This window comes from Prochlorococcus marinus CUG1416, from assembly GCF_017695965.1.
In the GTDB taxonomy this organism is placed as follows: domain Bacteria; phylum Cyanobacteriota; class Cyanobacteriia; order PCC-6307; family Cyanobiaceae; genus Prochlorococcus_A.
On sequence record NZ_JAAORM010000004.1, the window covers coordinates 55,362 to 113,032 of the forward strand.

The 57,671-nt window shown below is 30.4% G+C and carries 56 protein-coding genes and 2 tRNA genes (2 of these 58 cut by a window edge); 23 read left to right on the forward strand and 35 right to left on the reverse strand.

The annotated features are described in order from the left end of the window. From HA146_RS05680 to HA146_RS05695, 4 genes are all read right to left on the reverse strand, one after another. On the reverse strand, positions 1–439 hold the 5' portion of the coding sequence (locus HA146_RS05680) for a cobyrinate a,c-diamide synthase (RefSeq protein WP_209108606.1). The gene continues 953 nt to the left of window position 1, outside the view; only the first 439 of its 1,392 coding nucleotides appear in the window; its start codon is at positions 437–439; the stop codon falls past the left edge of the window. A 3-nt stretch (positions 440–442) separates the two neighbouring features. Next, the gene (locus tag HA146_RS05685) at positions 443–1,744 is read right to left on the reverse strand and encodes a glucose-6-phosphate dehydrogenase assembly protein OpcA (protein ID WP_209108607.1); all 1,302 of its coding nucleotides are present in this window, start codon (positions 1,742–1,744) and stop codon (positions 443–445) included. A gap of 2 nt (positions 1,745–1,746) precedes the next feature. Next, on the reverse strand, positions 1,747–3,270 hold the full coding sequence (gene zwf / locus HA146_RS05690) for a glucose-6-phosphate dehydrogenase (RefSeq protein ID WP_209108608.1): 1,524 nt from the start codon (positions 3,268–3,270) through the stop codon (positions 1,747–1,749). Between the two features lie 110 nt (positions 3,271–3,380). Further along, entirely contained in the window at positions 3,381–4,490 is a 1,110-nt protein-coding gene (locus HA146_RS05695; protein ID WP_209108609.1) for an FAD-binding oxidoreductase, read from the reverse strand. Positions 4,491–4,672: 182 nt separating this feature from the next. Between HA146_RS05695 and HA146_RS05700 the strand changes: the two genes are divergently transcribed. Continuing rightward, positions 4,673–5,218, forward strand: a complete 546-nt coding sequence (locus HA146_RS05700; protein ID WP_209108610.1) for an SRPBCC family protein — start codon at positions 4,673–4,675, stop codon at positions 5,216–5,218. A 17-nt stretch (positions 5,219–5,235) separates the two neighbouring features. Here HA146_RS05700 and HA146_RS05705 read toward each other — a convergent pair. Both HA146_RS05705 and HA146_RS05710 read right to left on the reverse strand, forming a co-directional pair. Beyond that, positions 5,236–5,308, reverse strand: a tRNA-Glu gene (locus tag HA146_RS05705). Positions 5,309–5,349: 41 nt separating this feature from the next. Then, positions 5,350–6,468, reverse strand: coding sequence for a histidine kinase (locus HA146_RS05710; RefSeq protein WP_209108611.1), 1,119 nt, complete (start codon positions 6,466–6,468; stop codon positions 5,350–5,352). A 106-nt stretch (positions 6,469–6,574) separates the two neighbouring features. Here HA146_RS05710 and HA146_RS05715 point away from each other — a divergent pair, with 106 nt between their 5' ends. Both HA146_RS05715 and HA146_RS05720 read left to right on the forward strand, forming a co-directional pair. Continuing rightward, on the forward strand, positions 6,575–7,117 hold the full coding sequence (locus HA146_RS05715) for a hypothetical protein (protein ID WP_209108612.1): 543 nt from the start codon (positions 6,575–6,577) through the stop codon (positions 7,115–7,117). Between the two features lie 61 nt (positions 7,118–7,178). After that, positions 7,179–7,619 (forward strand): Villin headpiece domain-containing protein, encoded by a 441-nt coding sequence (locus HA146_RS05720; RefSeq protein ID WP_209108613.1) that lies wholly within the window; start codon positions 7,179–7,181, stop codon positions 7,617–7,619. Positions 7,620–7,637: 18 nt separating this feature from the next. Here HA146_RS05720 and HA146_RS05725 read toward each other — a convergent pair whose 3' ends face one another. Further along, positions 7,638–8,633, reverse strand: coding sequence for a ribose-phosphate pyrophosphokinase (locus HA146_RS05725; protein ID WP_209108614.1), 996 nt, complete (start codon positions 8,631–8,633; stop codon positions 7,638–7,640). Between the two features lie 253 nt (positions 8,634–8,886). Between HA146_RS05725 and malQ the strand changes: the two genes are divergently transcribed. Next, positions 8,887–10,407 carry a 4-alpha-glucanotransferase gene (gene malQ, locus HA146_RS05730; protein ID WP_209108615.1) on the forward strand — a complete coding sequence of 507 codons (1,521 nt, stop codon included), beginning with the start codon at positions 8,887–8,889 and terminating at the stop codon, positions 10,405–10,407. Positions 10,408–10,421: 14 nt separating this feature from the next. Here the strand turns inward: malQ and HA146_RS05735 are convergent, their stop codons facing one another. Together HA146_RS05735 and HA146_RS05740 are read right to left on the reverse strand one after the other, a co-directional pair. Further along, on the reverse strand, positions 10,422–10,916 hold the full coding sequence (locus tag HA146_RS05735; RefSeq protein ID WP_209108700.1) for a helix-turn-helix domain-containing protein: 495 nt from the start codon (positions 10,914–10,916) through the stop codon (positions 10,422–10,424). Positions 10,917–10,980: 64 nt separating this feature from the next. Next, complete coding sequence (locus tag HA146_RS05740; protein WP_209108616.1) at positions 10,981–12,639, reverse strand: ABC1 kinase family protein; 1,659 nt, start codon at positions 12,637–12,639, stop codon at positions 10,981–10,983. A gap of 64 nt (positions 12,640–12,703) precedes the next feature. On the opposite strand from HA146_RS05740, the gene HA146_RS05745 reads away from it, so the two are divergent. Next, positions 12,704–14,095, forward strand: a complete 1,392-nt coding sequence (locus tag HA146_RS05745) for an aminotransferase class I/II-fold pyridoxal phosphate-dependent enzyme (RefSeq protein WP_209108617.1) — start codon at positions 12,704–12,706, stop codon at positions 14,093–14,095. A gap of 15 nt (positions 14,096–14,110) precedes the next feature. Further along, positions 14,111–14,968 (forward strand): phosphatidate cytidylyltransferase, encoded by an 858-nt coding sequence (locus HA146_RS05750; RefSeq protein ID WP_209108618.1) that lies wholly within the window; start codon positions 14,111–14,113, stop codon positions 14,966–14,968. Positions 14,969–14,980: 12 nt separating this feature from the next. On the opposite strand, the gene HA146_RS05755 is transcribed toward HA146_RS05750, so the two are convergent. The 4 genes from HA146_RS05755 to rimI all read right to left on the reverse strand — a co-directional run bounded on the left by HA146_RS05755 (position 14,981) and on the right by rimI (position 20,141). Further along, positions 14,981–15,880 (reverse strand): alpha/beta fold hydrolase, encoded by a 900-nt coding sequence (locus tag HA146_RS05755; protein ID WP_209108619.1) that lies wholly within the window; start codon positions 15,878–15,880, stop codon positions 14,981–14,983. A gap of 8 nt (positions 15,881–15,888) precedes the next feature. Beyond that, positions 15,889–16,980: an iron-containing alcohol dehydrogenase gene (locus HA146_RS05760; protein ID WP_209108620.1), complete on the reverse strand. Its 1,092-nt coding sequence runs from the start codon at positions 16,978–16,980 to the stop codon at positions 15,889–15,891. Positions 16,981–16,995: 15 nt separating this feature from the next. Then, entirely contained in the window at positions 16,996–19,524 is a 2,529-nt protein-coding gene (locus HA146_RS05765; RefSeq protein ID WP_209108621.1) for an ATP-dependent Clp protease ATP-binding subunit, read from the reverse strand. A gap of 179 nt (positions 19,525–19,703) precedes the next feature. Continuing rightward, a complete protein-coding gene (gene rimI, locus HA146_RS05770) occupies positions 19,704–20,141 on the reverse strand; it encodes a ribosomal protein S18-alanine N-acetyltransferase (RefSeq protein ID WP_209108622.1) in 438 nt (145 codons plus the stop codon). Between the two features lie 86 nt (positions 20,142–20,227). On the opposite strand from rimI, the gene lysA reads away from it, so the two are divergent. From lysA to HA146_RS05800, 6 genes are read left to right on the forward strand one after another with little or no spacing between them, the layout of a single operon-like run. Further along, entirely contained in the window at positions 20,228–21,601 is a 1,374-nt protein-coding gene (lysA, locus tag HA146_RS05775) for a diaminopimelate decarboxylase (RefSeq protein WP_209108623.1), read from the forward strand. Positions 21,602–21,629: 28 nt separating this feature from the next. Beyond that, on the forward strand, positions 21,630–22,538 hold the full coding sequence (cdaA, locus tag HA146_RS05780; RefSeq protein WP_209108624.1) for a diadenylate cyclase CdaA: 909 nt from the start codon (positions 21,630–21,632) through the stop codon (positions 22,536–22,538). A gap of 3 nt (positions 22,539–22,541) precedes the next feature. Beyond that, positions 22,542–23,345, forward strand: coding sequence for an isoprenyl transferase (locus tag HA146_RS05785; RefSeq protein WP_209108625.1), 804 nt, complete (start codon positions 22,542–22,544; stop codon positions 23,343–23,345). A gap of 6 nt (positions 23,346–23,351) precedes the next feature. Beyond that, positions 23,352–24,359, forward strand: coding sequence for a biotin synthase BioB (gene bioB, locus HA146_RS05790; RefSeq protein ID WP_209108626.1), 1,008 nt, complete (start codon positions 23,352–23,354; stop codon positions 24,357–24,359). Next, complete coding sequence (locus HA146_RS05795; protein ID WP_209108627.1) at positions 24,356–25,288, forward strand: rhodanese-related sulfurtransferase; 933 nt, start codon at positions 24,356–24,358, stop codon at positions 25,286–25,288. The genes bioB and HA146_RS05795 overlap by 4 nt, the downstream gene beginning before the upstream one ends. 12 nt (positions 25,289–25,300) lie before the next feature. Beyond that, positions 25,301–25,801 (forward strand): hypothetical protein, encoded by a 501-nt coding sequence (locus HA146_RS05800; RefSeq protein ID WP_209108628.1) that lies wholly within the window; start codon positions 25,301–25,303, stop codon positions 25,799–25,801. Here HA146_RS05800 and lipA read toward each other — a convergent pair. Both lipA and recR read right to left on the reverse strand, forming a co-directional pair. After that, on the reverse strand, positions 25,798–26,697 hold the full coding sequence (lipA, locus tag HA146_RS05805; RefSeq protein WP_209108629.1) for a lipoyl synthase: 900 nt from the start codon (positions 26,695–26,697) through the stop codon (positions 25,798–25,800). The genes HA146_RS05800 and lipA overlap by 4 nt on opposite strands. A 3-nt stretch (positions 26,698–26,700) precedes the next feature. Next, a complete protein-coding gene (gene recR / locus HA146_RS05810; RefSeq protein ID WP_209108630.1) occupies positions 26,701–27,300 on the reverse strand; it encodes a recombination mediator RecR in 600 nt (199 codons plus the stop codon). 103 nt (positions 27,301–27,403) lie between these two features. Between recR and psbP the strand changes: the two genes are divergently transcribed. Further along, a complete protein-coding gene (psbP, locus tag HA146_RS05815; protein WP_209108631.1) occupies positions 27,404–27,961 on the forward strand; it encodes a photosystem II reaction center PsbP in 558 nt (185 codons plus the stop codon). Between the two features lie 16 nt (positions 27,962–27,977). Here the strand turns inward: psbP and HA146_RS05820 are convergent, their stop codons facing one another. The 9 genes from HA146_RS05820 to HA146_RS05860 all read right to left on the reverse strand — a co-directional run bounded on the left by HA146_RS05820 (position 27,978) and on the right by HA146_RS05860 (position 42,039). Next, positions 27,978–29,750, reverse strand: a complete 1,773-nt coding sequence (locus tag HA146_RS05820; RefSeq protein ID WP_209108632.1) for an ABC transporter ATP-binding protein — start codon at positions 29,748–29,750, stop codon at positions 27,978–27,980. Between the two features lie 15 nt (positions 29,751–29,765). After that, positions 29,766–30,011, reverse strand: coding sequence for a hypothetical protein (locus HA146_RS05825; RefSeq protein WP_245157440.1), 246 nt, complete (start codon positions 30,009–30,011; stop codon positions 29,766–29,768). A 51-nt stretch (positions 30,012–30,062) separates the two neighbouring features. Continuing rightward, complete coding sequence (locus HA146_RS05830; protein WP_209108634.1) at positions 30,063–31,838, reverse strand: DEAD/DEAH box helicase; 1,776 nt, start codon at positions 31,836–31,838, stop codon at positions 30,063–30,065. Between the two features lie 138 nt (positions 31,839–31,976). Beyond that, the gene (locus HA146_RS05835) at positions 31,977–33,680 is read right to left on the reverse strand and encodes an ATP-dependent DNA helicase (protein ID WP_209108635.1); all 1,704 of its coding nucleotides are present in this window, start codon (positions 33,678–33,680) and stop codon (positions 31,977–31,979) included. A 1-nt stretch (position 33,681) separates the two neighbouring features. Further along, positions 33,682–37,308, reverse strand: a complete 3,627-nt coding sequence (locus tag HA146_RS05840) for a UvrD-helicase domain-containing protein (RefSeq protein WP_209108636.1) — start codon at positions 37,306–37,308, stop codon at positions 33,682–33,684. A gap of 12 nt (positions 37,309–37,320) precedes the next feature. Next, positions 37,321–37,794: a methyltransferase family protein gene (locus tag HA146_RS05845; RefSeq protein WP_209108637.1), complete on the reverse strand. Its 474-nt coding sequence runs from the start codon at positions 37,792–37,794 to the stop codon at positions 37,321–37,323. A 3-nt stretch (positions 37,795–37,797) separates the two neighbouring features. Next, entirely contained in the window at positions 37,798–40,980 is a 3,183-nt protein-coding gene (locus HA146_RS05850) for an exodeoxyribonuclease V subunit gamma (RefSeq protein WP_209108638.1), read from the reverse strand. A 20-nt stretch (positions 40,981–41,000) separates the two neighbouring features. After that, the gene (locus tag HA146_RS05855; RefSeq protein ID WP_209108639.1) at positions 41,001–41,315 is read right to left on the reverse strand and encodes an MgPME-cyclase complex family protein; all 315 of its coding nucleotides are present in this window, start codon (positions 41,313–41,315) and stop codon (positions 41,001–41,003) included. 7 nt (positions 41,316–41,322) lie between these two features. Further along, a complete protein-coding gene (locus HA146_RS05860; protein WP_209108640.1) occupies positions 41,323–42,039 on the reverse strand; it encodes a pyridoxine 5'-phosphate synthase in 717 nt (238 codons plus the stop codon). A 159-nt stretch (positions 42,040–42,198) separates the two neighbouring features. On the opposite strand from HA146_RS05860, the gene HA146_RS05865 reads away from it, so the two are divergent. From HA146_RS05865 to grxD, 4 genes are read left to right on the forward strand one after another with little or no spacing between them, the layout of a single operon-like run. Further along, positions 42,199–42,813 carry a lysophospholipid acyltransferase family protein gene (locus tag HA146_RS05865; protein ID WP_209108701.1) on the forward strand — a complete coding sequence of 205 codons (615 nt, stop codon included), beginning with the start codon at positions 42,199–42,201 and terminating at the stop codon, positions 42,811–42,813. A 44-nt stretch (positions 42,814–42,857) separates the two neighbouring features. Next, positions 42,858–43,376 carry a hypothetical protein gene (locus HA146_RS05870; RefSeq protein WP_209108641.1) on the forward strand — a complete coding sequence of 173 codons (519 nt, stop codon included), beginning with the start codon at positions 42,858–42,860 and terminating at the stop codon, positions 43,374–43,376. Positions 43,377–43,385: 9 nt separating this feature from the next. Next, the gene (locus tag HA146_RS05875; protein ID WP_209108642.1) at positions 43,386–43,616 is read left to right on the forward strand and encodes a BolA family protein; all 231 of its coding nucleotides are present in this window, start codon (positions 43,386–43,388) and stop codon (positions 43,614–43,616) included. A 3-nt stretch (positions 43,617–43,619) separates the two neighbouring features. Beyond that, positions 43,620–43,943, forward strand: coding sequence for a Grx4 family monothiol glutaredoxin (gene grxD / locus HA146_RS05880; RefSeq protein ID WP_209108643.1), 324 nt, complete (start codon positions 43,620–43,622; stop codon positions 43,941–43,943). Between the two features lie 49 nt (positions 43,944–43,992). On the opposite strand, the gene HA146_RS05885 is transcribed toward grxD, so the two are convergent. Beyond that, positions 43,993–44,262 carry a DUF6761 family protein gene (locus tag HA146_RS05885; RefSeq protein WP_209108644.1) on the reverse strand — a complete coding sequence of 90 codons (270 nt, stop codon included), beginning with the start codon at positions 44,260–44,262 and terminating at the stop codon, positions 43,993–43,995. 86 nt (positions 44,263–44,348) lie between these two features. On the opposite strand from HA146_RS05885, the gene HA146_RS05890 reads away from it, so the two are divergent. Further along, entirely contained in the window at positions 44,349–45,086 is a 738-nt protein-coding gene (locus HA146_RS05890) for a response regulator transcription factor (RefSeq protein WP_209108645.1), read from the forward strand. Here the strand turns inward: HA146_RS05890 and HA146_RS05895 are convergent. The 4 genes from HA146_RS05895 to HA146_RS05910 are packed head-to-tail and all read right to left on the reverse strand — an operon-like array spanning position 45,083 to position 48,724. Next, a complete protein-coding gene (locus HA146_RS05895) occupies positions 45,083–45,589 on the reverse strand; it encodes a hypothetical protein (RefSeq protein ID WP_209108646.1) in 507 nt (168 codons plus the stop codon). The genes HA146_RS05890 and HA146_RS05895 overlap by 4 nt on opposite strands. A gap of 16 nt (positions 45,590–45,605) precedes the next feature. Further along, a complete protein-coding gene (gene crtH / locus HA146_RS05900; protein ID WP_209108647.1) occupies positions 45,606–47,150 on the reverse strand; it encodes a carotenoid isomerase in 1,545 nt (514 codons plus the stop codon). Positions 47,151–47,174: 24 nt separating this feature from the next. Next, complete coding sequence (trmFO, locus tag HA146_RS05905; RefSeq protein WP_209108648.1) at positions 47,175–48,587, reverse strand: methylenetetrahydrofolate--tRNA-(uracil(54)-C(5))-methyltransferase (FADH(2)-oxidizing) TrmFO; 1,413 nt, start codon at positions 48,585–48,587, stop codon at positions 47,175–47,177. A gap of 23 nt (positions 48,588–48,610) precedes the next feature. Further along, positions 48,611–48,724, reverse strand: coding sequence for a photosystem II protein Y (locus tag HA146_RS05910; protein WP_209108649.1), 114 nt, complete (start codon positions 48,722–48,724; stop codon positions 48,611–48,613). Positions 48,725–48,901: 177 nt separating this feature from the next. On the opposite strand from HA146_RS05910, the gene HA146_RS05915 reads away from it, so the two are divergent. The 3 genes from HA146_RS05915 (at position 48,902) to HA146_RS05925 (ending at position 50,917) form a co-directional block, all read left to right on the forward strand. Continuing rightward, positions 48,902–48,973: transfer RNA gene (locus tag HA146_RS05915), tRNA-Lys, on the forward strand. Positions 48,974–49,501: 528 nt separating this feature from the next. Further along, positions 49,502–49,609 (forward strand): high light inducible protein, encoded by a 108-nt coding sequence (locus HA146_RS05920; RefSeq protein ID WP_011132751.1) that lies wholly within the window; start codon positions 49,502–49,504, stop codon positions 49,607–49,609. A gap of 606 nt (positions 49,610–50,215) precedes the next feature. Next, entirely contained in the window at positions 50,216–50,917 is a 702-nt protein-coding gene (locus HA146_RS05925; RefSeq protein WP_209108650.1) for a hypothetical protein, read from the forward strand. A gap of 46 nt (positions 50,918–50,963) precedes the next feature. Here the strand turns inward: HA146_RS05925 and HA146_RS05930 are convergent, their stop codons facing one another. After that, the gene (locus tag HA146_RS05930) at positions 50,964–51,818 is read right to left on the reverse strand and encodes a hypothetical protein (RefSeq protein WP_209108651.1); all 855 of its coding nucleotides are present in this window, start codon (positions 51,816–51,818) and stop codon (positions 50,964–50,966) included. 154 nt (positions 51,819–51,972) lie between these two features. On the opposite strand from HA146_RS05930, the gene HA146_RS05935 reads away from it, so the two are divergent. Together HA146_RS05935 and HA146_RS05940 are read left to right on the forward strand one after the other, a co-directional pair. Then, positions 51,973–52,308 carry a glycine zipper domain-containing protein gene (locus HA146_RS05935; RefSeq protein WP_209108652.1) on the forward strand — a complete coding sequence of 112 codons (336 nt, stop codon included), beginning with the start codon at positions 51,973–51,975 and terminating at the stop codon, positions 52,306–52,308. Between the two features lie 78 nt (positions 52,309–52,386). After that, on the forward strand, positions 52,387–53,133 hold the full coding sequence (locus HA146_RS05940) for a hypothetical protein (protein ID WP_209108653.1): 747 nt from the start codon (positions 52,387–52,389) through the stop codon (positions 53,131–53,133). A 61-nt stretch (positions 53,134–53,194) separates the two neighbouring features. On the opposite strand, the gene HA146_RS05945 is transcribed toward HA146_RS05940, so the two are convergent. From HA146_RS05945 to HA146_RS05965, 5 genes are all read right to left on the reverse strand, one after another. Continuing rightward, positions 53,195–54,385, reverse strand: coding sequence for a porin (locus HA146_RS05945; protein ID WP_209108654.1), 1,191 nt, complete (start codon positions 54,383–54,385; stop codon positions 53,195–53,197). Positions 54,386–54,548: 163 nt separating this feature from the next. Next, entirely contained in the window at positions 54,549–55,709 is a 1,161-nt protein-coding gene (locus tag HA146_RS05950) for a porin (RefSeq protein ID WP_209108655.1), read from the reverse strand. Between the two features lie 206 nt (positions 55,710–55,915). Next, the gene (locus HA146_RS05955) at positions 55,916–56,080 is read right to left on the reverse strand and encodes a hypothetical protein (protein ID WP_209108656.1); all 165 of its coding nucleotides are present in this window, start codon (positions 56,078–56,080) and stop codon (positions 55,916–55,918) included. A gap of 380 nt (positions 56,081–56,460) precedes the next feature. After that, the gene (locus HA146_RS05960; protein WP_209108657.1) at positions 56,461–57,132 is read right to left on the reverse strand and encodes a pectate lyase; all 672 of its coding nucleotides are present in this window, start codon (positions 57,130–57,132) and stop codon (positions 56,461–56,463) included. Positions 57,133–57,670: 538 nt separating this feature from the next. Further along, position 57,671, reverse strand: partial view of an adenine phosphoribosyltransferase gene (locus HA146_RS05965; protein WP_209108658.1) — a 1-nt sliver only. It continues 512 nt past the right edge of the window; a 1-nt sliver of its 513-nt coding sequence is all that appears in the window; its start codon lies off the right edge, out of view; the stop codon is cut by the window's right edge — 1 of its three bases falls inside, at position 57,671.

A 57,671-nucleotide genomic window follows, 5' to 3' on the forward strand; every position in this document is an offset into this window, starting at 1 on the left:
ATATAATTCCTGCTATTGATAACTTACTATCGAAGTCTCTAAAACCTCGAACAGTCGCCAAAAGAGAAGCTACTTGACCTCTAGCATTAACAATAAAAATTACTGGAGCATTGAGAAGTTTAGAGATATTTGCTGTACTGGAATAGGTTGTTGCCCCTAATCCATCAAATAGACCCATTGCTCCTTCAATTAATGAGAATTCATATTTCAAAGAATGTTTAAAGAAGCTTGATTGAACCCATTCCTCACCACTTAAAAAAATATCTAAATTCCTACAAATCGGTTGGCCAATTGAACTAAGTTGTTGTTGATCAAGATAATCTGGGCCAACCTTGAAAGTTTGTATCTTTATACCTTTTGAGAACGCCCAACAAGATATCAAAAGCGATAATGTAGTTTTACCACTATCACTTGAAGGAGAAGATATTACACAAGGCATTTATTAGTTATTAAAACCATTAAATATTTGAAGGGCTATTTTAATAGAATTTTCGAAAAGAGGACTTGTATTACCTCTACTACTTCCCAATAATTTACTAACATCATACTCTGATGTAGAAAAAGAATTTGGAACAACTTGTTCTATTAATTCCATATTAGCCATTCCCCCTGCTTCAAGTCTCATACATTCCACTGATTCACAGCCAAGTATTACACAAGTGTTATTTTTTTGAACCTCACTAATTTTTGAAATCAACCTCAATCCAATAACTTGTCCTAAATGAATACTTGGATTTCCTAAAGATAAGGGATTAATTGATGCAGAAATTATTTCGCCATTGATTCTTTCAAACTCTATTTTTGTTGATTCTTTATCCCTTTCAACTCTTAAAAAAGACCAACCAAGTTTATCGCAAAGCCATGAAATCAAAAACAAAGATTGAATCATATGATCTCCTGCGATATCAATGTCAATATCAGTAATATGATCTAAAATCGGCCTCCTCGAAGGCGGATCAAATATCATTGCCAATGATTCCCTCCAATTTTTCAACCTAACCCAATTCAAATCATTAATAGCTTTATTTGAATTATTTAATTGATCTAAAACTTTTAAACATCTGTTAGGCGATCCAAGAGCAGTATCAATGATTAACCTTAGACCATAATTAGTAAAATATTCGAAGATTTCAGGAGATTCATCCAAGCTTCCATTCCACCACAACCATAAAGGTAATTCATCAATAGATAATTCATCAATTATTTTTAATCCTTTATTGGATATTGAGGCTGAGTCCCCCCTAATAACAACTAAGTCCCCACATATAGGTTGCAAAGCTGGAGTGTCACTTAATGGACAATAAGCTGATACAAAAGTTTTGATATCTGAATTTTTATTTAACGTTGGCGCTAGAGTTATTAATCTTCTTGGGTTCAATGTACTTATTGATGATTCAAAAAATTGTCCTCTAAAGTCTTCAAAGTCTTTATTAGATAAATTTTCCTTCAACAAATTCAATAGCTCTTCACTATTAAGGGAAGTAGTGATAGGAAGTCCTTGATCTAATATAAATTTTTTAGCAACTTCAATTATCTCTGGACTTAAATTTCCAGTAATTGGTCCATTTACTAATCCTTTTTGAACCAAACATTGTTCTAGCCAAGCAGGCTGCCAGACTATTAATGTAAAAGTATTAGCCCCAGTATTATCTTTATTTTCTGAAATCCATAATTTATTAAGGTAATTAGAAATCTCCTGATAAGGTAGCTCTAATGGGGTTTGGAGTGTTAGTTGAGGTTTCATTTTTAAGGTCTCCTCCAGAAGATATTATCTTTTGAAAGTAATTGATCAGACTCAGGAGGTCCCCATGTCATAGATTCATAATTATAAATAGGTAACTTCCAAGGAGAATTATCCATCAATTCTATTAATGGCGTATAAAGTTTCCAAGCTGCCTCTACTTCATCACTTCGAGTAAATAAGGTTGGGTCAGAAAGCATTGCATCAGCTAATAATCTTACATAGCCTTCATCTGAGGGTTCTCCAAATGATGCATCATAAGAAAATTCCATCTCAACAGGTCTTGATTTCATTCCAGAACCTGGGGATTTTACCTCAAATTTGAAAGTAGCACCTTCATTTGGCTGAATTCTAAGGATAAGTTGATTTGGGGCAGGATTTATTATTGTTGATTCAAATAAATGAACAGGAACGTCTTTAAAAGTCAAGACTATTTCTCCAAGTCTTTTAGGTAGTCTTTTCCCTGTTCTCAAATAAAAAGGGACCCCTTGCCAACGCCAGTTATCAACAAACACTTTTGTCGCAATATAAGTTTCTGTTGTGCTATTACAATTAACACCCTCTTCCTGCCTATATCCTTTAAGTCGATTTGAGATATTTCCTCCATCTCCATATTGACCTCTTATGCAACAATTCCAAGGTTCATTTTCGTCAGCAAGTTTTGAAGCTTGAAGAACCTTAGCTTTTTCATTTCTTATTGCTTCTGGTTCAAACTTTCCAGGAGGTTCCATAGCAGTAACAGCAAGCATCTGAGTCATATGATTTTGAAGCATATCTCTTAAGGCACCAGAGCTTTCGTAATAACCAGCTCTATCTTCAACACCCACTGTTTCAGATGAAGTAATTTGAACACTTGATATATAATTTCTGTTCCAAATTGGTTCAAAAATAGTGTTAGCAAACCTCATAACAAGAATATTTTGAACTGTCTCTTTACCTAAATAATGATCAATCCTATAAATCTGACTTTCTTCTGCACAACTTTGAACGATCTTATTCAATTTTTTTGCACTTGAATAATCTCTTCCAAAAGGTTTTTCAATCACTAAACGACTTTTCTTAGGGTCATCTAAAAGGCCAGCTGCTTTAAGAGCTTTACATCCACTTGCATAGAAATTCGGAGATACTGATAAATAAAATGTTCTATTCCCATGAGTAGCTTGTGTTTTATCAATTTCATTTAATCTTTTAGAAAGCCTTACGACATGATCAATTTGTTGTAAGTCAACTGGTTCGTAGAAAAGATAATTAGAAAATTGTTCCCACTCCCTTTCTTTACCAGATATTTGATTGGATAGCTTTACTTTCATCTTTTCTCTAAACTCATTATCAGTCCAAGGTCTTCTTGCACAACCAACTATTCCAAATTCACTAGGAATTCTTCTTTGCAAATAGAGTTCAAATAAGGCTGGTATTAATTTTCTATGAGTAAGGTCTCCACTAGCACCAAAGATTACTAAGCATTGTGGAGATATGACTCTTTCCTGTCGTAAACCTAATCTAAGAGGATTACTTAAAGTTGAAGGCATATTTTTAATATTCTTATTTTTAAAATCCTCTTTTTTTCGAAGATTAGCTACATATTGTGTCTAAACCAAAAAGTATCTCGAGGGATAAACTTAAACTTAAATATAAAGCGTTAGTAAGTTTCTACGTGCCATCTTCCTGCTTTTTTTAGTTGAGGTCTTAATTCTGACCAATTCAAGCCTTTTTCTTCTGCCGCCTTAGTCATAGCTTCATCTATTCCAGGCTCCATACCCTTTAAGCCACAAAGATATATGTGTGTCTTCTCATCTTCAATCATATTGAAAAGCTCGTTTGCTGATTCTAAAACTCTGTCTTGAATATACATCCTTCCACCTTTTGTATTTTGTTGCTCACGACTAATAGCTTTTGTATATTTAAAATTATCTGGATAATCAGAAAGATATCTTTGTAGATCTTCCTCATATAACAAATTAGCTGATTTTGGGGCACCCATAAATAACCAAGCTTTACCCTTAAAATTCCATTTATTTTTTTCTTTTTCAGTTGCTTCGAACATTCTTCTTAAATAAGCTCTCATAGGCGCTATACCTGTTCCAGTAGCAAGCATAACGATGTTCGCGTCCTCTTCGTCTGGGAGAAGCATTTCCTTACCTACAGGGCCTGTGATTTTTACTTTATCCCCAGGCTTAATATCGCATAAGTAAGTAGAACAAACACCATTGATAGTTTCACCATCTTTTTCGTACTGAAGCTGTCTAACACAAAGAGAAACTGTATTTCCGTTAAAATCATCTCCATGTCTTGTACTAGCAATTGAGTAAAGTCTCAATTTATGAGGCTTTCCATTAGCATCCTCTCCGGCAGGCATAATACCAATACTCTGTCCTTCAACATAATTTAAGAATGGATCACTATCTTTGAGGTCGAAAGTTATGTGATTTACTCTACCAATAGCTCCATCTTTAAGAAGACTGTAGTTTTCGATTACGGTACCTTCAAAAGGAGTCTTAGGTCTATAGATATTTACGGGTACATCAGCATGTTTCTTCTTAACTAATGTATTAGCTGCTGACTTAGCAACTGGAGCAGGCTTAGAGGCTGATTGTTGTTCAACAGGATTTATCTGAGATTTTTTTGGCTCTATTTCTTGTGGGGAATTTGAGGCTCTTTTACTAAACGATTTTTGAATAAAAGAAAAAACTCCTATTAATACTGGTATATGAGCTAAGCCACCTGCGATAACTGTTGATTGTGAATACATTTTTTAGTTTTCTTTATATAAAAGATTATCAATTTGTAGTTTAATTTGTAGTGATTTTATAAAAATGGTTACGTTTTGAGATCGGAATAAATAAATAAAATTATTTTTATTTTTCAATATTTGATGTTTTTATCTGTATAGTTACACAGAAATAATTTTTTATCTCATTAAAAAATTTATTTATGATTAATCCTCAAGAATCAGTAGATCATTCAAAAAATAATGATTACAGGACAATTGAGCAAACGATGGAAAAACTTTCTAACGGGACAAGAAGACTTGCAGCACAACTAACTACTTCTGCAAGTTTAGATTCTTTGTGGAATGTTTTAACAGATTATGATCGACTAAATCTCTACATACCAAATCTATTGTCAAGCAAAAAAATATATCAAAAGAACAATAATGTACATCTAAAACAAGTTGGGGCTCAAGATTTCCTTGGCATGAAATTTTCAGCTGAAGTAACTATCGATTTAATTGAAGATAAAGAGCTTGGCCTTTTAAAATTCAATTTAATTAAAGGAGATTTCAGAAAATTTGAAGGTCGTTGGAAAATCCAAAATATTAAAGATACTTCAAATAATTCATTAATTTACGATCTTACTGTTCAAGGTTGTCAGTGGATGCCTATAGGAATGATAGAGAAAAGACTTAAAAAAGACCTTTCAGAAAATTTGATAGCCGTCGATAAACAAGCAAAGTCATCAATAAACATCAAAAATTAGTTTAAAACTTTAAACAATAGCCCCAAGGGGATTCGAACCCCTGTCGCCTCCGTGAAAGGGAGGTGTCCTAGGCCTCTAGACGATGGGGCCAGGTAATTAGCATAACAGCTTATTAAAAATTAAGAGTAAGGCTAGCCTTTCGTCAAGTATTGTTGCTCTTTGTTTTGTCCTTGCCACACAGGAACCGTGAAATGGAAGCACGAACCGACACCAACTTCAGATACGACCCATATTCTTCCTCCATGGACTTGTACTATTCTCCTGCATACAGATAGTCCAATCCCAAATCCTGAAGTTCCTTCAGAAGTCTGTGGGAGCCTAACTCTATCCAAGAAAATTCTTTTTTGTTCGCTCAAAGGAATCCCGACACCTTTGTCACAAATTGTTATTTCTACCCATTGATTTGTCTTATGGATCATTGTAATTTTTATTGACCCAGAGTCTTTAGAAAATTTAATAGCATTTTCAATTAAATTTAAAAATACTTGCCTCATTCTTCTTTGATCTGCAAATACACTTGGCAGATCAGAGGGAATATCAGTATCAATTTCAATATTCCTTAATCTCCAGAGTTTTTCTAATTCGAGTATTACTTCAGCACTAATATTACCCAAATCAATTTTTTGAGGATTAAATAATGCTTCCCATTTAGTTGTTCCAACCTCTAAAAGATCCTGAGATAAGAGTTCAATTTCTTCTAGACGTCTTTTAATCACATCTTGAAATTTTGAAATATCTATTTGTCCAAGTTTTTGACTTTGAACAGCCAACGTGGCTGCAGTTAAGGGGGTTCTCAGTTCATGCGCGACCATTCTTAATAATCTTTCCTGAGATTCTATTCTTTTTGTTAATGTCTCATTTTCTTGTCTTAAAACAAGAAGTTCGTCTTCAAGAAGAAATTCTTTTTGAGTTCTTATTGAATCAATTTTGGGTGGCTGCAAATTAATTCCCAGATTTTTTGTTAGGCCTTCCTCTCTCCACCTTGGCAACCATTTCTGCAACTGAGAGAAAATATTACTTCCAGCAAATATTTGCTTTGGAGCTGGGGAAACCTTTATAAGAGCAGGAATAGCAACTAATCTATGCAGTTCGAGTAATTCTGGTTGTTCTGTGGGCTCAGAAATCTGAAGAGATATCTCAAATTCACAATCATCTGATTCTAAATAAGCAATTAGGGACTTAATATCACTACTAGAAAGTTGATTTCTAGCTACTACAAGTATTAATTTTAACTCTTTTTTATCATTCAAATGATTTCCTCTGAAGTGTTGAAAAGCTGTTAATCCTTATAAACACATTAAGATATTTATTTTTATTCTACAGATAAGCTATGAAATAAATAGGACTTATTTATATATGGATGTTATTAATCAAAAGAAAAATCTAAATTTTGGCGATAATAATTCTCCTGAAATTAATTTGAATAGTAATTTAAAAAGATGGTTTTCAAGAAATATTGGATTATGGAAATCTAATAGAACATATTTTTTTGATGAAGTACAAAAAACATATAATTTATGCATGAATATAAATATACAAGCTCTTGAGAATAAATCTGAATGGGAGTCGCACTATAAATTCACCTGGTATCCAGAAAAAAAATATAATTTCTTTGAGGAAAATCCCCAATATAAAGAGCGTGGAGAAATGTGTGCATTCATAAAGGGACACCAACTTATGAGGGAAAATTTTTATTTAAGTAATGATGCAGGTATTTCAAATATTAAGCAAGTTGATGAACACGAAATGATTTTTGAATCCTCTTATAAAGATTGGTATATTATTGAACATACAAGACTTGTAGATTTAGATAATTATAGATTCAGGGTTATATATTCATGGAATAAAAACAAGTTAAAAATTGTAGAGAATCATCACGAAATAAAAATTATTAAGTAAGTCTTTTTATAGACTAATTTTAAAAAGAAAAATGTTATCTTGTATAAAAAATTATTAGTTAATGGATATTAATTTTTATTCAAAAAGAATTCTTAAATTGTTAGGTATTAGCCTTTTTATATCCTTCATATTTATAGAGATTAATACAATAAATAGACAAATCAAGGCCGAAAAAAATTTAATTGCTGCTTCTGAAAAAGATCTTTTCTTATATCGACAAATGGGGGCATCTTATTTATGTATAGCTTCAAAAGCTGAAGTAGATTTTAAAAAAGGTCTTGGTATTGCTAGTGCTACCTTTGCAAATGTAATAATTGGCAAGCATGGAGGTGCTATTAAAGAATTAGGAAGCAAAAAACTTGACGAAAAAAAGTTATATAACGCAGGTACATTTCAGATTGTTGGAAGTGCTCTTAATATTTGCCCTGAAAGCATTCCAAAGAATATAAAAAATGATTATGAAAAAAGTTTAAAGAAACTTGTAAAGGAAAGCAAAAAATAATTTTATTGAATTTATTCATCATCTGAACATTGAGCTAACGGAACTTTCTTCGTGTATTCTCCAAATAGCTTCACCAAGCATATTTGCTACAGAAAGGACTTTTAACTGTGGGAAATTATCATTAACAATAACTGGTATGCTGTTAGTGACTATAACTTGTTCAAAAAGATCCTTAGTACTTAATCTTTCATAAGAAGGAGGAGAGAATACAGCATGTGAAGCACATGCAAATATTCTTTTAGCCCCTTCTTTTTTTAATAAATTAGCTCCAGAACAAATCGTGCCGCCCGTGTCTATCATGTCGTCTATAAGAATAGCCGTTTTACCTTTAACTTCTCCAATAACTGTAAGACTTTCAGCGATATTATGAGCTGATCTCCTTTTATCAATTATAGCCAAAGGAGCATCTTTCATTAATTTTGCGAATGCTCTTGCTCTCGCCACTCCGCCTACATCAGGAGAGACAACTACAACTTCCTCTAAATTTAAACTTTCTAAATAATCAATTAATACTGGTGAACCGTAAATATGATCGCATGGTATATCAAAATAACCTTGTATTTGAGCTGAATGTAAATCCATAGCAAGAACTCTGTCAACTCCAGACTTCTCTAGTAAATTAGCAGTTAGTTTTGCAGTTATAGATTCTCTGCCAGAAGTCTTTCTATCTGCCCTTGCATATCCAAAATAAGGTATTACTGCCGTTATTTGCCTGGCAGAGGCCCTTTTACAAGCATCAACCATAATCATAAGTTCCATTAAACTATCGTTTACAGGGGCGCATGTAGGTTGTATTAGAAACACATCGCAACCTCTAATAGATTGCTGAATCTGGACATAAAGTTCTCCATCAGCAAATCTTTTAGATACTAAAGGTACATTTTTAATCCCTAAGTATGATGCAATTTCTTCAGCTAGTTTAGGATTTGTTGTTCCACTTACTAGCCTTAATCTACTATTACTTAGATTAAAATTAGATTCTTTATTCTGCACTGCCGTGATAAAACTTGTCACGAAATTAGCACTATAAAACTATATTCTTATCGTAGTCGTTTATGAGAATTTCGCAAAAGATAATGACTAGATCTTTTCAAAAGACATATCTCTTGATCAAAATATAAAATGCCGATCAAAAATTAGAACTTATTTTTAATTCAGTCATAAAATAATTGGTATAATATTTGTCAATTAAAAAAAATTTGTATATCGTTGAATTTAGGGAATTAATAACAATTTAATTGTAAAGAATCAAAATATAATTAAAAACATGCCTATACAAAAAGTTCTTACAAAAAAATCATTAGGCGTAATTATGCATCCTACAAGTATACCAGGAGGAAGAATATGTGGAACTTTTGGTAGAGGCGCTAAAGAGTGGATAAAAACACTTCATAAGTATGGGATCGAATACTGGCAATTTTTACCTCTTACACCTACTGATTCTACAGGGTCTCCATATAGTTCACCATCTAGTTTTGCACTGAATCCATGGTTTCTAGATATAGATGATTTAATCGAGAAAGGTTTTATTTTCATTTCTAATAAAGAAGATTTAGGACCCACATATCAGAATAAGAATCATTTTGAGTTTGATGTTGCGGATGATTTAACAAAAAAATTAGGTCACCTCCTTTTGCAAGGTTGGAGTTCTCAATCTGAAGAGAGAAAACTTGATTTTTACAACTGGGTTAGTAAGAATTCTTGGGTTGAAGATTACGCAACATTTATTGTTATCAAGGAAGAATTTAATATGTTGCCTTGGTGGCAATGGCCTCAAGAATTTAAAATAAAAAACAAGAAATTTTTAAAATCATGGATTCAGAAAAAAGCTGAAGAGATACTTATTAAAAAATTAATACAGTGGCATTTAGATGAGCAATGGAGCGTAATTAAAAACTTTGCAAAATCAAGGAATATTAAGTTAATAGGTGATTTACCCTTTTATGTTTCTAGGGATAGCGCCGACGTATGGAGTAATAAATCACTATTTTCAATTTTTAAAAATGGAGATTTAATCTTTCAAAGTGGTGTACCACCTGATTATTTCTCATCAACGGGACAATTATGGGGGACCCCAACTTACTTTTGGTCAAAACATAAAAAGACTAATTTCGATTGGTGGAGAAAAAGATTTAAAAGGCAATTTGAACTTGTGGACCTATTGAGATTGGATCATTTCAGAGGTTTAGCGGGTTACTGGAGAGTTAATGGCAATTCTAAATCGGCAATTTTTGGCAAATGGATAAATTCTCCAGGTAGAACACTATTAAATAAACTAAAAAAAGATTTAAGGGATGACTATCTACCAATTATCGCGGAGGACCTTGGAGTAATAACACCAGATGTGGAAAAATTAAGGAGAAATTTTGAACTACCTGGCATGAAAATATTGCAATTCGCTTTTGATGGCAACGAAGATAACCCGTATTTACCTAAGAATATTGAAGGAGAAAATTGGGTTGTTTATACAGGTACTCATGACAACTCAACTTCACTATCATGGTGGGAATGTTTAGATAATGAATCCAAAACAAGAATAAAAGATGAGTATAAATTTTCAGAAAATCCTTCTTGGAGTTTAATAGAAATTGGCATGGGTACAAATGCTAATCTCTTTATCGCTCCAATACAAGATATATTATCTCTAGATGATACAAGTAGATTAAATAGACCAGGAACTACAAAAAATAACTGGAAATGGAAGCTAAATAAACCTATAGAGGAAATTGAAGACAATATTAGACTTTTTAGTGATCTAGGAAATAATTTTGGGAGGACTAGAAAATAGAGATTCATTGATAGTTATTTATCAATGATTTTATTTTCCATATTTTGAATCTCTATAAAATTTACATTTAAGACAAAGTATCTCTTTAATATAAATATAGTTAGAACTAATATAAAAAAATACAAAACACTTCCCTGCCAAGTATTTATAAGATCAATTTTGCTGACAAGAAAAGCTTTTTTTTCTTTTTTAAAAATTTCTTTTTCTCTAATTGCTAATTCTACTAATGTATTTTTTTTTAATACTAAGCATTCTTCTAATTTAATTAATATAGATCTTATAAAGGGATACTTAGGCCTAATATTTTTATTATTATTTTCAATAGAATTTATTGTTTGTTCAGGGATCTTTGAAATATGAGACAATTCTTGTATTGTTAGGTTTTGTTGGATTCTTGCTTCTTTTACTAACTTCGCAATTTCTTTATACTGATCAACTACTCCATGATTAAAGTCTTTATTTTTATTAGTTTTTTTATAGAATAAAAAAAGATTTTTCAAAATATTAATAGTAGTTCCATTGATTTTAATCAATTAAAAATCATTAGTTAATTACTATTTATAAATATAAAAACTAAACTGGGGAGATCATATTTTGAACTGCACTTTTTGCAATATTCAAAGGGCTAAATGTATCTCTAATTAAACCTAAAAGTTTTTTTGCATCAGTCAATTCTAATTTATCATCTTTTATAAGGCTTAAAAGAAGATTTTTCCTAACTTCGGATCCTTTTTTACTAACAAATAATTTCAATCCAGCATTAGCAACTGGTATTAGGTCTGAATTAATATTTTCAGAATCTTTAAATAAAATATTAAGTAAACTTTGAACTTTTTCTATTTGGATTCGACCTTTTTTATCAAAAATAACTTCTAAAAGAATTTCTAAAATCTCTTCAGAATTATCAGTAAGTAGTTTTTTCGCTATATAGGGATATGCAATTTTTAAAATTTTAAATTCGGGATCTAGTCTTAAAGCCAAACCTTCTTGACTAACAACAGCTCTTATTATCAACGCAAACCTACTGGGCACCCTAAATGGATAAGAATACATTAGTTTTGAGAATTTATCCGTTACATTTTTAAGATTAAAATTGCCAACCTCAGCACTTAGAGATCCTCCTAAAACTTCTTTTAATGGTTTAACAAGTTTTTGAAGATCTTGTTCTTTAGTTAAAAAACCTAATTTCTGAAAATCTTTTGCAAGAAGATAATATTCATCATTTATTATGTGAACAATAGCTTTAATGAGAGTAAGTCTATCTGAATTTGTAATTGTATCCATCATTCCGAAATCTACATAAGCTAAATTTCCACAATCTGCATTTCCTCCTTTGAGCGCAAACATATTCCCAGGGTGTGGGTCAGCATGAAAATATCCATATTCAAATAATTGCTGAAGACCACTGATTACACAAGTTTTTATAAAAGAGGAAGGTACTAAGTTATTTTCCTCCAATAAAGCCCGATCTCTTAACTTAACTCCATCAATCCAAGAGGTTGTAATAATTCTCTTAGATGAAAACTGTTTTTCCAATTTAGGTATAAAAACATTAGGGTTATCTTTGAATAAATCTGCAAACTTTAAAGCGTTTTCTCCCTCTTTTTCATAGTCAATTTCATCAAAAAGTGCCTTACCGAATTCATCTATTATTTCTCCAATTCCAACACCAATATTTAATGGTAAAAATGGTGACAAAAAAGTTGCTAAAAACCTTAATATTACAACATCTCTTCTTATAAGAAAGTACAAATTTGGCCTCTGTACTTTCACAGCTACATAAGTATTATTTTTTGTTTTTGTTTTATAAACCATACCTAAGCTTGCTGAAGCGATAGGACTTTCAGGGAACTCATCAAATAATTCATTAGGTGAGGCCCCAAGTTCCTCTTCAATAATTTTTAAAGCAATTTTGTGATCAAATGCTGGGAGATTATCCTGCAAGTTTGTAAGTTCTGTCAGCCAATCTTGTCTTACAAGATCTGGTCTAGTTGAGAGTGCCTGGCCTAATTTTATAAAACATGGACCTAAATCTGTTATTACATCAAAAAGATATTTTGAAAGATTTTTTTGTACATTTTTATTTTTACTGTTACCTTGAAAAAGTATTCTTAAAAAAAGAAAAATAAAAGTTAAAAGGATATATAAAACTCTTGGGATGAAAATCCATGGTCTCAAAATCAACCAAATCAAGTCATCTTTTACTGAATATTTCGAATAAGATCTTGTCATTAAAGTTAAAAAATATCAAAGAAGAATTCCATTTGGTTCATTCTATATATGTAAATAATACTTTATGAGTATTTCATCTTTTCTGACTAAAAAGTTTTTAAAGTCACTTTTCTTTCCCGCTCATAACAGAGGGGCAGCTTTACCCAAGAAATTAGTGCAATTATTAAAAAATCAACCTGGGTATTGGGACTTACCGGAACTACCAGAGATAGGTTCACCACTATCCCAAAACGGATTAATTGCCAAAACCCAAAAAGAATTCTCTGACAAATTTGGGGCGAAAGGATGTTTTTTTGGAGTCAATGGAGCCTCTGGATTGATACAATCAGCGGTAATTTCAATGGCAAAACCTGGAGAAACTATTCTGATGCCAAGAAATGTTCATATAAGTGTTATAAAAATCTGTGCGATGCAGAACATACATCCAATATTCTTTGACCTAGATTTTTCATCAGAAACCGGTCATTACAAACCAATAACAAAAAAATGGTTGAAAAATGTATTTAAGAAAATAAATTTTAATGAAAAAAAAATTGTAGGGGTAATTCTAGTAAATCCTTCTTATCATGGTTATTCGGGAGATTTAGGCCCTTTAATAGATCTTTGTCATCAAAAAAGTCTACCTGTTTTGGTTGATGAAGCCCATGGTTCATATTTCCTTTTTTGTGAAAACCTTAACCTCCCAAAGTCCGCTTTAATATCAAATGCTGATTTAGTCGTTCACTCATTGCATAAGTCGCTAAATGGTTTAACTCAAACTGCTGCACTTTGGTACAAAGGGAATCTAGTAAATGAGCAAAATTTAATCAAGAGTATTAATTTGTTGCAAACTACTAGTCCAAGTTCCTTATTACTTTCATCTTGTGAAGAGTCTATTAAAGACTGGCTTAATAAAAAAAGTTTATCAAAATATCAAAAAAGAATTATAGAGGCAAAAAGCATCTACAAAAAATTAATCCAAAAGAATATTCCCCTCATAGAAACCCAAGATCCATTAAAAATAGTATTGAATACCTCTAAGGCTGGAATTGATGGTTTTACTGCTGATAATTTTTTCTATAAAAATGGTCTTATTGCTGAATTACCCGAAATGATGACTCTAACTTTTTGCTTAGGATTTGCGAATCAAAAAGATTTTATTAATATATTTGAAAAGTTATGGAATAAATTACTATTAAATTCTAAAAAGTCTAAAAGTTTAGAAGTGCTCCAATCGCCCTTTAAATTAGTTCAAGCACCAGATATTGAAATTGGAATTGCTTGGAGGAGTGAAACTCGTAGTATACCTTTCTTGCAATCATTAAATAAAATTTCTGGAGAAATTATTTGCCCTTATCCTCCTGGGATTCCTATACTAGTTCCTGGGGAAAAAATTGACATCGATAGGTTTAATTGGATAAATAATCAAAGTTTATACAACAAAGATCTGGTAAATTTTAATATAAGAGTTATATAAACATAGAAATTTGATATGAGATTAAGAAGCGGATTACTTATAGGAATATTTGGTTTAATTGTTGTTTTATTGGGAGGATGGTTTTTTACATTAGCAACAGCGTTGCTTACTTATTTAGCATTATTAGAATTTTTTAGAATGGCAGAATTTAAAGGAATAAAACCTGCCACAAAAACTACATTATTTTCATCTTTCGTTATTATAGTTTCTGCTTATCTTGAGACCATAGGTTTGCTTGAAGGAGAAATATCAAATTCAATTTTGCCTATCTGTTCAGTTGGAATATGCACTTGGTTACTTTTGCAACCAAAACCTGGAACAATTTCAGATATTGCAGCTTCTATTTTTGGTTTATTCTATTTAGGTTTTTTACCTAGTTACTGGATTAAGTTAAGGGGATTGGATTCAGTGATAATAAATTATAATCAAGGTTTTATTTCGTTTGAAAACTTATCAAATACTACAGGTTTAAATTTAACTTTAACTTCTTGTTTTTTAATTGTAGCTAGTGATATTGGTTCTTATTTTATTGGGAAGTCATTTGGTAAAAAATCTCTTTCGCCAATATCTCCTAGCAAAACAATAGAAGGTTTAATTGGAGGAATATCCTGTTCAATATTATTATCAATATTTTTCGCATTTTTACTGAAATGGGAAAATCCATTTTTAGTTGGAATTTTGTATGGAATTTTAATTTCTCTTATGGCATTAGTTGGAGATTTAATTGAATCAATGATGAAGAGAGATGCAAAAATAAAAGATTCCGGTACTTTTTTACCGGGACATGGAGGTATTCTTGACAGAATTGACAGCTACATTTTTACTCCATCTGTTTTGTATTACATTTTTATAATTCTCAAGTATCTAAATTAATTATGATATTTTTTATTCCAGAAAATAATCATGGATAATTTTACTAGATAATGATGGTAAATCTACATGAGGAAGATGACCGCAATTTTGCAACCCTACAAAATTTAATTTATCAATTTTCCTTAAATTTTTAATCTCTTTTTTTCCAAGAATGCGATCATTTTCTCCACAAACTGCTTTAATTGGGATGTTTTGAATATATTTATGTGTTCCAGCAAACCCTCCACTTTTCGCAAATGATGCAAGTGAATTCCTCCATCCTTTACAACCTAAATGAATTGAAGCAATTTGCTCTTCCATTTCACCAACACATTCATCTGGGAAAGCAAATGCTTGCCTACAAAGACTTTTTCTGACCTGCGGCAATCCAAGAAATGAGGCCCCAATTTGGTTAAGAGGAAAAGGAATGTTCTTAGGTTCTCCGAACAATCCTGCAGGAGATAAAAGGATAATTTTATCAATAGAATCAGGGAATTCAAAAGAAAGTTTTAAAGCTGTTGAGCCTCCCATAGAGGCACCAATAATTTTTAGATTCTTTGTTATTTGTAAGGTCTTAAGGAGATCAATTAAATATGAAATTATTTTTGAGGGATTGTATTCATTTGTTGCGCACCTAGGACTAAAACCAAACCCTAACAGATCAGGAATTATAACTTGGAAATTTCTTTTTAATGATTGATATATTCTCCTAAACTCTAAAAAACTACTGTCAAAGCCATGTAGGAGAAGTATAGGTTGACCTTTTCCTCCCATGACCACAGGGAATTTCATAGAATTCCAGTTCTCATTGAGTTTAATCCACTTAACATCATTTGCCAAATAAAGACCTAATGGATCTAATAGAGATATTCTGGCACTCTCAAAATAATCAAGATTCAAATCGCTAAGTTGTTCGAAATGGGTTTTAGTCAAAAAGATAATTATATTTTGATTTTTTGTTGTTCAAAATTTGCAATGACCTGAACTATATCCTGTTTATGAATTTCAAAAGGCAAGAAGTGAATCTCAGATTTATCTCGACAAGTAAAGTTAGCAATTTTCTCTAAATTGTTATTTTCAAAAACATTTATTCCAAGTTCTGCAATAGTAGTTGGCAAATTCAATTCTTTCATAAGTACCAATAATTGTTTACTTGATTGATCAGCTAATTTATTATTATTTTTCATTTCTTCTAGTCTCAATTGCAATAATAATCCAACCCCAACAATCTCACCATGTAAGAATTTATTTGGGGTTATTATCTGCGTGATTGCATTATGGATAGCATGTGCGGCAGCAGTCCTACACTTTCCTCCCCCAATTCCACCTACTAATCCTGCTGTAAGTCCACACGCTTCTATAGTATTTCGCCAAGAAAGATTATTTTCAAATTCACCCTTAAATGCTTTTTCACCATCTATTAGTAGTTGATCTCTTAAAACTCTTGATATCTGAATAGCTTGTTGAACAAGGCCATCATCAATTGTTGAACTTGTTATTGAGGATTCATACCATTTTGCCAAAGCATCCGCTATGCCACTTGCAAGAGTTCTTGATGGAGCTGTTTGAATAAATTTATGATCATATACTAGGATTTTCGGACAAGATCCTAATGCAACATCCTTTATGAATTGACCATTTTTTGTATAAATATTAGATAAGGCTGTCCAACCTGCACAGGTAGAGGCGCTAAGAGGGACTGTAATACAAGGGATATTAAGACAATCTGCTATATATTTTCCAGAATCTAGAACTTTTCCACCTCCAGCCGCGATAACAGAATCATGATTATTCTTTAAGATGATGTTCTTTACTCTTGAAATGTCTTCATAACAACAATCAAATTGTAAATTAGCAGAATTAACATTAAGTTTTTGATTTTTTAAATCAATGAAAATTTTATTTCTCAGATTATTAGTATTAATGCCTCTCCCTACAATTAATGGCCTTTTAGTTAGTTTGGTAATTTGAGGTAAAGATTTTTCCCAGGCATAATTTCCCCTATATATACTTTCTGGAGAGATTGACTGCATATTTATTTTGAATAACTAGAAATTAGCACTTGCCAACTCTTGAGGAGATTCTTCAGAAGAAATATTAATTGTAACTTTTTTATTATCATCTATATCAACTAAAGCCTTATCTCCATCTTTTATTCTCCCAGACAGAACTTCTTCCGCCAAACTATCCTCTAATAAGCGCATAACAGCTCTTCTTAAGGGTCTTGCACCATAAGCAGGATTATAGCCTTCTTCAACAAGTCTTTCTTTGAAAGCATCTGTTACATTTAATTTAATGCCCTTATCTTGTAATCTTGCAAAAACCTCTTGCAACATTATTTCAGCAATTTCTTTAACCTCATTTTTAGTTAGTTGCCTGAATACAATTATTTCATCAAGTCTATTTAAAAATTCAGGTCTAAAATATTGCTTTAGTTCTTCGTTAACTAAAGATTTTATTCTATTGTATTGGCTATCTTCAACAGAATCACCTGAAAATTCAAATCCTAAACCGCCTCCTCCTTTCTCTATCACTTTAGAACCAATATTAGAAGTCATTATTAGCAAAGTATTTTTAAAATCTACAGTTCTACCCTTTGAATCTGTTAATCTACCATCCTCGAGTAGTTGCAATAATAAATTAAATACATCTGGATGAGCCTTTTCAACTTCATCAAATAAAACAACAGTATATGGACGTCTTCTAACCGCCTCAGTAAGCTGGCCACCTTCATTAAAACCAACATAACCAGGAGGGGAACCTATAAGTTTACTAACTGTATGTCTTTCCATAAATTCTGACATATCTAATCTAATCATTGCTTCTTCACTACCGAAGAAATATGAAGCCAAGGATTTAGTCAATTCAGTTTTACCAACCCCAGTAGGTCCTGAGAAAATAAAACTTGCGATAGGCCTATTAGGATTTTTCAATCCAACTCTTGCTCTTCTAATAGCTTTAGAAACAGCCTTTACAGCTTCATCTTGTCCAATTAGTCTTTGGTGAAGTGTTTCCTCCATATTAAGGAGCTTGACTGATTCGGTTTCTGTTAGTTTTTGAACAGGTACACCTGTCCACGAAGCAACAATATGTGCTACATCTTCTTCACTTACTAGAGGGTTTTGTAAGAGTTTTGAATCATTTTTAACAGAATTAGTATCAATATCATTTTGATCTTTAGATGTAGATTCTTTTTTATTTTCCAATATCTCCTTAATTTTTGTAGATAATTCGATCTCTTTTTCTCTTAATTGGCCAGCTTGATCAAAATTTTGGTCTCTTACAGATTCTTCCTTTTGTTTTTGGATTTGTCTTAGTTCTTTATCTATTTGTTTGGCTTCAGGGGGAAGTTTAGAATTTATCAAACGAACTCTACTTCCTGCCTCATCTATAAGGTCTATAGCCTTATCAGGTAAAAATCTATCAGATATATAACGATCACCTAGATGAGCTGCAGCCTCAAGTGCGTCATCAGTAATTTTTAGACGATGATGTTGCTCATAACGTTCTCTAAGACCTTTTAAGATTTCGATTGTATCTTCAATAGATGGCTCCCCAACCATGACAGGTTGAAATCTTCTTTCGAGTGCAGCATCTCTTTCAATATGTTTTCTATATTCATCGAGAGTTGTTGCTCCAATACATTGAAGTTCTCCTCTGGCTAATGCTGGCTTCAGAATGTTCGCAGCGTCTATAGCCCCTTCAGCAGCTCCGGCACCAATTAAAGTATGCACTTCATCTATGACAAGTATTACATTACCCGCAGTTTTAATTTCTTCCATTATTTTTTTTAATCTTTCTTCAAATTCTCCTCTATATTTTGTTCCAGCAACTAAAAGTCCTATATCAAGAGTTAAAACTCTTTTTTCTTCAAGTATGTCTGGAATATCTCCTATTTGTATTCTTTGAGCTAAACCTTCTGCAATAGCTGTTTTACCTACGCCAGGTTCACCAATGAGAACAGGATTATTTTTTGTTCTCCTACCTAATATTTGAACTACACGATCTATTTCTGAATGTCGTCCAACTACTGGATCTAGTTTTGATTCACTAGCTAATTTTGTTAAATTTGTTCCAAATTCATCAAGCGTAGCAGTTTTTAAGTTACCCTTACTTGAATTTGTCCCACTACCAACTTCAGCTGTTTCTCCTAACATTCTTATAACTTGAGTTCTTACTTTGGTAAGGTCAATAGTAAGATTTTCAAGAACTCTTGCAGCTACGCCCTCACCTTCTCTTATTAAGCCCAGTAATAAATGTTCAGTTCCTATATAGTTGTGCCCTAGTTGACGAGCCTCTTCAAGAGATAATTCTAAGACTCTTTTTGCCCTAGGAGTAAAGGGTATTTCAACTGCTACAAAACCTGAACCTCTACCAATTATCTTTTCAACTTCAATCCTTGAGTCTTTTAAGTTAACTCCAAGTGATTTAAGTACCTTTGCTGCGACCCCCGTTCCTTCTCCAATTAAACCTAAAAGAATTTGTTCCGTTCCTACGAAATTATGGCCAAGTCGTCTAGCTTCCTCTTGGGCAAGCATAATGACTTTTATAGCTTTTTCAGTAAATCTTTCAAACATTAGAAGATTAAATTCCTACTAATAACCTACCAGCAATATGACAATTTTGTGTTCAGAATGAGCTTTTGTGAATACCCAAATGTATATTTTATTCAAGTAAAATTAAATTTTTTAGTGATATAGCAGTAAATTATAGTAATTTCAAGCATTCTGGTTATCCGAACAAACAAATTTTTAAGTTATTTTGTTATTTTTTTTTCTTTTAGAAGAGCATCCGAACCATCTTTATAATAGTTTTTTCTAACCCCGACAGTAGGGAAATCGAAGCGGCTATAAAATTTTTGACCAATAACATTACTCCTAGATACTTCCAAAAGTAATTTTTTTACATTTAATTTTTCACATTGTTTTATTAAATAGTTCATAAGGTAAGAGCCAAAACCCTTTTTCCTAAACTTCTGGTCTACTACAAAATAATTTATTTGAGCTTCGTCAAGAACAACTTGAAAAACGCACACTCCTATAAGTAAATTATCAATTAACAAACCGACGATTTTTGTACCCTGCTTTTTGAATTCACTACCCCATTGTTTTTTGGTCCATAACGAAAGTGTATTTAAATCTAATTCATAACATAAATCAATATCATTCTCATTTATTCGTTTAATAGATATCATTTAATAATGAATATGTATTCAAAAAACCGGAATTAAAGTCATTATAAGATATGACAACTAAGAATGACTTTATTTAGAGATCTCCCATGGAAGAAAAAAAATCCTTTTTAAGACAGACAATTGACCTGGAAAGTCCAAATAAGAATATCGTACCTGTTACTACTTCCGTAGAAGTTGATGGAAAATTATCAGTTGGTGGATGTTCTGTTGAAGAATTAGTTAGAAAATATGATTCTCCTCTTTATGTTTTGGATGAAATCACTTTGAGAAACTCTTGTAGAGCATATAAAAAAGCATTAAAAAAATACTACCCAGGAAAGTCTCTACCGATATATGCATCAAAAGCAAATAGTTCAATTTTTATGAGTAACCTTGTTTCCTCAGAAGGTTTAGGACTTGATGCGGTTTCAGAAGGTGAATTATTAACTGCTCTAAAAGGCGGGGTACCAAATGAAAAGATTGTTTTTCATGGTAACAATAAATCTGATAAAGAGATCCAATTCGCAGTCAGAAACAATATAAAAATAATTGTAGATAATGACTTTGACTTAAAAAGATTAGAGGCAATTTCAAATTCATTAAATCATGACTTAGAGATCATGATTCGCTTTACTCCTGGAATAGAATGCCACACACATGAATACATAAGGACAGGATCATTTGATAGCAAGTTTGGTTTTGGAATTGAATATTTGAATATTTTGTTTGCCAGTATAAGAGAGACTAAACATCTAAAATTAACAGGGATACATGCTCATATTGGTTCCCAGATTTTTGAACTAGAACCTCATAATGATCTTAGTGAAATTATGGTAAAGGTAATTTTAGACGCCAAAAAATTTGGCCATAATATCGAGGAACTAAATGTTGGTGGAGGTTTAGGTATTAAATATACAGAAAGTGATGATCCCCCTTCAATTGATGAATGGGTAAAAACAATTTCTAATTCTGTTATTAAGGCTTGTCAAAAAAACAATTTAGATTTCCCTACATTAATGTGTGAACCTGGAAGATCTATTGTATCTACAGCAGGTATAACAATTTACAAAATTGGAGCCTTTAAAGAAATTCCAGGTATCAGAACATACTTATCTGTTGATGGTGGGATGAGTGATAATCCAAGACCAATAACATATCAATCAAATTATTCTGCATGTTTGGTAAGTAATCCCCATAATTTTAATTCCAAAAATAAATATACTATTGCTGGTAAGCACTGCGAATCAGGAGATGTATTATTCAAGGAGATAGAATTAGCAGATTGCAAAACAGGTGATCTAATTTGCGTTTTTGGTACTGGTGCATACAATAATTCAATGAGTTCTAACTACAACAGAATTCCAAGACCTGCTGCAATCTTAGTTTGTGATGGTGAAGCAGAGATTATTCAAAAGAGAGAAAGTCCATCTGATCTTTTAAAATATGATGTCTTACCTGATCGCTTTATTAAACAAAATTAGGTACATTTAAATTAATTTTATTATTAATGTGAATTTCTGGGGGATTATAAATTTAAATCTTTTATTAGATGTTTTATTTGCTGTTGGTTTTGGACTTTTATTATTTTCTAGAGTAAAAGAAAAGAGGACACTTTGGCTTTTAAGAGGATATTTGTTTTTAGTCTCATCCGCATGGTTTATACAAAGATATGCCTACCTTCCATTAACATCAAAATTAATTGATGCAGTAGTACTCGCTTGCTCTCTTTCATTAGCGATTCTTTGGCAAGGTGAGCTTAGAAGATTAATGGAATTATTAGGCACTGGTAGGTTAGCTGTTTTACTAGGAAATCCACCCAAGGAATTTAGAGCAACTTCAACAACTATTACTCAATTAGTTGATACTGCAGGTAAACTCTCTCAAAATAGAAGAGGTGCTTTAATTGTTGTAGATTTGGGGAGTGACTTAAGGCCCGAAGATTTTTTATATTCTGGTACTAAAATTGAAGCACAATTGTCAACTGACCTTTTAATAAATCTTTTTGCAACAGATACACCTTTACATGATGGTGCAGTTCTTGTGAAAGGTAACAAAATAATATCTGCGGGTGTAATACTTCCTCTATCCAGGCAAGGAATTAGTAGATACGGCACAAGACATTTAGCCGCATTAGGAATCACAGAAAGATTTGATAGATGTATTTGTATTGTTGTTTCTGAAGAGACAGGTACATTATCCTTAGCGAACCAAGGCAAACTGGAAAGACCAATTACAAGCAGTAGGTTACAAGAACTTCTTGTAAATTTAATTGGTAATCAAAACTCTATAGGAACAAGCAAATCATCTTTAAGTAAAAATGCCTTATCCCAAAACACAAACCAAAGTGATAACATTATCACTGATATAAATGTAAAAGAGTCCAATAAATCAGAAATCTTTACTCACAAAAAGGATTAACTAATGAGCTTAGGGAAAATAATTGACAAGGCAAATAATGACTTATTCAAGAGAATAGATAAGCAAAAAGTACCAGAACACGTAGCAATAATTATGGACGGAAATGGGAGATGGGCCACTAAAAAAGGCCTACCTAGATCATTTGGTCATAACAAGGGCGTTAGTGTATTAAAAGAGATTATTAGAGCATCAAACAAATTAGGTTGTAAGATACTTACTGTTTATGCTTTTTCAACTGAAAATTGGACAAGGCCAACTAAAGAAGTTGATTTCCTTATAAATCTTTTTACCGAAGTTTTAAAAAATGAAATTAAAGAGATACATCAAGAATCAATTAAAATAAAATTTATTGGGGATTTAACCCCCTTACCAGAGACTTTAAAAAAAACAATTTACAGTTCAGAATCTCTAACTAAAAACAATAATGCTTTTTTATTAAATGTTTGTGTAAATTACGGAGGTAGACAAGAAATAGTAAAAGTTGCGAAAGAACTAGCATTAAAATCTTCTTCTGGGGAAATAAATCCAAGTGAAGTTAATGAAGAATTATTTAATTCAACGCTATTAACTCAAGGAATTAATGATCCAGAATTACTAATAAGAACAAGTGGAGAAAAAAGGATAAGTAATTTTCTTTTATGGCAATTAGCTTATTCAGAAATTTATATATCTGACGTATTGTGGCCTGACTTCAATGAGTTAGAATTTCTTAAAGCAATAATTGATTACCAATCAAGGAATAGACGTTTCGGCGGTATAGAATCATTACCAAATGGATCTTATGAAGATTCTCAATGTACTTCCTAACAAAAAATGACTAATTCGAATAATCATTTATTAAGAGAGATTAGGTTCGATTGGAATAAAGAGGAGATATTAGAAATACTTAATATGCCTCTGATTGATTTAATGTGGGAATCACAAATCGTTCACAGGAAATTTAACAAATACAACATTCAATTAGCATCATTGTTCAGCGTAAAAACTGGTGGATGTGAGGAAAATTGCTCGTATTGTAGTCAATCAATTTATAGTACTAGCGAAATTAAAAGTCATCCACAATTTCAAGTTGAAGAGGTTTTAGCAAGAGCACAAATAGCAAAAAAAGAGGGTGCAGATAGGTTTTGTATGGGTTGGGCATGGAGAGAAATTAGAGATGGGAAGTCTTTTAATGCAATGCTAGAGATGGTAAGCGGCGTTAGAGATCTAGGGATGGAAGCATGCGTTACTGCTGGGATGCTTACAGAAGAACAAGCTTCTAGACTGGCTGATGCAGGTTTGACTGCTTATAACCACAATCTTGATACTAGTCCTGAGAATTATAAAAATATTATTACGACTAGAACTTATCAAGACAGACTAGATACTATCAAAAGAGTAAGAAATGCTGGGATCAATGTTTGTTGTGGAGGAATAATAGGTTTGGGTGAAACTAATGGCGATCGAGCATCTCTTTTGGAAGTGCTTTCAAACATGAATCCGCACCCTGAAAGTGTCCCTATAAATTCATTAGTGGCTATTGAAGGTACTGGTTTAGAAGATAATCAAGAAATTGATTCTATTGAGATGATAAGGATGATAGCTACAGCCAGAATTCTTATGCCTAAAAGTAAAATAAGATTAAGTGCAGGGCGAGAAAAGCTTTCAAAAGAAGCACAAATTTTATGTTTTCAATGTGGGGCAAATTCAATTTTTTACGGAGATGAGTTACTCACTACTACAAATCCATCTTTTCAATCAGACAGAAAACTCCTTAAAGAGGTTGGAGTAACATTTAATAAAGATTTTGAGACTTGTGAAAAAACATTATCTTCTTTATGAAAGTCAAAAATTATAAAATAGTTTCTCTTTATTCTTTCTTCCCATTTCAAGAAAACTTAATTCTTGATCTCAAAAATAAATTATTAAAAATCGAAAATGAATCCGATCTTTCGGGTTTATTAATTGTTGCAAGTGAGGGTATTAATGGAACTATTTGTGCTGAGAAAAATGTAATTGATATTGTTATCAATTTACTTAACAAATATACAGATAATAGAAATTTGAATATAAAAGTAAACTTTTCAAAAAAGAAAGTCTTCAAAAAATTAAAAATAAAAATCAAGAAAGAAATAGTCACCATGGGTGTCCCTGAAATAAACCCTTCTCAAGATAATGGGACCTATATTAAATCAGCTAATTGGAATAAGTTAATTAAAAATCAAAATACAATAGTCATTGATACTAGAAATCATTATGAGGTTTCTTTAGGAACATTTCAGAATTCTATAAACCCAAATACAAGAAACTTTAGCGAATTCCCCAAATGGGTAGATGATAAGTTAGATAACCACTTAGAAAATAAAGAGTCTAAAAATATAGCCATGTTTTGTACCGGAGGTATTAGATGTGAAAAAGCTACTAGTCTATTAAAAAAGAAAGGGTATAAAAATATCTATCATCTGCAAGGGGGGATTCTGCAATACCTTAATGATGTAAAAGATGAAAAAAACTTATTTGAAGGTGAATGTTTCGTTTTTGATAAAAGAGTTTCTTTAGATCATAAATTAGAAAAAGGTTCCTATTCCATTTGTCATGCATGTGGAATGCCTGTTTCAATTCAAGATCAAAAAAGAATAGAGTATAGAGAGGGTATTCAATGTCATTTCTGCATAAATCAATTCAGTGATGATGATAGAAAAAGATTTGAAGAAAGGCAAAAACAGATCGATAAATTGAAACTGGATAATCATAAAATCTATCAGGATTAATTTTCCAAAATTATGAAAGTTGAAGAATTAGAAAAATTAGCAGGTACCATTGGATTATTAATTAAAATTCAAGTTAGAGAAACTCTTGGATTATGTTTTTTTAGAATCGTTATAGCAGAACAGAAAGATAACATCATAAAGATTTGGGCCGAAATGAAAGGTTGGACTTATTTAAATAAACAAGGTATTCAGCTTGATACATTAAGAATCCTTAGTAAAGCTCCCGCTTTTGTTTCAGAATTAATTTGGGCAACAACTATGGCTTGGGCAATTGAAAAGAAATCAAGCAACAAAGCAAGACTTTTAGCTATTTTTGATAGTGAAGGATATAGTAAAAAACTTGTAAGATATTTCAAGTTAATAGGCTTCAGAATTGTGAAAGAAGTTGGTTCTAGCCCAGCAGATCTTTTATTAAGATTGGTCTGGGGAGGTGCAGGTACACTTATGAACGGGGAATGTATTTCAATATTGAAAAAACTTGAAAAGAAACTCTATTTAATTAAAAAAAGTTAACCCGCATGATAACTACTTCTAACTAAGGGGCCAGAAGATACTTTCTTGAATCCCAATTCCTTAGAAAAATGATATAAATATTCAAACTCTGATGGATCCCAATATTTCTTAACCTCCAAATGATTTAATGAGGGCCTTAAATATTGACCAATTGTAATTTGATCACAATCTATTTTTTTAAGATCATAAATTGTATGTTTTATTTCATCCAATGTTTCCCCAAGACCTAACATAATGCCTGATTTAGTTTGAACACGTGGAGCAATATCTTTTGACTTTTTTAGTAAACTCAACGATTTTTTATAATTTGCACCTCTCCTAACTTCTTTTTGAAGTCTTTCAACAGTTTCAAGATTGTGATTAAAGCAAATTGGATCTTTTTCTAAGATCATTTTCAATCTATCGGTCTGAAGATTATTAGTTTCATTGAAATTTTTGCCCCCTCCCCATAAATCGGGAGTTAAAACCTCTATTTTTATAGTTGAATCAATTTTTCTAATCTCATCAATTGTAGATATAAATAAATTTGCACCATGATCAGGGAGATCATCTCTAGCTACAGATGTCAAAACAACATATTTCAGATTTAGTACTTTTACTGCTTCAGCGACTTGTTTACATTCATCAATATTAATAGAACTAGGTCTACCTTTATTTACCTGACAAAAAGCACAAGAACGAGAACAGATCGATCCACCTAGTAAAAAAGTGGCTGTTCCTGAGGCATAACATTCTGCTCTATTTGGACATCTTGCTTCTTCACAAATAGTATGAATATTTGATTTTTTGATGAGTGTTTGTATTTTTTCGAACTCTGAAGCTTTACTAATAGGAAATTTTATCCAGGAGGGAAGTCTTAATATTGTTTCTTTCTTGATTAGATTATTGTTTATCATTGTCTAATTTAGTATTGTTCTTCCTTCTAAGGCTCTCGCAAGTGTAACTTCATCCACATATTCAAGTTCACTGCCCATTGGGAGGCCATATGCAATCCTCGTAACTTTAGTAAAAGGGGCTAACAATTTTCCAATATAAAGACTAGTTGTGTCTCCCTCAACACTAGGAGTTAATGCCAATATGATCTCATCTATTTCAGATTTACTAACTCTTTCTACTAAGCTCCTTATTTCTAAAAGTTCAGGGCCAACAGAATCCATTGGAGATATTAAACCACCAATAACATGGTAGACTCCTTTAAATTCTCTGGCACGTTCTAAAGCAAGCAAATCTTTGGTTTCTGCTACTACGCAGATTAGTTTTTGATTTCTTTCAGTATTTCTACAAATTTCACATTCATCTTCTGAAGTCAAATTGAAGCATTTTTTACAACGCCCAACATTACTATGGGCTTCTAACAGAGCCTTTGAAAAATCCCTTATTGTGCTTTCAGGTTGTTTTAAAATAAACAAAGCTAACCTTTGAGCTGTTCTTGGACCAATCCCTGGGAATTTCTCAAAATGACCAATTAATTTCGAAAGCGGTTTGGTATAGTTAATCAAAATCAAACTATTTCTAGAAATAATTTAGACGCAAAATTCTGAATTGCCATAATTGTTTGCTTTTAATGTCTTATTATGTTTTTAGTTAATAATTTCAAACAAAATGAAAAATATTAAATTTAACCCTTTCAAATATTTATTTTTGATTTTTTTATGTTTAACACTTAGCGCTTGTAGTGGAGGTCTAAATGCAGGATTAGAAGCTTATCAAAGCCCTGATGGAAGATATGCGTTTTTATATCCAACAGGATGGACCAGAGTAAAAGTCGATGGAGGACCTGAAATTATTTATCATGATTTAATCAATAGTAATGAGACGTTAAGTTTAGTAATTTCTGATGTAAATAAAGAAGTTCAACTAGAGCAATTGGGGAGCCCAAGTGAAGTAGGTCAAACATTAATTGATAAAGTCATTGCTCCCGAAGGTTCAGGCAGAGATGTAAACCTTATAAATTCTAATAAGAGGGAGGCATCCAATCATATTTTCTATGATTTAGAGTATGAACTAAATTTAAATGAAAAGTCCCGACACGAACTAGCTACCGTTGTAATTGATAGAGGAACACTTTATACTTTTGCTATAGGAACAAATGAAGAGAGATGGAATAAAGTTGATGGAATGTTTAATAATGTAATTGAATCATTTAACTTTCTAATATAGTTTTAGAAATTTTTTACTAAATACCTACTTGAACATTCCACAAATCTGCATATATTTCGTTCTGACCTAAAAGGTTTTGATGTTTTCCACTTTCAACTATTTTACCGTTATCAATAACAATAATATTGTCAGCATTTTTTATAGTGCTTAATCTATGAGCTATTACTATAGTTGTTCTTTCTTTTGTGATTTTAGATAATGATTTTTGAATTAAAGCCTCTGTTTCATTATCAACTGAGGCTGTAGCCTCATCTAATATTAATATTGGAGCATCCTTTAGAACAGCTCTTGCCAAGGCAATTCTTTGACGTTGTCCGCCTGACAGCCTTTGGCCCCTTTCTCCCACTATAGTTTTATAACCATCTGGTAATTGTTCAATAAATTTATGAGCTTCGGCGATCTTTGAAGCTTTAATGATGTCTTTAAAACTTGGGTTGATTGAGCCATAAGCAATATTTTCTTGTACACTGCCATAAAATAAATAAGTTTCTTGACTTACTAAAGATATACACTTTCTTAAATCCCTCAAATTTATTTCTTTAATAGAAATCCCATCCAAGGTTATTGACCCATTATTACTATCATAAATCCTAAGAAGTAGTTTTATTATTGTACTTTTCCCAGAACCTGTTAAACCAACAATTCCTAATGTTGAGTTATTTTCAATTTTAAAATTTATATTTTTTAAAGTTAAATCTCGTCCTGGATAATTAAAATTTACATTATTAAAAATTATCTCTCCTTTGGTAAATTTAGGTTTAATTTTTATTTTTCCATCTTTTATTTTTATAGGCGTATCTATGAGATCAATTACTCTATCTATTGATGCCATAGACCTCTGAAAATCGTCTAAAACATGCCCCAAAGTAGTTAAAGGCCACAATAATCTTTGTGTAATAAACACTAAAAAACTATAAGTACCTACATCAAGTGTCTTATTCCAAGTTTGGAAACCTCCAATTAATAGAATAGCTATAAAAGCAAATAAGATTGCAAATCTTATAAGAGGGATAAAAGCAGAAGATAATTTTATTGCAGCCTTATTACTTCTTTGATAATCGAGACTTTCTTTATTTAATCTATTTAGTTCCCATTTCTCTTTAGTAAAACTTTTTATGGTCAGAATTCCACTTAAATTATTATTAAGTCTTGATGCCAACAATCCAGCTTTATTTCTAACATCTTTATATTTGGGAGCAAGCTTCCTTTGAAATTTAATTGATCCTAAAAATATTATTGGAATAGGCAAGAAAGAGAATAAAGCGATTTTAGGAGCCACAAAAATCATAGTGCCCCCAATTATTAAGACAGTTATAAATAACTGAATAATCTGATTAGCCCCTTGGTCTAGAAATCTCTCGAGTTGATTTATATCATCATTCAAAATAGATAATAGTCTTCCTGTATTATCATTTTCGAAAAAATCCATATCTAATTCCTGTATATGCTCATAAGCTTTTATTCTTAGTTTATGTTGCGATAGCTGGGCCAAATTTCTCCATAAAACCGAATATAGATATTCAAAGGAAGATTCCCCAGACCAAACAATTCCTGATGCAAATGCAAGGAAAATTAATTGAGATGGAACTTCTTTTATCCCAAAACCAGCAACCCATGAATTCTGTTCTTTAACAACAATATCCACCGCAAGACCAATTATTACAGGAGGTGCTAAATCTAATATTTTATTAATTATGGAACTAAAAAAAGCAAAAAATAGTACTTTTCTTTCTTCAATAAGATTCAAATAAAGTCTAATTATTGGATTTTTATTGTTCATAAATCTCATAAATAGCATTTAAATTTATTCGTTATTATTTAAACTTTCTTGAGTTTCTAATTTACATTTTGTTTTTGAAACTTGATGACTTGCTGTTTGCTTAAATTCTTCGTAATAACATTCACAAGTTTGATCTGCAATTTCTTCACTATATTCTATTTCTGCTTTCATCATCTCCTCTTTGACACTCTGAAGACAGAATAATTTTATGATTCCATTTTGTTTTGTTTGGGCTAAATAATGACTATTAAAAGAGTTAAGTAGAATCATAAGATTCACAAAAATAAAAAATTTATATTTGCTGGCTTTCATTCTCTATACTTAATTTCTTACTTTAATTTTTTTTAATTTATTTTTAACTTCATTATTTAGATCTCTGGGTAAATCAACCAAACTATAATCATTAAAGATCTGGATTTTACCTATTGATCTACCGTTTATATTAGTTGAATTACAGATTGAGGATATAATATTTGCAACTCTAACCCCATCAAATCTACCAAAGTTAAATTTATAGGTTTCAAAAGAATCATTTTGATAATTATTTCTTCTATTTGAATTTCTCATACGATTATTTCCATTTCTATTTGATCTATTTCGATCAGTATTATTTTGTTTATGAATCCAAGAATCATCTTCATTAACAAAAAATGCTTTATTACCTATTACTAAATTAATCGCCGCCATTGCAATATTTGAATCATCCATAGAGTGTATTTCTTTTAAATTATCTAGTACATCAATAATCAAAGCTTTATTCTCTTCATTTTCTTCTTTAGCTAAAGAACTCTCATTAACATTCTCTATAAGTTTCTCCATCCTTTTTTCATTTATTATTTTATTACTTGGTATATTAATTTCTTCAATCTTAGTTCTTGTTGAGTTTTCTAAGTTTCTTAGAAAATGTTTTTCTCTTTGATTAACAAATAGAATTGCCTCTCCTGATCTGCCTGCCCTTCCAGTTCTTCCAATTCTATGAGTATATGTTTCCTTATCAAAAGGAAAATCGTAATTAACAACAAGTTTTATCCTCTCAACGTCTAATCCTCTAGCTGCGACATCAGTTGCAACAAGGATATCAATAAATCCTTTTTTTAATCTATCTACAGTATTTTCTCTTTGATTTTGAGGTATATCTCCATTAAGTACTGCCACAGTATGGCCTGAATTCTCTAAAGCTTCAGCTATTGAAGTAGTAAGTAGTTTTGTCCTCACAAAAATTATTACTCCCTCGTTATTAATTTCTAATATTCTTTTTAAAGCATCTAACTTATGATGCCTTTGCACATATATAAATTTTTGAGAAATTAATTGAGTTTCTTTTTTGACACTTTTGATTAATATTTCGGCGGGATCATTTAGATATTTTTTTGCGATGTTTCTAATCTCACTAGGCATTGTTGCTGAAAACAATACCATCTGCTTATTTTCCGGAAGTTGATCTACTATCCATTCAATATCTTCAAGGAAACCCATATTTAACATTTCATCGGCCTCATCTAAAACAAGACAATTTATGTCTTTAATTTTAAAAGTTCCCTGCCTTATATGATCCATTATTCGGCCAGGGGTCCCAACTACTACGTCAACTTTTCTTTTCAATGCTGAAATTTGATTTCGATAATCGGTACCTCCATATATTGCAACCGTCTTAAAATTACTAGATTCAGAACTATAACTTTTAAAAGATTCTGCCACTTGAGTTGCCAATTCTCTAGTGGGAGTCATAACTAAAACCTTGGCATTTAATTCTTTATTATCTTTAAGTTTTTCTATTAATGGTAATGCGAAAGCTGCAGTCTTTCCTGTTCCTGTTTGTGCTTGGCCTAGTAAATCTCTGCCTAACATTAGTTCGGGGATTGCAGCTTTTTGAATAGGAGTTGGATTTTTATATCCTTTATTTCTTAACGAATTTAAGATCGACTGATTAAAACCAAAATCGACAAATCCATTATCATTTCCTTTCGATACTTCCAGTGGTTGAGATTCAATTGCTGTTTTGTTCTCTAAATTATTTAACTCAAGTAGGGGAACATCTTCATTCTGAGATTTCTCCTGCTCATTATCAAGAGAGTTACTATCTTTTTTTAAAGCCATTTTAAATGCCCAATGATCTTCTGATTAGGCATTCAACAAATATCTAAATTTACTTAAATTGTTGACTAGCCTTGCAGAGCCGAATTATTAATCTAACATCTTGGGGTTAAAATCTTACTAATTTCTCGAAAATAAGATTTAATTTAAATAATATATATCTAGTAATTTTTTCGCTCTTGTAACAGCAGTATAAAATAACCTTCTTTCAAAATTATCTTTGCAAAAGATATTTTCATCTTCATTTTTCAGTTCCATTTTATATTGTTTTCTTCTATATTTCTGTGACCACAAAATGCTTACTTTCTCAGATTCACTTCCTTGAGATTTATGAATAGTAATGGCTATTGCTGGCACAACATTTTCTAAATTAGATGGATCAATTAATGCGACAATTTCTTCGTTATTATCATTAAATTTTCTAAAAAGATATTTTCTTTCGTTTTTTAAACCTATAAGTACACCAATATCACCATTTGACAATCCAAGTTCATTATTATTTTTTGTACACATTATTGGAACACCCTCATTAAGAGTTTTAAGGTCATAAGGTTTTTTTTGACCAAAAACTATTTCATTCAAATATTCAACACTCCATATTCCAGAATTTTTTTCACATAAAATCAAGTGACTTTGTAAATCCAGAAATATCTTATCTAATAAATCTTTTTCATTAAGCAATAAATTATCAATATCATCATCAAATATGTACTTTTTTTTACTTAAATTTGAAGTTAAAAGATTTAAATTATTTAGATGAATTTTAATTGAATTCAATAGTTTTTTTGGAATATCTTTTTCTCTACTTTTTGAAATAGTAACTTCTTTTGATTTATTATCTTTTTCTAATTCTTTTATCTTTTGATTAAATAAAGAATAATCATTATTAAATAATAAACTACTAATTAATGCTATATCTCCAATATTTCTATAAGTTTTTTCTAAATTTACTACACAAGATTTAATTGAACTATTTTCACAATATTCAAACAAATAATTCCAGATAGAACAGTTATTTACTGGGGACAACTGATTTTTATCTCCAACTAAAATAATCTTACAGTCCTTTGCTAGTAAACTTAAAACTGATTCAATCAAATCGATATTAACCATTGACATTTCATCAATTATGAAAATGTCAAGTTCTCTTAGTTTAAATTTCAAATTAAGAGATTTATTTTGAGAATTCAAAATCCATCTATGTAAAGTTTGAAATTCTATTTGGTCTAGGAATTTACGAAAAGAAATATTTTTTTTATCATTAAGAGCTTCTTTTAAACGAGCTGTAGCTTTACCCGTTGGAGCTGACAAACCAATATTTAAAAAGTTATCAATTCTAAGGATTTCTAGTATTAAGTTTATTATTAAGGTTGTTTTACCTGTGCCTGGTCCTCCTTGAAGGAAAACTAAGTTTGAATATTTAAATATTTTTTTTATTTGATCAATTTTATTATCATCTTCATAAATTATCGAATTAATTAAATTATCCTTATCAATTTTTTCTAAAAATAAATTAATAACTCTTTCTATCTTTCTTGACCATTTTGCAAGGGATAATTTTCTATCAACTAATACGAATGGAGAATTAAGGGAGCCTATCAAATCAATATTTTTTAGAATATCTATATGTTTATTGGGCCAGCCATCTTCTAATATTTCAAAGATTATTAAACTATTATCAACATCAATAATAGTTTCACCGTTTTTTTCAAACTCTAATAAAATCCTTATTGTATCTTTTACGAAATTTCCATATTTTTTTTCATTAAATTTAAAAATAACTAAAATTAAATTAAATATGTGATTATATTGGAACTTTTCAATATCCGTATTTTTTTTAATCATTCTAAAAAAGGTTATCTAAATAATTAATTCTCATTAAAGGTGCATTGCTAATAAAAACACCTGGAGATATATCTTTCCAATTCGATTTTTCAAATAATTCAAGATCTGGCAATCCCTTTAAAAACAAATAAATATATCCTCCTAGATGTTTATGTGGTTGATAATTTTTAAGTCGCCACTTTAATAATCTATGTAATGCTAATAAATAAAGATGAGATTGCAAGGGATAATGATGTTTAATCATTTCATCTCTCATATTTTCATAGTTATAGTTTCTTGGTAAACAATCACTATTATCACTTCCAGAAATCAAATTACTTTTCCAATCAATTACCCACCATTTACTATCTTCTAGTGTATTACCTACAGGAAAAATACAATCAATACATCCTGAATGAAAGCCTTTATTCATAAATTGAAGATCATTTATTTTATCGGCATATTCTTCACCAAATTCATATTCCTGATCTAAAAGAAAGCATTTTGATATGTCATGAGAATTTATATTTCTACCTTCATAAGATAGTGTTAAATCATATTTAACTTCCTTAATTAAGTATTCATTAGGTATATCAACTAGTTTCTTGTTTTGTAATTTACTGCCTAAAGATATATTTATAATTCTTAAAATTGCATCTTTTACTTTAAAAGCCAAAGAAGTATCGATTTGATGTAAGTTCAATTCCTCAATAATTAAATCAATTAATTCTTGATTATTATCATTTCTAAATTCAAATCTTTCTATTATTTTATGTAAGCAAGTCCCAGCAATATTTCCTTTTGGAAATTCACTTAAGGGATTTGGATAAGAAAAATAATTAGGATAATTCTTTGAGTTCTTAAAATTAGATTCTTTGATAATTGATATATTATCTTCATAATCCTTATATTGATTAATGACTGCTTCAATATTTTTATCTTTACGTATCCAAGATGAATAACTAGAATAAGAAATTAATTGATCAGAATTAAATTCCTTAGATATTTTTTTATTAACGTTATCAGTTTTCCAAATATTATTATTAAAGCGGGTATTTTGGAACTTAGCAAAAATTTCTTTAATTTTCTCTTTTTCTATCCTATCTTCAAAATTAGACTTATAAATATTAATGTTTTCCAAATTATTAAGTAAATCATTATTTAAAATATTATTTGTATCTTCTAAATCATTAAAAACTATAAGTTTATATTTGCTCCTTGTAAGTGCTACATAAATTAACCTCTCACTCTCTTTAAATAAATCTTCTTCTTCTATTAATTTAAATTTTTTAACCTTCGCGTAATTATTAGAAATATTAATATATATGTTTCTATCAATATTTGATTTCCAAATAGGTCCTTTGATTTTATTTGATTTATTAGAAATAATTGAGAGATATGGACATAAGACCATGTCAAATTCTAGGCCCTTACTACTATGTATGGTATAAAGATTTATTCCATTTTGAAGATTATAATCTTTCGTCAAAAAATCTTCTCCAGTACATATTCTTAAAGAAAGATCTAACTGATTCTTATACCATTTAAAAACTTTATTGAGATTAAAATCATTATTGATTAATTCTATTTCAACAATTTCTGAAAGTTGAAATAAATTTGAATTTAAATCTGAATCTTGAATAATTGAGGATGACTTATAATTTATAAGAAGTTCATTAACAATATTTAGAAATCCTTTTTCTTTTAGTTCCTGAGACCAATTAATACATTTATTAATCAAAGTTTCTAAATTATTACTTATCCCATCATCAAGTAGTTCTTCTAATTTAATTTCTATAAACTTTGAAGCAGCAAGCAAGGTTATATTTTTAAAAAACCTCGGATTTAATAAACATTCCATGAATAAAAATAATAGAGAACTTGCTTCTGTATCAAAAATATTTTGTTTATTTTGAATTTTGCATGGGAGGTTAAACTGATTTAATTTGTTTTTCAAATCTAAACATTGCGAATTGTTTAATGTAAGAATCGCAATTTTGTCAATATCAATTTCTTTATTATTTAAAATAAAGTTAACTATGTAATGAGTTACAAGATCCTCTATATCAGTCTTTTTTTTTGAAAATTCTACAATTTCAAATACATCCTTAAATTTAAATTCAGAATTAATGTTTTCATTAATTCGAGAGGTTAATTTCCTATATTGTAGTTTTGATTGTTTAAGTCCATTCTTATAAAGTTTATTAATAATATCCATTAACTTTTTTGAGGATCTATAGTTATCTGTAAGACTAAAAACTTCAATTGCATTAGATCTTGCATCTAAGTAAGTTTCAATATCTCCACCTCTAAATTTGTAGATAGCTTGTTTTGGATCACCTACACAAAGTAAAAAATGATTTTTAGTATTAAAGAATTTTTTTAGTAAATTCCACTGAGTATTATCTGTATCTTGAAACTCATCTACTAAGACACATTTAAAACTTTTTTGAATTTTAGATAGAGTACCACTATTACTAATTTCTGAATCTAGAAATGTATTTTCCACAGTCTTTATAAGATCATTGAAGTTAAAAATAGAAAAACTTTCCTTTAATTCAATTAATTTTATATAAGCTAATTGGGTAAATATTCTTACAAATTCAGTATAGAAACCTTCTTTTATTTTATAAATTTTATCTTGTAATAAATTAAATTTAGTAAAATCTAATTTAAGATTATGTTTATTAATTTCTTTAGATATATTTTCTATATAAAAATATTTAAATAAAAGATCATCTTTAGAAATCTCATATATAAAATCAATCACATTTTTCGAATTAAGATTTTTGTTAATCTCTTCAATCCAACAAATTATTTGATTAAACTTATCATTTCTGGGTTTTGCTGCATATATTTGACTTTTACCACCAGAGTCCTTAATTAATTTCCCCAACTCTATAAGTTGTAAAAATAATTCCTTACCTTTCTTATTCCATTCAAAACAAAACTCATTCCAATTTAAATAAAAATATTCATTAAAATAACTATTTAGATCAATAATCTTATATTTATTATTTATTTGAAAGTTACAAATATTTTCTTGATCTATGTTTTTTAAAATTTCAACAAAAAATGACTTGTTGATTCTACTTCCAAATCTAGAACTTATTTTTTTTTTGTTGACTGCTGAAATAAGCTCAGGATTAAGATTTAGAAAATCATCAATCCACAAATTATCTATCACATCTTTATAAAAATTATCTATATTATTCTCAATGTATGGATCTTGAGTTACTCCTATTTCAATACTATATTCATCAATAATATTATTGCAAAAAGAATGAAATGTAGTTACTTGTAACTTATAAATTTCATTAACAAAATTATCAATTTCAGATATAATCTTTTCCTTAGATTTTTCCTTTTCCTTAAAATTTAGATACCAATCCTTAAGAGTATTATCTATCTCAATTTCATTATGATTTTGCAAATATAATTTTAAATCCTGAAATCTAAAAAGTATTTTTTCTCTTAGTTCAGAACACGTATTTTTTGTAAAACTTAATAAGAGTATCTCATCTGGTTTAATTTTTTTCTCCAAAACATTTCTTAAAACTAGGTGAGCCAAAGAGAAACTTTTGCCAGTGCCTGCACTTGCTTCTAGTAATTTAAATTTATTATCTAATTTAATTTTATTAATATCCATATCTTTATTTAATTAATATTTGACCTCATTTTTATAAAGTAGGTAATTCTTAAATTTTTTGTTTAAATATTGTTCTTCTAAAGCAATCTTAAATTTAATTATTAAACCCAGACTTATTGATAAAATTAAATAATAAAAAGATAGCTTTGTTATAAAAAAGCCAAAGGAAATTAATATCAAAGAATAGTACATAGGATGACGCATAAATCGATAAATACCTGTATTAACAAGATTGCTATTGTTTACAGGTCTTGGGAAAGGGGATAAATTTCTACCTAAGTCTTTAATTGCAACTATCAACATTATGAAAGCGATTATGATAGTTAAAAACCCCACTAAATAAGAAAAAGGAGTGACTTGAATTATTTGTTTTTGTGGAATAAATTCCCATTGAAAAAAATGGAGACTAATAAGAAAGAACTGTAAAAAAACAAGAATTAGTTCATAAGCACATTTTAAAAAAATTTTTAACCGAAATTTAGTCATTATTTATTTCTTTAATGCTTCAATAAGAGGACCATATAATCTGAATGATAATTTATCAAAATTATTATTTCCAAAAAAGAAATATGGTTCTTTTTCATTTCCAAAACACAATTTCATTTCGATAGTATCTCTTTCTCCTTTAGAAAAATTTTTATTACCAATCCATCTATCGGAAAAAGCTTTTTTCTCATTTTTTGATTTTATTTTTGCTTCTACGTATTTATAAGTACTTTCTGGAGGAAGAGGTAAACATTTTTCAGAAAAATTTTTAAAAATATTTATGTATTCCTCCAAAATTAAATTTGATTCAATTGCTCCGGGTAATTGAATAATTTGTGATTTATAATGATTTTCTGTTCTAAAAATTACTTTAGTCTTTTGTATATTCTTCTTTAAAGAAGAAATAAAGAGTGATTTTATCCAAGCTTCTGTCAAACGACTTAAACTTAGTTTTGTATGAATTAATTCAATTACGGTGTCATCGGCGATGAAATATTCTTCTTTATTTGCATTTGATTTAACATAAATTCTATTAATCTTATTATCTTGACTCAAAAGGGCAGATAGACTACCTAATAAATCTTTGATTTCTTTTTCTTTTATAAAAATACTATTTTTGGAAATAATAATACCATTTTCAACCAATTGATCTTTAATATTCAAATTTTTTAAATCATCAATAAAATTATGGTTATCAATCTCTAATTCCTTGATTATTTTGTTAATTAGTTGAGATTTCTGAAGATTACTTACATACTCCTCATCTGGATGATGAATAAATATTTCCTTAGGAGAAATATTTTTTTTATTTAGCCAATATTTTTGTGGATTCTTGAACCAATAAATCAGTTCTGATAATTTGTAATTTTTAATATCAGATTTTATTTCATTCCAATCTATATCTTTTACTAGGGAATAATTACTTTTAATTATCTTAGAACTATCAATATTAATTATTTCTTTTTTAATTAAATCAGAATCTTTAATTATTAGTTCTCTTTGGCCTTGGTTTAAGAAACTATCAAAAAAAGAAATTAACTCTTTTATAGGAAAAGAAACATCTAATTTTTTATTGTTTTTGTCATTCTTTACCCAAGTAACTATAAATTTATCTCTACAGGCAATTAACAACTCTAGAAATGAATATTTCTCTCTTTCAAAAACTGATGGATCGCCCAGGTGATATTTATTATTTAATAAATTAATATTTTCATTCTTTGGTGATTTTGGATAATAAACGCTATTCATATCTATTAGGAAGATAACCTTATTTGGAATATGCCTTGCATTCTCAATATCACTTACTAGGATCTTGTTTATACGTGATTTACTTTGATATTTAGCTTTATTTATGCAAGAAATTAATATCTCTCTAAAAACATTTAACAAAATAAGATCCTCAGGAATTAAAGGTATTGCGTAATTATCAAGAATTCTATTTATTTCACTTATTTCTAAATTAAAATTTGCATTATAATCAGCGATACTTTTTAATATAAACTTTATCTTTTCAACCCAAATTGAGTAAGAAAAAGATCCCCTTAGTAAATTAATATATTTTTTTAAATGTAGTAATATTTTAACCCATTTATTCAAATCCAAACTTATATTTTTTGGGCTAAATGGTTTTAAATTAAAAGTACTTAAATTGACTTCTTTGTCATAAATCAAGCCTAAAATAATTCTATTTATAGACCACTCTAGTGTATTTTTTTCTTCCCCTAATCTTTCATTGGCATCTAATCCCCAATGAAAACCAACTTTATTAAGTAAAAAAATAATTTCTTCCTTCTCATTAATATGAAAATCAAAAATGTTCTGAGTTACTTTTTTAGAAAGAATATAATCTATTTTTTCAAGTGTAATTTTCTCATTTGCTATTTCAGTGATGTCAATTAAAAATTTATATATGTCTGGAGAATCATGATTATCTTCATCAATAAAAAAATAAGGTATCTTCTCACCATTAATTAATTCATTATTAAAGACATACCTTAGATAAGGTTTAATTAGATTAGTTTGTGGAGATAAAATAGCAATATCACTATATTTAATATTCTCGCAAGAATTTATTATTTCTATAATTTTGTTTCTTAAATATTCTAATTGACTATTCTGATTAGAATGCTCACAAAGTAATATCGAATCATCACTTTTATTTACTATAAAATCATTTCTATTATTATCAATTAGTCTTTTTTGTATTTGATTAAGAAGAGGAATATCTTTCTTCTTATTAAAATTATTTGTTGGATCAATGTATATTAGATTATTTTTTAAATTTATACCTTCCTTATAAATATTTTCCTCAATTAATTTCTGAAAGTTTGCTCCAAATTTACCAAATATTTTCTCTATATTTTTATTATTTAAATTCAATTTACTTTCATAATTATCAAATTCCAACTCACCTTCAAGACAATTTATTCTTTTCCATAAATCATTTCCTGCAGATATTAAATATAAATTTACCTTAGTAAACTTAGAAAGTTCTGAATAAAAATTAATATATAGTTTTGATAAATTATTATCTGAAATAATATAAATTTGATTTGGGACTTTAATTTGAAAGTTTTTCATTTTACTTAAATTCTTAATTACTTCAATCATGTATAAACATGAAGGTTTTTCAGATATCTTTTTCTCTAATAATTTATATAAAATAGGTTGCCAAAATTGATCTGAATTTAAATTCTTAAATAGATTAAGTGAATTAATTTCATATCTATTCCAGTCAGCAATCATTTCTGGTCTAAAAATTAGATAATCAATAAAATTATTCGTGATCTTTTTTGTCAGATTATATAGGTCTCCATCAATTGTCTTTTTATTATCCAAATATTTATTAATCCAATTTCTAAGTGGAAATGATTCTTTAAAGCTATTTAATTCTTCTAAAGAATCAACAATTCCCCATTTAATTGATTCAAAATTCCATAACCCCATATCAATGTCAGGAAAAAAATTTGTCAATAATGATTCGGTGTAACTTGATATTGTCTTTAATTCATAAAGAGCACTTATTTTATTTTTTATAGTTATTTGTTCACTTAACCACTTACCCAAAACATAATTAGGAACAGCTATTTCTAATTTCTCAGTTATAAAAGGAGGAGATATTTTTAATTCTTCTGCTAGCAGATCACTAATTACTTCAATTTTGTTTGACTTATAAAGATTGAGCAATTTATTAATTCTTTGTATTACTAAACTTTAAATGGATCAGTTATTTCTGCATTAGGACATTCGAATTCCCCCACGGCAACGAACTCTAAACGAAGCTTTAAGAAAGTTATAAATTTTTTATCGGTAGATAAAACAGCTGCTGGGGGGGAGGGGATCTTTGCTGTTAGATTCTTAAATTGAGAAGTTTGTAAAAAGGATGGATTTTTTAAAAGCCAAAAATCTATTTCTTTATTGTTTTCTTTATAATTCCTCTCCCTCTCTTTCAAAATCTCTTCAATTGGTTCTTCAACTGTTAAAAATTTTTGACTTGCCGCGACGAAAAAATATTTTGTCATTTGAAATTTAATTTGAGTTAATAAGTGACTTCATTTCACGAACAGACTTTTCTAATCCTACCGCTAAAGCCCTTGCAACAATACTATGACCTATGTTTAACTCGTTAATATTGTTAATTGATGCAATTTTTTTTACATTATTGTAATTTAGTCCATGACCAGCATTAACAACTAATCCTAGGTCATTTGCTTCTTGTGTAGACTCAACAATCCTTTGAAGCTCTTTATGTTGATTATAACCGGTTAGTTCAGCATATTTACCAGTATGTAATTCTATAAAATTAAACCCTATTTCTTTTGAATAATTGATCTGCTCACAAATAGGATCAATAAAAGCACTTACTTCAATATTGGAATCATTTAAATTTTCAACAAAATTCTTAAGGTATTTCATATTCCCTTTTACATCCAATCCCCCTTCAGTGGTAACTTCCTCTCTTTTCTCTGGTACTAGTGTTACATAATCTGGAAGAAGCTTTTTGGCAATTTCTAACATTTCTTCTGTAGCAGCCATTTCTAAATTAAGTTTTGTTTTGATAGTTTCTTTCAAAAGAAATACATCTCTATCTTGTATGTGTCTTCTATCCTCTCTTAAATGAACGGTAATTGAATCTGCTCCACCTAATTCAGCTAAAAAAGCAAATTGTACAGGGTCGGGCTCTATAGTTTTCCTGGCCTGTCTAACATTAGCGATATGGTCAATGTTTACTCCTAAAGTGGTCATAATTTCAAAATCTTAGTTTCTAGACAATCTAGTAACCGCCCAATAATAGCTAATAAAAAATTACAAACCTATAAATTATTAATATATAGTTAATTGAACTTGAAGAAAAAATCTATTGATACTCATTATGGTATTAATCCTGTTTTAGGTTTTTTAGCGATGTTTGTTACCCAGGACATTGTAATAAAGGTTTTTTTTAGTGAAATAACAATAATAAATAAAAGTTTTTCAATACCAAAAAATTCTTCAATTATTTTGGCCCCAACCCATAGATCAAGATGGGATGGTTTGATTCTTACTAAGGCAATAGGTAGGAGGGTAACCAGTAATGATTGTAGATTTATGGTTACAAATTCTGAAATGAAAGGAATCCAAGGTTGGTTTTTAAAAAGACTCGGTTGTTTTTCAATTGATCAATTATCTCCTTCTCTATCAGTATTAAGATATGCTGTAAATCTAATAGTAAAAAAGAATCAACTCGTAGTTTTCCCTGAGGGCAAAATTAATAAATATGGCAAAAAATTAACTCTCAAAGAGGGTTTGTATAGATTAGCTCTGATGGCAGCAAAAAAAACAAACTCAATTTTTATAATTCCAATAGGGATTGCTTATAGCCAGGTATCTCCAAAAATCAGAGGAACAGCTTCCTTATACATTGGAGATCCTATGTTAGTAAATAAAAATTCCAATTTATCAATTAATGAATTTAATGAAATTTTGAATAAAAGAATGCACAACGCAGAAAAAATTGCTTTAAAAAATGTAGGTCGATAAATCCATTATCAGTTAATATTAAATTTAATAATTTATAAGAGAATATGAAATTCTTAAGAATGATCCCAATAATTTTTATGTTTATAGGGATACCATCGTATATGAACCTATCTTATGCAGAAAGTAAGAACCCAAATGAATATAAGGTTCTTTCAAGTACAAACAAAAAGCTATCAATCTCTGATGTCCAAGATTACTTAAACAATGGCGACAAACTTGTAAAAGATGGTGATTTTGAAAAAGCAAAGCAAACTTATGATAAAGCAAGGAATTTAGCAAGACAACTTGCTGGATTCTATAGAGATCTCAATGGATCATTCAAAGGTTTAGACGCAAGAATTCCTCTTGAATTGGATAAAAAAGGGAGAAAATCTATAAAAATATGGGCACAATCAAATGCCAGATTGGCTTCTCTCTACAAAAGGAAAAAACAACCTGAGGTAGCTGTACCTTTACTTGTTGAAATAATTAGATTAATGACTCCAAATAGTACTGAAGGTAAAGAAGCATATCAGAATTTATTACAACTTGGTTTCGTTGAAACAACTTATAAAGGTTTCTAAATAATTATCATGATTACTAAATCAAAAGTTATAGGCTTAATTACAAAAAAATTACCGGATTCTGAAGTAAAAGTTGAAAATCTTAAGGGAAATGATCATTTACAAGTTACGGTAATCTCATCAATGTTCAATGGATTATCATTAGTTAAACAACATCAACTAGTCTATTCTGCCCTTAAAGAAGAATTAGCTTCAGAGGCTATCCATGCACTAGCCCTAAAAACAGAAACCCCAAGTTAAATTATGGAAAATCTTACTAAAGATAAAATTCAAAACCTAATAGAATCAAATCCAGTTATGGTTTTCATGAAAGGTACTAAATTAATGCCTCAATGCGGATTCTCCAACAACGTCGTTCAAATTCTCAACTCTCTAGGTGTTGAATTTAGCACTTTTGATGTTCTTAGTGATTTTGATGTAAGAGAAGGTATTAAAGAATATTCAGATTGGCCTACTATCCCTCAAGTTTATTTAAAAGGTGAATTTCTAGGAGGATCAGACATTCTTATTGAAATGTACAACGCTGGGACCTTAAAAGAAAAGATTGAAATCGAATTAGCATCCTAAAACAATTAATAAGTATAAATACTGATATTAGTTAATAAAAATTAATATTTTAAACTCTTTTTTTATCAAAAAAACCATTATTTACATCCCCACCTGGTTCAATAAAACTCGATGGATCTAAAATCCATCTTTCTATTAATCTTTCTAATTTCTCTTGATCTCTCTGCTCTAAACTACTGCAATTCCTTAAGGCTTGGAGATAACCATCACAATATAGCTTCAGGTCTGAAGGGGTATGAAAACGACTAACCAAGGCTTGGCAACTATCGCAAATTGATTGAAAATGACGAATTGCTTTAGGATTTTCAAATGATGTCATAATTCGATAGATTCTGATTTTTATTTAGCATTTGTTATACCTTATTAAGGATGATACAAAATTGCCTGGCCCAACAGTAATTAAGAATGCAATCAACTGAGCAAATCTTAGCTCCAACCCCTGGCAGTTCACAATTGCCTACGAGCCCTCAAACACCCTCAAGAGTTCTTGTTGTTGAACCTCACCCCACACTAAGAACTGTCCTTGTACAAAGACTTCGTCAAGATGGTCACTTAGCTGCTGCAGTTGGTTCAGCCGCAGAAGCAGTTGACCTATGTCGAGAACAATCACCTGACCTATTGGTCAGCGCAGAAATTCTTGAGCACAACACTGCAATGAGGTTAGCCCAACAGTTGGGATGCTCAGTAATCGTTTTAACTGCCAGATCAGGTGTTGAAGCACTAGTCAATTTATTAGATGAAGGAGCTGATGATGTTCTCAGAAAACCATTTGGTCTTGAAGAGTTGGCCGCTAGATGTAGAACACTTTTGAAAAGAGGAAGAATAGGACTACAAGAAAAAGTTGAAGTTGGACCTTTAGAAGTCCATCTTCTCCTAAGACAGGTAACACTTAGTGAGAAACCCGTAGAATTAAGCCCGAGGGAGTTTGCGTTACTTTGTGCTTTGCTTATGCCCCCAGGGATGGTAAGAAGTAGACAGGAGCTTTTAAGGATGGCTTGGCCTCCTTTTAGCGGAGGCCCAAGGTCGGTAGATACTCAAGTATTAACTTTAAGAAGAAAACTAGAACAGGCAGGTCTAGGAGAAGGGGGCGGTATAACAACAGTAAGACAGCAAGGATATAGATTTAGTCTTGATAATATCTAAACCAAAAATAAGATAATTTCTCCAACGATCATCAGAAATGATAACATTGTCAGTAATTTATAAGTCCATAAAGGTGAGATATAAGATATAACCTCTGTACTGATATTTGTTTTACTCTCAATTTTATCTAAAAATATACCAAAATTTTCAATACGTTGTGGTACTAGAAAAGTTCTACCTTTTGCATCAACAAAATAAAAAACTTTACTACCCTGGCTTGTTTGTAGTGGTTTTATAGACTTAATTTCTTTCCAAAGGATTTCCCAATTATTTTTGCCAAAGGCTCTAGAAATAAAACTTGTTTTATAAGAAATTTTCTGTTCACATGTTTCTACATAATCACTATTAATATTGATAATCAAAAATAGACCTAAAATGAAGAAAAATAATGAAGGTATTTTTAATTGTTCACTTGAAATAAATGGAATAGGAACTGTAAGAGCTATATATAAAGAGATTAGAGAGCTTTTTACAGCAAAAAGTATTTTATATTTTTCTTTCATAAGGTTTATGTTTTATTCAATCTGGTAACTTAAAATCATTAATTTTTAACTTTGATCCAATTTTATGTGCACATGCATAACCACTAAAAGCCACAGCATTCAAACCTTGCCCTGGGAAACATGAGTCCCCTACACAATAAAGATTTTCAATATTTGTTGTATTGAAAGGCATTGGAAGAAGTCCAAGTAATTTTTTATTGGGAATTGGCCCGTAACTACCCTCAAATCTTCCAAGAAACTTTCTATGAGTTCTAGGAGTGCCAATTTCTTTATGGTCAATATTTTGATCTAATTTTGGGATTATCTTTGAAATCTTTCCTATTAAAAAAGAATAATAATTTTCTTTTTTAGTAAGATATTCCTCTCTTGAAAGATTTTCCCATTCACTTATAGAAGAAGGGGTAAAGGCGTGAATGATGTGTTTGCCCTCAGGAGCTAAAGATGAATCTAAAATGGTGGGAATAGAAATAAAAATTACTCCTTTTTCATTTTCTAATTCTTCCCAATCCTCAACGATAATATGATGACAATTAAATTTTTTATCTATTAATTCTCCTGCTACGCCTAAGTGTATTGAAACAAAAGATGGAGAAGGCTTGTAAGTTTCAGACCACTTATATTCACTTTTTGGTACGTAATCTCTTGCAATTAACCCTTTATCATTATTTTTAAGACCAAAAGTATCCCATCTTGTGGAATTAGAAACAATTATATCTGAGTAAATTTCTTCTCCATTTGATAGTTTTACGCCTACAGCTTTTTCATTTTTTAAAAGTATTTCAGTAACATTAGCTCTATAACGTATTTTGCTACCTAATTTTTCAATCCCAGTAACTAATTTCTCTGCAATCTTACCTACTCCTCCTTTTGGATAGTTAATACCTCCAACATGTCTATCTGTAAAAACCATTCCTGCATTTATCATTGGGGTTTTAAGAGCAGGCATAACTGACCAACAAAAACATTCAATATCAATAAACTTCAATAGTTCAGTATCTTTAATATATTTTCTTGCAACATCTCCAGCATTTATTGGTAGCCATCTTGCGAGACCTAGGCAAGATAATGGCGCTTTAAAAAAGACCTTAAAAAGATAGACAGGATCCTCAATTGACAAAAGAGGCATAGAATCAAGACAGTCAAATACCTTTTTGCAGGTTCCATAAAATTTCCTTATACCTTCTTTTTCTTTTGGGAAGCGATCCGATAATTTACTAATAAATTCTTCATATTCTCTATCAACTGAAATACTCAAATTATTTGGAAGATGATACTCCAATTGAACAGGATCAGGAATTGTTTCACATTTTTCTTTTACATCTTTTAAAGCGCGAGTTAATAAATTGGTATAACCTTTCTCTCCAAATCCGAAAATCATTGAAGCTCCAACATCAAATGTATAACCTTTTCTCTTAAAAGATCCTCCACTTCCCCCTGGAATAATATATTTTTCAAGAACTAATACTTTCGAACCCTTTGCCGCTAACTGTGAAGCTGTAACCAACCCTCCTATTCCGGAACCGATAATAATTACGTCAAATTTTTCTTTATTGGCTTTCATTTTTAAATTATTCAATAATTCATTTTAATTAATTCGAACACCTAATTGATCTTTTTCGAAACATGAATCTAATATTTCTTTAAAATCTTGCAAGACTTCAAGAGACCTTTTTTGGTATGCTTTATAACGTATTTTTTTGTCCTTTATTTTATTGTTTAGTTCTGGCACTAATCCAAATGAGGGAGGAATTGGTTGGAATTTATTTTTTTTCTGATTAGACATTATTATATTTTTATTGCTAATAAAGTTCATCAGAGAGCCTATCATTGATTGCTTAGGGAAAGTAACTGGACTTTTATTCATTGCTAGTAAAGAGGCATTAATGCCAGCTAGTAAACCTCCCGCAGCAGCAGCGGCATAACCTTCAGTACCTGTTATTTGGCCAGCGGCAAGAAGTGAATCTCTTTTTAAAAATTGAAGTGTTGGCAAAAGTAGTTTAGGAGATTCTAAAAATGTATTCCTATGCATTACACCAAAACGAACAAACTCAGCTTTTTCTAAACCAGGAATCATTCTAAATATTCTTTTTTGTTCTGACCATTTGAGGTTAGTCTGGAAACCAACCATATTTAGTAATTTGCCTTCTAAATCTTCTTTTCTTAATTGAACAATTGCATGGGGTCTCTTTTTTAATCTATTTTCTCTATCGAATAAATCTCCCCATTCTGGATTCCATAAACCAATAGATTTCAAAGGTCCAAATCGCATTGTTTCAACACCTCTTCTAGCTATTTCTTCAATGGGTAAACAAGCTTCAAAGAAATTTGCAGATTCTTTTTCGAAATCTTTCAAAGAGGCCTGATTACCTTCAATTAATTCATTCCTAAAATTTATATATTCATTTTCGTTCATTGGACAATTTAAATATGCTGGATCACCTTTATCGTATCTGCTTGCCTTAAAGACTATTTTATGGTCAATAGTATCACCATAGATAATTGGGCTCGCTGCATCAAAAAAATGACAAGAATCTATACCTGTGAAATTTTTAATCTTGCTACCTAATTCATCTGATGTTAATGGCCCAGTAGCAAGTACGGTTATATTTTCTTTACCAGGTAGATCTAATTGTTCAATTTTTTTTATTTCAATTAAAGGATGACTTGATAAAACTTCTGTCAAGCATTTACTAAATTTTGATCTATCAACAGCTAAAGCACCTCCCGCAGGGACAGAGAACTTGTCTGCTGTATTTATTATCAAAGAGTTAAATGTTCTTAATTCTGCTTGCAAAAGGCCCGCGGCCCTATCGGGACTTAAGGCCCCAAAACTATTACTACAAACCAATTCACCAAAGTCTCCAGTGTGATGAGCTGGAGTTAGATGAAAAGGCCTCATTTCAATTAATTCAACGGGGATACCTGCATTAGCTATTTGCCAAGCAGCTTCACTACCAGCAAGACCAGCTCCTATTACAATTACCTTTTTATTAATCAATTAATTAAATTAATTAATTATTATTATTTATCTCCGAATTGTCTATCCCATTGTTCTCTCGCAGGTTTTTGAATATTGAAAACAACCCATGCAACTGCAGCGATTATTGGGGCAAAGACGACAATAGCTCTTAACATTTAAAAAAATTTTGTTATTTACTTAATATCTTAACTATTATCTGTAAACAAAGAGTGAATTTTTGATTTTTTATTTAATAAGTTAAGAATTGTATTTCAATTGTTCAAGTTAAAATAATAAGTTGTTTTTTTTACCTTAAAAAGGGATAATTTCATATGTACTCAATTTTACAAAATGGGTCGCTAGCTCAGCGGTAGAGCATCCGGCTTTTAACCGGCTGGTCCTGAGTTCGAATCTCAGGCGACCCACATCTTAATAATTGAGTCCTTAAATCGAATATATTTCAAGAAATAACTCCATCGATCTAATACCATTTTGGGCTTGTTCAATACTTCAGCTGTATTTTATTTTTTTATCGTTACCAAACGCTGAATATAAGTTATTAGTTCACTAATCAAGTATAAAAAATCTTCTAAAAGCAAGAATTAATAAATTCTCTAGGCCTTCGAATTTAATTTTTTTTGCCATACTTAACAAATTTGATCCAGAACAAATAATTGTTAGGATCTAGTTCAAGAAACAATTTTAAAAAATTATCAATAAATGGCCAGATAGTTATAGAAATGCACGATACAACAGGTCAAGAGTTAATTGATTAATATTCCACGGACAATTATTGAACTAAAAACCATTATTTGATACAGATTTAGAACACTATTGCCACTTTCAAAGAGGACTAAATAAAAAAACCACTATTTTCAAAAAATACAGGGGAAATACTTTACAAAGCTTCATAAATGCTGTTACAATCATTTACATAACTTTAATTTATTATTATGACTCCTGAAGCAGAACGTTTTAATGGTTGGGCAGCTATGTTAGGTTTCGTAGCAGCTGTTGGTGCTTATGTAACTACAGGTCAAATTATTCCTGGCTGGTTCTAAATCCTTCACAGTAATTACTTCTTTAATTTTTTATATATTTTTTATATGTATAAAAAATTACTAGTTAACTGCATAATGAGCAAACAGATGTTTGGCCATGATTGGTAAATTCAAAGCTGTTATAAACTACGGTCTATTTAGCTTATTTTTACTACAATTTTTTGTTTTTTATTTACAAATAACTATAAAACTCTGATTAATATCAGGGTTTTTTTTTTCTAAAGCTTGAAAATCTACATTAAAAATTCTTTAAATTAATTTTTCTATTTGATTGGTTTTCATCTATATTATCCAGACATTTTGAACATAGCAAATGCCCCTTTTTTTTCCAAAATGTTTTAGTTGATCTTTCTATATCTTTTCTGCAAATCAAACATTTAAATATTGGAGACATTAATTAGTTATGTAGTTTCAAAAAAAGATCATTCAAAATTTTTTTATTTTTAATTTTTCAAACATTTGTTCTAAAATATAAAACATAACTCACATTGAGATGATCTAAAATGCTGAGAATACTTATTCATCAAATAGATCTATTTGACACAAATGAGAATTAAAATAAAAACCTTCATATATCTTCCCTTAATTATAGCAACATATACGATAATGAATCCTGTACAAGGAGGTTATGGAGGAGAAGGGACTAAAAATAAAGCCGAGAAAATATCTAAATATAAGACACAAATATTTATTAACTATGTCAACTTAACGGTCAACTTCTTAAATGCCACTGAAGAAAAAAATGAAAGACATATGATATTGTTCACAAACTGTCAGAAGCTTCTCAATGGTAATAAAAAGACAGTGAAAGGAAAAGATAAAAAAAATCTTATGTCTTGTACAAACCTCATGAAAAAAGGCACTTACTATAAGGAGACTAATTCACCTCCTATGGATTCTCTTCAAAAATTTAAAACTACAAAAAAAGATCTCAACAACATTATTTATCCAGAAAGCAATAATTTTAAAAACAAAAATAATATTAAAACAAACGAGGATCTAGAAAATATAAGGCTAAAGGAACTTAAAGAAGAGCAGTTTAAAAGATTGCAAGAAAAACAACTGAAAAAACTTGAGGAAAAACAGCTTAAAGAAAAACTTCTTAAAGAAAAAATGCTTAAGCAGCTGAAAGAAAAGCAACTTAGAGAATTAAGAGAACTTCAAGAAAGACAGATTAGGGAACTTGATGAAAAAAAAGTCAAACAACTTGAACAAAAAATGCTACAGGAGCTTAAAGAAAGAAGAATAGAAGATTACAAAAATAGACAAAAAAGAATTAAGAAAGATTCAAATTTACTATTTAATTAAATAATTAACAATCTAGATAATTATTAAAACTATTTTTAATTCTTCCTTATTCAGAATCAACAGATTCAGATCCTGATTCAATTTCAGGTCTTGTTATTTTTACTCCTGAGAATAATAGTTTTCCATCTTCGACCCAAGTGTAATCTGGAGGATTGAAATTATCTAGACGTCCATGGAATACAAATTGATTTGTATTTCCACAATCATCTTTATAAAATGCATCGATAGCTGTTGTTTTGAAATTTTGAGCTTTTTTCTGACTAAGAGGAATCAAGAAATCTCTTAACCAAAAATCATCAGAATCTTTAAATCTTAATCTAACCTCATTATCTTTTCCAGTAACCAAACTTATAAGTTCTGATTCTCTATCTGAAGAAATGCAATTTGGTTTATTAGAATTATTAGTGATAAGAGTTGATGGTGCAGTTATTGAAAGTCTATATAACATCTTTCTCTCTCTAGTTCTCCATTTAACTCTTGAATTCACTATAAAGCCTTCAAATTCTCCATCCTTTGAAAAAATTTCACCTGATCTAACATCTAATTTACTTTTACTTACAGCAACTGGTAATAAAGGTGCTACATATTCGCCAGCAGCTTCTGCTAATTCTCTTGCTAATTTAGCTGCTTTCTTTGCTGCTTTTTCTTCGGCTTCTATTCTCTCTTTTCTTACTTTATTTTCGGAATTTTTGTCCATTTGGACAAATCTCGTTTCCCCTCCAGCGCCTTCTATATACCCATAAATTTTACCCGTGTCTTTATCTGTATAAACTTCAAATCCCTCTTGCATCCTGTCATTTTTCAAAGGTCTTAGGTTTTCAGCTACTTTAGGTCCTGAAACTACAATCGCAAGAAAAGCTACTGCAAAAGAACCGCCTATAAGGTACCACCACTTATTCATAACTAAAGAGAACCTAAAATTTCAGTAATTAAAATTATCCACTTTATTTCTAGCAATTTTATTAAAGATTACAAATCTTTAATAAATAATATAAACAAGGGTAGTTTGCTTATGAAATAGTCGAAAATTAAAAAAAATTAAAAAAATAAAAAAAATGTTTAAGAAAATCATCTCAGCTTTATCTATTTTTACTTTACTAAGTTTTGGAGGAATGAATAGTATCGAAGCAAAAGAAAAACCTGCACAATGGCTTGCTGTGACTGCAGATGGAGTACCTGGTTCTGCTCCAAGCCCAAATACCATTAAAGATACAGGAAAAGGCAAGAAAATATCGAGAAAAAAGTGTAAGAAAAATGGTCGTGCAATTGGCGCTATCGCGGGAGGACTTTTTGGTGCTTCCAGAGGTAAAAACGCTAAAAGTGCAGCAGCTGGAGCAATTGTTGGCGCAGGTGTGGGGGCCGCAGCTGGTTCAGCATTAGATGATTGTTGATAAGTTTTGAATCTACTAAATTTAAAAAATAAAAAAATTTATATTTATAAAAAATCTAAATCCAAACACAGGAGTTTGATGAAGATTTTTTTATTTTCGTTCTTTTTTTTATCTTCTCAAAGCCTACTAGCAGAATATGATTTTGATGGTATTTACCGATCTCAATTTTTATTGCCTTTCAAGGATTTCTATAGAGAAAAGTGCCCTAAAGATTTGCCAATAACAATTGAACTAGAAATTAAAAAAAATAAAATCAAAGGAGAAATTTACAATACTTCATTATGCGATGGGTATCAAGACGCTTCAATTACTGGTGAAATAGATATCTATGGAAATTTTATCAAAACAAAATTCAAGCATTCAAGTATTAATGGCAGAAGGGAAGATGCTTATAAAATCGAAGGAAATCTTTCTGGTGAGTTAATTCTTAAAAGCAAAGCTAAGTTTTTATATAGAAATCAGAAATTCTCTTTAACAAAATATAAATCCGAGAAAAATAATGAAACAACTTTATTTAAGGGAAAGGAAGATCAGAAAGATTTAGAGCTAAAAGAGTTAAAACAAAAACAGCTTAAAGATCAGAAAGATTTAGAGCTAAAAGAGTTAAAACAAAAACAGCTTAAAGATCAGAAAGATTTAGAGCTAAAAGAGTTAAAACAAAAACAGCTTAAAGATCAGAAAGATTTAGAGCTAAAAGAGTTAAAACAAAAACAGCTTAAAGATCAGAAAGATTTAGAGCTAAAAGAGTTAAAACAAAAACAGCTTAAGAATTTGAGGAATAAACAAGAAACATTGAAAAAAAGTACAAATTTAATGTTTAACTAAAAAAGACCTGACAAATTGTCAGATCTTTTTAAGAACTTAATTAATTAAGAAAGATATTAGTTTAGAAACTGAATGATGTTTTAACCATTAAACCGGTCTCATCATCAGTACCTGAAGCGAACTCTTTTGTATAAATTAATGGAGTGATAGTCATTCCATCATTTAATTCGTATGAATAGAAAGCTTCATACATTAATAATTCATCATCAAGAGTACTGTTATCAACAGTATGTTGCTTAGTTCCAACTGCAATCCCAGCAGTACCAGGTCCTATTTCATCCCACTGTAATCCAACAAACCATGCTGATGAATCAGTATCTTTAGGAGTAAGAGATGGGATTTCACTGTCAGCAGCTTCATAACCAACGCTTATAGATGGTAGACCTTCTCCAGAAGGAGTGTAGTAACCATTGAGGGCCCAAACATTAGTATCAGTTACAGCTGTATTAAATGTAGGGTTCTCTTTATAAGCATAAGTGAATGAAGCACCGTAGTTATCTGCTGAATAAGCAATTTGTCCTGCAAGAGCATCATCACCTTCTTCGGTCATGAGTCCATCTGCATTACTTCCTTCACCTGTATAGCCGAAAGCAGCAGTAAAGCCATTACCTACATCATAACTAGCACCAAATGCGGTTCCTCCTCCACCATTAAGAGCTGAATAGTTGTTACCACAATCATCTAATGTGTTAGATGGGCCTCCGTAAACACAAGCGGTATTAAAGAGTAAACTTCCGTCTGTATTATCACCAACGAAAGCTGTTGTTTTTGTTCCAATTGGGAATGTATAAGAAACCCCGTCAAGAGTTAATACATCAGTGGTATCGTTTCCATCAAATTCAACAGTACCAGCCTTAGCGGAATTACCTGCATCAATTGAAATATCTAGTGAATCTTCACCTGTAAAAGTTGTATTCAAGTCAATCTGGAAACTGTATGTACCCATAAAAGCATCATCAGTTTTTGATGTACCACCATCTACAGCGCCTAAGTACATGTCAGCACTAAATGATGCAGTTGTTGTTTCAGAGAAACCACCATCATGACTATTACTGCCAACGATACCCTCACCACCTGCAAGTAGTTGAGTTTCATTTGCATCAACTTTGTTAAAAGAATTAGCAAACTCTATGGAATCTACATCAGAGTAGTTTGAAATATCATTCAAATTTACTTCAGAAGCACTTACAGCTAATGGAGTCATAAGACCCAAAGCTGCAGGCGCTACAAGCAAACTCTTAAAAAGTTTCATAAAAATTCCTCACACAGAAATTACATATACTTAAAAATAAGTTAAAAATAAATAATTTTCAAGTTGTTGTAGACAAATAACTAGCTGTCCTTACGAAAAAAGAGACCTGCTGATGAGCAGGTCTCTTTTGTGTGTTGGAGATTTCTAGATTTAGTTGTTAAATTTAGAAGCTGAAAGATGTCTTAACCATTACGCCAGTTGCATCATCTTGACCTGATACATTGCTTTCCTTAGTGTAAACCACTGGTGTAATTGTCATACCATCATTAACTGGGTATGAGTAATAAGCTTCGTACATGTACTCTTCATCCTTACCTTCAACAGTGTTGCTGTGACCCATTGCCACACCAAGAGAACCTGGTCCAACTTCATCCCACTGTAAACCGACGAAGAAACTTGTAATTTCATCTTCAGATGTAGCATTACCGTCTTCACCGAATTCATAACCAACACTGATAGATGGTAGACCTTCTCCATCAGGAGTGTAGTAACCGTTTAAAGCAGTGAAAGTATCATCCTTAGTACCATCTTCGATGTTTGCATAAGTTACTGATAAACCGTAGTTGTCACCAGTGTAAGCACCGTTAAGAGCATACTTATCTGTTGACTCTTCAGTCATAAGACCTTTAGCTTCTTCACCTTCTGTAGCCTGATAACCAATAGCAGTAGAGAATCCGTTACCGAAATCATAACTAGCTCCTGTAGCTACACCACCAAGAGTGATTCCAGCATTTACGTTACCGCAATCATCAAGTGTGTTTGTTGGTCCACCGTATGTACATGCTGTTGTAAATAGAGCACTACCGTCTCCATTGTCAGCAACGAATACAGTTGCACCACCAACTGGGAAAGTGTAAGAAACACCATCGACAGTTAATTTATCTTCAGTAGCGTTACCATCAAATTCTGTAACAGAAGTAGTTGAAGTGGATGTGTTACCAGCATCTAAAGAGATATCAAGTGAATCTTCACCAGTAAAACTTGTGTTTAGATCAATCTGGAAACCATAAGTTGCCATGAGTGGATCGTTTGAAGCTGATGTTCCACCATCAACGGCACCTAGATAAAAGTCAGCGCTAAATGATGCTGTTGTTGTTTCAGAGAAGCTACCAGCTTCAATTTCATTCATTCTTACTTCTAATCCATCAACACGACTGTTTGTAACAGCTAGTTCTTTTGGATAGAATTCACTAATGTTCTGTACTTCTTCAGAAGAAGAGTAAGCAGAAACCTCAGCAATATTAAGCTCATTAGCTGTTGCAGACATTGGTGCTAGAAGACCTAATGTTGCAGGAGCTATAAGCAAGCTTTTGAAAAGCTTCATAAATTTCCTCACACGAAATTTAAAGGACACTTTAAGTTACTGTATTTTCCAGTACAAAATCAAGTATAAATGGCTACATTTATGGAATATTTGTGACAGTTTATCGATTGCTACATTAAAAAATAACTTCAAAAATATTAATTTTCAATTAATTAATCAACTTAATAAACGTGGCTTTTGAGTATTTTTAAAAAGTATTTTAAGTTTTAAACTTTCTTTGAAATTTTGAATGAAACCTTTTTGGTTTTGTATTTTTTCTTTTTTGTGCTTCCTACCCCATCCACGTACCATCCAGAGGCTAGTCTTGTATCAATTTCTTCATAACTTTCATTGCGATTTAATTTACTTAAAGATTTTTTTTTATAGTCCATTATTAAATCTTTCAAAAGAAAACTATATAAAAATATAGCATTAAAAAAATTATTAAACTTTAAGTTAGGTTAATATCTATTTTGCATGAAAACTGATTTTCATAATTGTCTAATTTGATTTTTTGAATTCTGTAGAAAAACGAAAAATTTCATATTTTTATCCTCAACAAAAAAATTTATTAGTTATATTTTTAAAAAATTTATTACCTGAGGAGCACAAGGTTAAATGACTCAACTCAATTTAATTGTCAATTCTCTCCCGCGAGATCTTCTAGAATTTACATTTTTTTTAGCAGTCGGATTTACAGCTGGATCTATAGGTCTAATTTAATTTTATTAAAAAATTTAAGGATAAATTTTAATACTTAAACTTTGATCTATTATTTTATACTTTTTCTGAAATTTTTTAGGCAGTGTAGAAAAATTCCAGAGGATAACAAAAATTCAAATATTTCTTGGTCATTTCTTATTTGTTCAGTTGTTGAAGCCCATGAGATATCAAAATAAAAGTAAAAAAGAGCGACAAATAAAAAATAAAGAGACATTTCTTTACTAGGTAAAGCATTAATATTTTTGAATTTTCTCCATCCAAACCAACCAAGAAAGATACAACTTATTTCAAAAACTGGGTCTAGTAAATAATTATGAAAAAAAGGCAAATTATGCAAATTGGTTTCTCCTTGAACATTCAAGTCAGATATGGTTGTAATACCAATTCCAGTTAGCCTTTCTCCCCAGCTTATTTCCTCTCCTGCGATTACTAAAGATAAAAAGGCTATCAAAAGCCAAATAAGGGAGTTAATCTCCTTCTTTTTCTTTCGCCTTAAATAAATAAAAAACGCCAGAAATGACGATAGCAAATATTCAAAAAACTGAAGCCATTCAAGAGGGCCATCCTCACTTCTAAGGAAGTCAAACCAACTTACTCCTATCAAATTTTTACCATAAGGGAAAATATAAACAAACCCATATATAAATACTAAATAATAAATGGGGAATAAACTCACATCCGGAGTTATTCTTCCGAAAGGCGTTTTGATATCTTTAGACATTAGTAAATGAGTAGGTATCGATAGTATTCATTTTTATTTTAGATTAAGCCTATTATCTCACCAAGTCTATTTTAATATTGGATTTGATTTAAATCATTATGATATGGATTATTCCACTGGAGAATAAAATTTACTTCTTAATTTAACTAATTCCAAAACAGGCAATAGTCCCGAAATTTTCTTGTTATTTATCTTAAGTAAATTTGCTACACAATCAAAGTTTCCTCACTTAGCAAGGAAACATCGACAATGGCTAATTGTAGAAATCTTTTCGTAATATTTTAGTAAATACTTTAAATAAAGAGTTTGATAAAAAAAGCCCCTAGATTCAAAAAAATAATTTAGCTACATTTTATTGAGGAATGTATTATTTAATTAAATTTTTTTATCAAAATTTTTAAAAATTACTCTTTTACAGATGTATTTTATGAAATAAGATCTTTATGATCGGGGCGAGGCGTAGATTGCTAGCGTGGGAGCCATGAAGAATTACATTTTATTTGATCAATTATTAGATTTTTAAAAGGAATTTTATTTTT

Bases quoted from the DNA above. Each gene is read 5' to 3' on its own strand.
- HA146_RS05685 (WP_209108607.1), bottom strand. From the start codon at position 1,744: ATGAAACCTCAACTAACACTCCAAACCCCATTAGAGCTACCTTATCAG.
- zwf (WP_209108608.1), bottom strand. From the start codon at position 3,270: ATGCCTTCAACTTTAAGTAATCCTCTTAGATTAGGTTTACGACAGGAA.
- HA146_RS05695 (WP_209108609.1), bottom strand. From the start codon at position 4,490: ATGTATTCACAATCAACAGTTATCGCAGGTGGCTTAGCTCATATACCA.
- HA146_RS05700 (WP_209108610.1), top strand. From the start codon at position 4,673: ATGATTAATCCTCAAGAATCAGTAGATCATTCAAAAAATAATGATTAC.
- HA146_RS05715 (WP_209108612.1), top strand. From the start codon at position 6,575: ATGGATGTTATTAATCAAAAGAAAAATCTAAATTTTGGCGATAATAAT.
- HA146_RS05720 (WP_209108613.1), top strand. From the start codon at position 7,179: ATGGATATTAATTTTTATTCAAAAAGAATTCTTAAATTGTTAGGTATT.
- malQ (WP_209108615.1), top strand. From the start codon at position 8,887: ATGCCTATACAAAAAGTTCTTACAAAAAAATCATTAGGCGTAATTATG.
- HA146_RS05740 (WP_209108616.1), bottom strand. From the start codon at position 12,639: ATGACAAGATCTTATTCGAAATATTCAGTAAAAGATGACTTGATTTGG.
- HA146_RS05745 (WP_209108617.1), top strand. From the start codon at position 12,704: ATGAGTATTTCATCTTTTCTGACTAAAAAGTTTTTAAAGTCACTTTTC.
- HA146_RS05750 (WP_209108618.1), top strand. From the start codon at position 14,111: ATGAGATTAAGAAGCGGATTACTTATAGGAATATTTGGTTTAATTGTT.
- HA146_RS05760 (WP_209108620.1), bottom strand. From the start codon at position 16,980: ATGCAGTCAATCTCTCCAGAAAGTATATATAGGGGAAATTATGCCTGG.
- HA146_RS05765 (WP_209108621.1), bottom strand. From the start codon at position 19,524: ATGTTTGAAAGATTTACTGAAAAAGCTATAAAAGTCATTATGCTTGCC.
- rimI (WP_209108622.1), bottom strand. From the start codon at position 20,141: ATGATATCTATTAAACGAATAAATGAGAATGATATTGATTTATGTTAT.
- lysA (WP_209108623.1), top strand. From the start codon at position 20,228: ATGGAAGAAAAAAAATCCTTTTTAAGACAGACAATTGACCTGGAAAGT.
- HA146_RS05785 (WP_209108625.1), top strand. From the start codon at position 22,542: ATGAGCTTAGGGAAAATAATTGACAAGGCAAATAATGACTTATTCAAG.
- bioB (WP_209108626.1), top strand. From the start codon at position 23,352: ATGACTAATTCGAATAATCATTTATTAAGAGAGATTAGGTTCGATTGG.
- HA146_RS05795 (WP_209108627.1), top strand. From the start codon at position 24,356: ATGAAAGTCAAAAATTATAAAATAGTTTCTCTTTATTCTTTCTTCCCA.
- HA146_RS05800 (WP_209108628.1), top strand. From the start codon at position 25,301: ATGAAAGTTGAAGAATTAGAAAAATTAGCAGGTACCATTGGATTATTA.
- lipA (WP_209108629.1), bottom strand. From the start codon at position 26,697: ATGATAAACAATAATCTAATCAAGAAAGAAACAATATTAAGACTTCCC.
- psbP (WP_209108631.1), top strand. From the start codon at position 27,404: ATGAAAAATATTAAATTTAACCCTTTCAAATATTTATTTTTGATTTTT.
- HA146_RS05820 (WP_209108632.1), bottom strand. From the start codon at position 29,750: ATGAGATTTATGAACAATAAAAATCCAATAATTAGACTTTATTTGAAT.
- HA146_RS05825 (WP_245157440.1), bottom strand. From the start codon at position 30,011: ATGATTCTACTTAACTCTTTTAATAGTCATTATTTAGCCCAAACAAAA.
- HA146_RS05830 (WP_209108634.1), bottom strand. From the start codon at position 31,838: ATGGCTTTAAAAAAAGATAGTAACTCTCTTGATAATGAGCAGGAGAAA.
- HA146_RS05835 (WP_209108635.1), bottom strand. From the start codon at position 33,680: ATGATTAAAAAAAATACGGATATTGAAAAGTTCCAATATAATCACATA.
- HA146_RS05840 (WP_209108636.1), bottom strand. From the start codon at position 37,308: ATGGATATTAATAAAATTAAATTAGATAATAAATTTAAATTACTAGAA.
- HA146_RS05845 (WP_209108637.1), bottom strand. From the start codon at position 37,794: ATGACTAAATTTCGGTTAAAAATTTTTTTAAAATGTGCTTATGAACTA.
- HA146_RS05855 (WP_209108639.1), bottom strand. From the start codon at position 41,315: ATGACAAAATATTTTTTCGTCGCGGCAAGTCAAAAATTTTTAACAGTT.
- HA146_RS05860 (WP_209108640.1), bottom strand. From the start codon at position 42,039: ATGACCACTTTAGGAGTAAACATTGACCATATCGCTAATGTTAGACAG.
- HA146_RS05865 (WP_209108701.1), top strand. From the start codon at position 42,199: ATGTTTGTTACCCAGGACATTGTAATAAAGGTTTTTTTTAGTGAAATA.
- HA146_RS05870 (WP_209108641.1), top strand. From the start codon at position 42,858: ATGAAATTCTTAAGAATGATCCCAATAATTTTTATGTTTATAGGGATA.
- HA146_RS05875 (WP_209108642.1), top strand. From the start codon at position 43,386: ATGATTACTAAATCAAAAGTTATAGGCTTAATTACAAAAAAATTACCG.
- grxD (WP_209108643.1), top strand. From the start codon at position 43,620: ATGGAAAATCTTACTAAAGATAAAATTCAAAACCTAATAGAATCAAAT.
- HA146_RS05885 (WP_209108644.1), bottom strand. From the start codon at position 44,262: ATGACATCATTTGAAAATCCTAAAGCAATTCGTCATTTTCAATCAATT.
- HA146_RS05890 (WP_209108645.1), top strand. From the start codon at position 44,349: ATGCAATCAACTGAGCAAATCTTAGCTCCAACCCCTGGCAGTTCACAA.
- HA146_RS05895 (WP_209108646.1), bottom strand. From the start codon at position 45,589: ATGAAAGAAAAATATAAAATACTTTTTGCTGTAAAAAGCTCTCTAATC.
- crtH (WP_209108647.1), bottom strand. From the start codon at position 47,150: ATGAAAGCCAATAAAGAAAAATTTGACGTAATTATTATCGGTTCCGGA.
- HA146_RS05910 (WP_209108649.1), bottom strand. From the start codon at position 48,724: ATGTTAAGAGCTATTGTCGTCTTTGCCCCAATAATCGCTGCAGTTGCA.
- HA146_RS05920 (WP_011132751.1), top strand. From the start codon at position 49,502: ATGACTCCTGAAGCAGAACGTTTTAATGGTTGGGCAGCTATGTTAGGT.
- HA146_RS05925 (WP_209108650.1), top strand. From the start codon at position 50,216: ATGAATCCTGTACAAGGAGGTTATGGAGGAGAAGGGACTAAAAATAAA.
- HA146_RS05930 (WP_209108651.1), bottom strand. From the start codon at position 51,818: ATGAATAAGTGGTGGTACCTTATAGGCGGTTCTTTTGCAGTAGCTTTT.
- HA146_RS05935 (WP_209108652.1), top strand. From the start codon at position 51,973: ATGTTTAAGAAAATCATCTCAGCTTTATCTATTTTTACTTTACTAAGT.
- HA146_RS05940 (WP_209108653.1), top strand. From the start codon at position 52,387: ATGAAGATTTTTTTATTTTCGTTCTTTTTTTTATCTTCTCAAAGCCTA.
- HA146_RS05945 (WP_209108654.1), bottom strand. From the start codon at position 54,385: ATGAAACTTTTTAAGAGTTTGCTTGTAGCGCCTGCAGCTTTGGGTCTT.
- HA146_RS05950 (WP_209108655.1), bottom strand. From the start codon at position 55,709: ATGAAGCTTTTCAAAAGCTTGCTTATAGCTCCTGCAACATTAGGTCTT.
- HA146_RS05955 (WP_209108656.1), bottom strand. From the start codon at position 56,080: ATGGACTATAAAAAAAAATCTTTAAGTAAATTAAATCGCAATGAAAGT.
- HA146_RS05960 (WP_209108657.1), bottom strand. From the start codon at position 57,132: ATGTCTAAAGATATCAAAACGCCTTTCGGAAGAATAACTCCGGATGTG.